Origin of the sequence: Actinoplanes sp. NBRC 101535 (genome assembly GCF_030269225.1) — a bacterium.
GTDB lineage: Bacteria > Actinomycetota > Actinomycetes > Mycobacteriales > Micromonosporaceae > Actinoplanes > Actinoplanes rectilineatus.
Map to the genome: position 1 here is coordinate 401888 of NZ_BSSY01000001.1, position 56661 is coordinate 458548.

52 protein-coding genes (1 of these 52 running past the window's edge) are annotated in these 56661 nt (G+C 71.0%); 28 read left to right on the forward strand and 24 right to left on the reverse strand.

The window, feature by feature from the left end; translation table 11 throughout:
* Positions 1 to 1251: the 3' portion of a family 4 glycosyl hydrolase gene (locus QSK32_RS01760; protein ID WP_045747008.1), read on the forward strand. Its footprint begins 153 nt before the window's first position; only the last 1251 of its 1404 coding nucleotides appear in the window; its start codon lies beyond the left edge, outside the window; it ends in the stop codon at positions 1249 to 1251.
* 35 nt (positions 1252 to 1286) lie between these two features.
* Positions 1287 to 1571, forward strand: coding sequence for a putative quinol monooxygenase (locus QSK32_RS01765; protein WP_245674266.1), 285 nt, complete (start codon positions 1287 to 1289; stop codon positions 1569 to 1571).
* Positions 1572 to 1637: 66 nt separating this feature from the next.
* Here the strand turns inward: QSK32_RS01765 and QSK32_RS01770 are convergent, their stop codons facing one another.
* Together QSK32_RS01770 and QSK32_RS01775 are read right to left on the reverse strand one after the other, a co-directional pair.
* Positions 1638 to 2825, reverse strand: coding sequence for a fatty acid desaturase family protein (locus QSK32_RS01770; protein WP_211275578.1), 1188 nt, complete (start codon positions 2823 to 2825; stop codon positions 1638 to 1640).
* Positions 2826 to 2867: 42 nt separating this feature from the next.
* The gene (locus QSK32_RS01775) at positions 2868 to 3980 is read right to left on the reverse strand and encodes a ferredoxin reductase (protein ID WP_285471034.1); all 1113 of its coding nucleotides are present in this window, start codon (positions 3978 to 3980) and stop codon (positions 2868 to 2870) included.
* A 149-nt stretch (positions 3981 to 4129) separates the two neighbouring features.
* Here QSK32_RS01775 and QSK32_RS01780 point away from each other — a divergent pair, with 149 nt between their 5' ends.
* The 8 genes from QSK32_RS01780 to QSK32_RS01815 all read left to right on the forward strand — a co-directional run bounded on the left by QSK32_RS01780 (position 4130) and on the right by QSK32_RS01815 (position 10959).
* Complete coding sequence (locus tag QSK32_RS01780) at positions 4130 to 5251, forward strand: PucR family transcriptional regulator (RefSeq protein WP_245674267.1); 1122 nt, start codon at positions 4130 to 4132, stop codon at positions 5249 to 5251.
* A gap of 64 nt (positions 5252 to 5315) precedes the next feature.
* Positions 5316 to 6014, forward strand: coding sequence for a YqeB family protein (locus tag QSK32_RS01785; protein ID WP_285471035.1), 699 nt, complete (start codon positions 5316 to 5318; stop codon positions 6012 to 6014).
* Positions 6011 to 7309 (forward strand): sensor histidine kinase, encoded by a 1299-nt coding sequence (locus QSK32_RS01790; protein ID WP_285471036.1) that lies wholly within the window; start codon positions 6011 to 6013, stop codon positions 7307 to 7309. Before QSK32_RS01785 ends, QSK32_RS01790 begins: the two co-directional genes overlap by 4 nt.
* Positions 7288 to 8016 carry a response regulator transcription factor gene (locus tag QSK32_RS01795; RefSeq protein WP_083449576.1) on the forward strand — a complete coding sequence of 243 codons (729 nt, stop codon included), beginning with the start codon at positions 7288 to 7290 and terminating at the stop codon, positions 8014 to 8016. The genes QSK32_RS01790 and QSK32_RS01795 overlap by 22 nt, the downstream gene beginning before the upstream one ends.
* 154 nt (positions 8017 to 8170) lie before the next feature.
* Complete coding sequence (locus tag QSK32_RS01800) at positions 8171 to 9154, forward strand: methionine ABC transporter ATP-binding protein (RefSeq protein WP_045747012.1); 984 nt, start codon at positions 8171 to 8173, stop codon at positions 9152 to 9154.
* Positions 9151 to 9807, forward strand: a complete 657-nt coding sequence (locus QSK32_RS01805) for a methionine ABC transporter permease (RefSeq protein WP_045747013.1) — start codon at positions 9151 to 9153, stop codon at positions 9805 to 9807. The genes QSK32_RS01800 and QSK32_RS01805 overlap by 4 nt, the downstream gene beginning before the upstream one ends.
* Positions 9808 to 9880: 73 nt before the next feature.
* Positions 9881 to 10705, forward strand: coding sequence for a MetQ/NlpA family ABC transporter substrate-binding protein (locus tag QSK32_RS01810; RefSeq protein ID WP_045747014.1), 825 nt, complete (start codon positions 9881 to 9883; stop codon positions 10703 to 10705).
* Between the two features lie 86 nt (positions 10706 to 10791).
* Positions 10792 to 10959 (forward strand): hypothetical protein, encoded by a 168-nt coding sequence (locus QSK32_RS01815; RefSeq protein WP_157411473.1) that lies wholly within the window; start codon positions 10792 to 10794, stop codon positions 10957 to 10959.
* Positions 10960 to 11114: 155 nt separating this feature from the next.
* On the opposite strand, the gene ald is transcribed toward QSK32_RS01815, so the two are convergent.
* Positions 11115 to 12230 carry an alanine dehydrogenase gene (gene ald / locus QSK32_RS01820; RefSeq protein ID WP_045747015.1) on the reverse strand — a complete coding sequence of 372 codons (1116 nt, stop codon included), beginning with the start codon at positions 12228 to 12230 and terminating at the stop codon, positions 11115 to 11117.
* A gap of 162 nt (positions 12231 to 12392) precedes the next feature.
* On the opposite strand from ald, the gene QSK32_RS01825 reads away from it, so the two are divergent.
* Positions 12393 to 12860 (forward strand): Lrp/AsnC family transcriptional regulator, encoded by a 468-nt coding sequence (locus QSK32_RS01825; RefSeq protein WP_045747016.1) that lies wholly within the window; start codon positions 12393 to 12395, stop codon positions 12858 to 12860.
* Between the two features lie 269 nt (positions 12861 to 13129).
* Here QSK32_RS01825 and QSK32_RS01830 read toward each other — a convergent pair whose 3' ends face one another.
* From QSK32_RS01830 to QSK32_RS01850, 5 genes are read right to left on the reverse strand one after another with little or no spacing between them, the layout of a single operon-like run.
* Positions 13130 to 13831, reverse strand: a complete 702-nt coding sequence (locus QSK32_RS01830; protein ID WP_285471037.1) for a hypothetical protein — start codon at positions 13829 to 13831, stop codon at positions 13130 to 13132.
* Positions 13828 to 14664 (reverse strand): carbohydrate ABC transporter permease, encoded by an 837-nt coding sequence (locus tag QSK32_RS01835; RefSeq protein ID WP_157411474.1) that lies wholly within the window; start codon positions 14662 to 14664, stop codon positions 13828 to 13830. Before QSK32_RS01835 ends, QSK32_RS01830 begins: the two co-directional genes overlap by 4 nt.
* On the reverse strand, positions 14664 to 15641 hold the full coding sequence (locus QSK32_RS01840; RefSeq protein WP_045747035.1) for a carbohydrate ABC transporter permease: 978 nt from the start codon (positions 15639 to 15641) through the stop codon (positions 14664 to 14666). The genes QSK32_RS01835 and QSK32_RS01840 overlap by 1 nt, the downstream gene beginning before the upstream one ends.
* A 5-nt stretch (positions 15642 to 15646) precedes the next feature.
* Positions 15647 to 16951, reverse strand: coding sequence for an ABC transporter substrate-binding protein (locus QSK32_RS01845; protein ID WP_045747018.1), 1305 nt, complete (start codon positions 16949 to 16951; stop codon positions 15647 to 15649).
* Between the two features lie 9 nt (positions 16952 to 16960).
* Complete coding sequence (locus QSK32_RS01850; RefSeq protein WP_045747036.1) at positions 16961 to 17986, reverse strand: LacI family DNA-binding transcriptional regulator; 1026 nt, start codon at positions 17984 to 17986, stop codon at positions 16961 to 16963.
* 206 nt (positions 17987 to 18192) lie between these two features.
* On the opposite strand from QSK32_RS01850, the gene QSK32_RS01855 reads away from it, so the two are divergent.
* The 8 genes from QSK32_RS01855 (at position 18193) to QSK32_RS01890 (ending at position 28336) form a co-directional block, all read left to right on the forward strand.
* Positions 18193 to 19530, forward strand: a complete 1338-nt coding sequence (locus QSK32_RS01855; protein WP_045747019.1) for a Gfo/Idh/MocA family protein — start codon at positions 18193 to 18195, stop codon at positions 19528 to 19530.
* Positions 19527 to 20948 (forward strand): glucuronate isomerase, encoded by a 1422-nt coding sequence (gene uxaC, locus QSK32_RS01860; protein ID WP_285471038.1) that lies wholly within the window; start codon positions 19527 to 19529, stop codon positions 20946 to 20948. The genes QSK32_RS01855 and uxaC overlap by 4 nt, the downstream gene beginning before the upstream one ends.
* The gene (locus QSK32_RS01865) at positions 20948 to 22237 is read left to right on the forward strand and encodes an enolase C-terminal domain-like protein (RefSeq protein WP_285471039.1); all 1290 of its coding nucleotides are present in this window, start codon (positions 20948 to 20950) and stop codon (positions 22235 to 22237) included. The genes uxaC and QSK32_RS01865 overlap by 1 nt, the downstream gene beginning before the upstream one ends.
* Positions 22228 to 23691 carry a mannitol dehydrogenase family protein gene (locus tag QSK32_RS01870; protein ID WP_285471040.1) on the forward strand — a complete coding sequence of 488 codons (1464 nt, stop codon included), beginning with the start codon at positions 22228 to 22230 and terminating at the stop codon, positions 23689 to 23691. Before QSK32_RS01865 ends, QSK32_RS01870 begins: the two co-directional genes overlap by 10 nt.
* Positions 23692 to 23986: 295 nt before the next feature.
* A complete protein-coding gene (locus QSK32_RS01875; protein WP_285471041.1) occupies positions 23987 to 25093 on the forward strand; it encodes a Gfo/Idh/MocA family protein in 1107 nt (368 codons plus the stop codon).
* A gap of 95 nt (positions 25094 to 25188) precedes the next feature.
* Complete coding sequence (locus QSK32_RS01880; protein WP_045747024.1) at positions 25189 to 25524, forward strand: cupin domain-containing protein; 336 nt, start codon at positions 25189 to 25191, stop codon at positions 25522 to 25524.
* Positions 25524 to 26888, forward strand: coding sequence for a pectate lyase family protein (locus QSK32_RS01885; RefSeq protein WP_502872500.1), 1365 nt, complete (start codon positions 25524 to 25526; stop codon positions 26886 to 26888). Before QSK32_RS01880 ends, QSK32_RS01885 begins: the two co-directional genes overlap by 1 nt.
* 239 nt (positions 26889 to 27127) lie before the next feature.
* Entirely contained in the window at positions 27128 to 28336 is a 1209-nt protein-coding gene (locus QSK32_RS01890; protein ID WP_285471043.1) for a hypothetical protein, read from the forward strand.
* A gap of 55 nt (positions 28337 to 28391) precedes the next feature.
* Here the strand turns inward: QSK32_RS01890 and QSK32_RS01895 are convergent, their stop codons facing one another.
* A complete protein-coding gene (locus QSK32_RS01895) occupies positions 28392 to 29027 on the reverse strand; it encodes a hypothetical protein (RefSeq protein ID WP_045745844.1) in 636 nt (211 codons plus the stop codon).
* A gap of 275 nt (positions 29028 to 29302) precedes the next feature.
* On the opposite strand from QSK32_RS01895, the gene QSK32_RS01900 reads away from it, so the two are divergent.
* Positions 29303 to 31687, forward strand: coding sequence for an MFS transporter (locus QSK32_RS01900; protein WP_285471044.1), 2385 nt, complete (start codon positions 29303 to 29305; stop codon positions 31685 to 31687).
* 639 nt (positions 31688 to 32326) lie between these two features.
* Here the strand turns inward: QSK32_RS01900 and QSK32_RS01905 are convergent.
* Positions 32327 to 33184 (reverse strand): oxidoreductase, encoded by an 858-nt coding sequence (locus tag QSK32_RS01905; RefSeq protein ID WP_502872493.1) that lies wholly within the window; start codon positions 33182 to 33184, stop codon positions 32327 to 32329.
* Positions 33185 to 33287: 103 nt separating this feature from the next.
* Here QSK32_RS01905 and QSK32_RS01910 point away from each other — a divergent pair, with 103 nt between their 5' ends.
* Positions 33288 to 34130, forward strand: coding sequence for a helix-turn-helix domain-containing protein (locus QSK32_RS01910; protein ID WP_285471045.1), 843 nt, complete (start codon positions 33288 to 33290; stop codon positions 34128 to 34130).
* A gap of 102 nt (positions 34131 to 34232) precedes the next feature.
* Here QSK32_RS01910 and QSK32_RS01915 read toward each other — a convergent pair whose 3' ends face one another.
* Positions 34233 to 35132 carry a class I SAM-dependent methyltransferase gene (locus QSK32_RS01915; RefSeq protein ID WP_285471046.1) on the reverse strand — a complete coding sequence of 300 codons (900 nt, stop codon included), beginning with the start codon at positions 35130 to 35132 and terminating at the stop codon, positions 34233 to 34235.
* A gap of 47 nt (positions 35133 to 35179) precedes the next feature.
* On the opposite strand from QSK32_RS01915, the gene QSK32_RS01920 reads away from it, so the two are divergent.
* Positions 35180 to 35737, forward strand: a complete 558-nt coding sequence (locus QSK32_RS01920) for a helix-turn-helix domain-containing protein (protein WP_045745848.1) — start codon at positions 35180 to 35182, stop codon at positions 35735 to 35737.
* A gap of 125 nt (positions 35738 to 35862) precedes the next feature.
* Here QSK32_RS01920 and QSK32_RS01925 read toward each other — a convergent pair whose 3' ends face one another.
* From QSK32_RS01925 to QSK32_RS01940, 4 genes are read right to left on the reverse strand one after another with little or no spacing between them, the layout of a single operon-like run.
* Positions 35863 to 36879: a LacI family DNA-binding transcriptional regulator gene (locus QSK32_RS01925; RefSeq protein ID WP_045745849.1), complete on the reverse strand. Its 1017-nt coding sequence runs from the start codon at positions 36877 to 36879 to the stop codon at positions 35863 to 35865.
* A 16-nt stretch (positions 36880 to 36895) separates the two neighbouring features.
* Positions 36896 to 37879, reverse strand: coding sequence for a type I glyceraldehyde-3-phosphate dehydrogenase (gap, locus tag QSK32_RS01930; RefSeq protein ID WP_285471047.1), 984 nt, complete (start codon positions 37877 to 37879; stop codon positions 36896 to 36898).
* A 4-nt stretch (positions 37880 to 37883) separates the two neighbouring features.
* Entirely contained in the window at positions 37884 to 38879 is a 996-nt protein-coding gene (locus QSK32_RS01935) for a GlxA family transcriptional regulator (protein ID WP_285471048.1), read from the reverse strand.
* 4 nt (positions 38880 to 38883) lie between these two features.
* Positions 38884 to 39621, reverse strand: coding sequence for a TetR/AcrR family transcriptional regulator (locus QSK32_RS01940; RefSeq protein WP_285471049.1), 738 nt, complete (start codon positions 39619 to 39621; stop codon positions 38884 to 38886).
* 77 nt (positions 39622 to 39698) lie between these two features.
* Here QSK32_RS01940 and QSK32_RS01945 point away from each other — a divergent pair, with 77 nt between their 5' ends.
* Together QSK32_RS01945 and QSK32_RS01950 are read left to right on the forward strand one after the other, a co-directional pair.
* A complete protein-coding gene (locus QSK32_RS01945; protein WP_285471334.1) occupies positions 39699 to 40886 on the forward strand; it encodes a saccharopine dehydrogenase family protein in 1188 nt (395 codons plus the stop codon).
* A 111-nt stretch (positions 40887 to 40997) separates the two neighbouring features.
* A complete protein-coding gene (locus QSK32_RS01950) occupies positions 40998 to 42008 on the forward strand; it encodes a LacI family DNA-binding transcriptional regulator (RefSeq protein ID WP_045745852.1) in 1011 nt (336 codons plus the stop codon).
* A 45-nt stretch (positions 42009 to 42053) separates the two neighbouring features.
* Here QSK32_RS01950 and QSK32_RS01955 read toward each other — a convergent pair whose 3' ends face one another.
* Positions 42054 to 43463, reverse strand: a complete 1410-nt coding sequence (locus QSK32_RS01955) for a serine/threonine-protein kinase (RefSeq protein ID WP_045745853.1) — start codon at positions 43461 to 43463, stop codon at positions 42054 to 42056.
* A 307-nt stretch (positions 43464 to 43770) separates the two neighbouring features.
* On the opposite strand from QSK32_RS01955, the gene QSK32_RS01960 reads away from it, so the two are divergent.
* On the forward strand, positions 43771 to 44817 hold the full coding sequence (locus QSK32_RS01960) for a hypothetical protein (protein ID WP_285471050.1): 1047 nt from the start codon (positions 43771 to 43773) through the stop codon (positions 44815 to 44817).
* A 76-nt stretch (positions 44818 to 44893) separates the two neighbouring features.
* On the opposite strand, the gene QSK32_RS01965 is transcribed toward QSK32_RS01960, so the two are convergent.
* Complete coding sequence (locus tag QSK32_RS01965) at positions 44894 to 45919, reverse strand: hypothetical protein (RefSeq protein ID WP_045745855.1); 1026 nt, start codon at positions 45917 to 45919, stop codon at positions 44894 to 44896.
* Between the two features lie 106 nt (positions 45920 to 46025).
* Here QSK32_RS01965 and QSK32_RS01970 point away from each other — a divergent pair, with 106 nt between their 5' ends.
* Genes QSK32_RS01970 through QSK32_RS01980 form a run of 3 tightly spaced genes read left to right on the forward strand, consistent with a single transcriptional unit; the run spans position 46026 to position 49691 of the window.
* On the forward strand, positions 46026 to 48311 hold the full coding sequence (locus QSK32_RS01970; protein WP_285471051.1) for an EAL domain-containing protein: 2286 nt from the start codon (positions 46026 to 46028) through the stop codon (positions 48309 to 48311).
* A gap of 42 nt (positions 48312 to 48353) precedes the next feature.
* Positions 48354 to 48860 (forward strand): hypothetical protein, encoded by a 507-nt coding sequence (locus QSK32_RS01975; RefSeq protein WP_045745857.1) that lies wholly within the window; start codon positions 48354 to 48356, stop codon positions 48858 to 48860.
* A 54-nt stretch (positions 48861 to 48914) separates the two neighbouring features.
* Positions 48915 to 49691, forward strand: coding sequence for a hypothetical protein (locus tag QSK32_RS01980; RefSeq protein WP_045745887.1), 777 nt, complete (start codon positions 48915 to 48917; stop codon positions 49689 to 49691).
* 114 nt (positions 49692 to 49805) lie between these two features.
* Here the strand turns inward: QSK32_RS01980 and QSK32_RS01985 are convergent, their stop codons facing one another.
* From QSK32_RS01985 to QSK32_RS02015, 7 genes are read right to left on the reverse strand one after another with little or no spacing between them, the layout of a single operon-like run.
* Entirely contained in the window at positions 49806 to 50939 is a 1134-nt protein-coding gene (locus QSK32_RS01985; RefSeq protein WP_045745858.1) for an ABC transporter substrate-binding protein, read from the reverse strand.
* 32 nt (positions 50940 to 50971) lie between these two features.
* Positions 50972 to 51727: an ABC transporter permease gene (locus QSK32_RS01990; RefSeq protein WP_285471052.1), complete on the reverse strand. Its 756-nt coding sequence runs from the start codon at positions 51725 to 51727 to the stop codon at positions 50972 to 50974.
* The gene (locus QSK32_RS01995) at positions 51724 to 52482 is read right to left on the reverse strand and encodes an ABC transporter ATP-binding protein (protein ID WP_045745860.1); all 759 of its coding nucleotides are present in this window, start codon (positions 52480 to 52482) and stop codon (positions 51724 to 51726) included. The genes QSK32_RS01990 and QSK32_RS01995 overlap by 4 nt, the downstream gene beginning before the upstream one ends.
* Positions 52479 to 53321: an ABC transporter permease gene (locus tag QSK32_RS02000; RefSeq protein ID WP_285471053.1), complete on the reverse strand. Its 843-nt coding sequence runs from the start codon at positions 53319 to 53321 to the stop codon at positions 52479 to 52481. The genes QSK32_RS01995 and QSK32_RS02000 overlap by 4 nt, the downstream gene beginning before the upstream one ends.
* Positions 53318 to 54313: a TIGR03842 family LLM class F420-dependent oxidoreductase gene (locus QSK32_RS02005; protein WP_045745862.1), complete on the reverse strand. Its 996-nt coding sequence runs from the start codon at positions 54311 to 54313 to the stop codon at positions 53318 to 53320. Before QSK32_RS02005 ends, QSK32_RS02000 begins: the two co-directional genes overlap by 4 nt.
* A gap of 13 nt (positions 54314 to 54326) precedes the next feature.
* Positions 54327 to 55730, reverse strand: coding sequence for a dihydropyrimidinase (hydA, locus tag QSK32_RS02010; RefSeq protein ID WP_285471054.1), 1404 nt, complete (start codon positions 55728 to 55730; stop codon positions 54327 to 54329).
* Positions 55727 to 56569 carry a nitrilase-related carbon-nitrogen hydrolase gene (locus QSK32_RS02015; protein ID WP_045745864.1) on the reverse strand — a complete coding sequence of 281 codons (843 nt, stop codon included), beginning with the start codon at positions 56567 to 56569 and terminating at the stop codon, positions 55727 to 55729. The genes hydA and QSK32_RS02015 overlap by 4 nt, the downstream gene beginning before the upstream one ends.
* Between the last annotated feature and the right edge of the window lie 92 nt (positions 56570 to 56661).

Below are 56661 nucleotides of genomic sequence, written 5' to 3' on the forward strand. Positions count from 1 at the left end.
GCCCGCGACGTGCCGTCCGCCCCGGCGATCGTGACCACCACCGACCTCGACACCGCCGTGACCGGGGCGTCCTTCGTGTTCAGTGCGATCCGGGTGGGCGGCCTGGCCGGACGGGTCGCGGACGAGCACGTGGCGTTGCGGGCCGGTGTGCTCGGGCAGGAGACGGTGGGTGCGGGCGGTCTCGCGTACGGACTCCGGACGCTGCCTGTCGCCGTGCACGTGGCCGAGCGGATCGCGGAGCTGGCGCCGCAAGCCTGGACGATCAACTTCACCAATCCGGCCGGTCTGGTGACCGAGGCGATGGCGGCCCGCCTGGGTGACCGGGTGATCGGCATCTGCGACTCGCCGTCCGGGCTGGTCGACCGGGTGCTGCGGGTGCTCGGGGTGACGGCCGATCAGGTGCGGGTCGACTACGCCGGGCTCAACCACCTGGGCTGGCTCTACGGCGTGCATCCCCGCGACGGCGGGCCCGACCTGCTGCCCGGGCTGCTCGCCGACAAGGCACGGTTGGAGACGATCGAGGAGGGCCGGCTCTTCGGTGCGGACTTCCTGCGTGAGCTCGGCGCGGTGCCCAACGAGTACCTGCACTACTACTACGACCCGGAGGGCACGCTGGCCGCGGTCCGTGACGCCCCGCAGACCCGGGGTGCGTTCCTGCTCGGCCAGCAGCGGCGGTGCTACGCCGAGATGCTCGCCGGCGACCCGCTCGAGGCGTGGCTGGCGGCGTGGCGGGAGCGCGAGGCCACCTACATGGCGGAGAACCGCGAGCTTGCCGGCGCTGGCGAGCGGGAGCACGACGAGTCACGTCCGGCGGGCTACGAGGGGGTGGCGCTGGCGGTGATGCGGGCGCTGGCCCACGACGAGCCGGCGACGCTGATCCTCAACGTCCGTAACCGTCGTGCGCTGGGCGAGAGCGACCGCGGTGACCTGGGCGAGGACGTGGGCGTTCGCGGCGGCGGCGTGCTGGGCGGGGGCGTGCTCGACGACGACGCGGTCGTCGAGGTGCCGTGCACGGTGGACGCCCGGGGTGCGACGCCCCTGGCCATCGCACCGCTGCCGGAGCACGGCCGGGAACTGGTCCGGGCGGTCAAGACCGCCGAGCGGTGGGTCCTGCGGGCGGCTTCCACCCGGTCGCGCGATGCCGCGGTACGCGCGATGGCCGCACACCCGCTGGTCCGGTCCGAGGCGGTCGCGGACCGTCTCGTCGACGACTACCAGGCCGAGATCCCCGGCCTGGCCTACCTACGGTGACGGGGGCGCACATGACATTCGGCTACAACGGTTCGATGCGGACCAAGCCTGGGCATCGCGACGAGGTGCTGGCGATCCTGCTCAGCGGATCCGAGGGGCTGCGCGCGGCGGGCTGCCACCTGTACGTGGTGGGCGTCTCGGACACCGACGACCAGACGATCTGGGTCAACGAGGTGTGGGAGAGCCGGGAGCATCACGCCGCGTCGCTGCAGCTTCCCGCGACGAGGGCGGCCATCGCGGCGGCGATGCCGATGCTGACCGGCGAGTTCACCTCGCAGGAGTTCACCGTGCGCGGAGGCTTGGGCGTTCCGGCAGTGTGACACGGCGATCCCCGCGGTCCGCGAGAGCCGCGGACCGCGGGGAGCCGTTGACGGGGCCCGGACGGATCAGACCGTGGCCGGCTCCTTGGCCGGGACGGGACGCGGCGGGATCGAGTGGTCGATCTCGTTGGCCGGCGTCCGGTTCGGCAGGGCCAGGCGGAACACCTTCGCCCACGCCGACGCCACCTGCACCACCAGCGGGCCGGTGACGTAGTTCAGCTTGTACTCGGCGAACAGCTCCCGGATCTTCGGGGCGATGGCCGCGTACTGGCTGGACGGCAGGTCGGGGAAGAGGTGGTGCTCGATCTGGTGCGACAGGTTGCCGGTCATGGTGTGCATCAGCTTGCTGCCGGAGATGTTGGCCGAGCCGAGCATCTGCCGCAGGTACCACTCGCCGCGGGTCTCGTCGGTGATCGAGGTGCGCTCGAAGGTCTCGACGTCCTTCGGGAAGTGACCGCACATGATGACCGAGTGCGTCCACAGGTTGCGGACCACGTTGGCGACCGCGTTGGCGGCCAGGGTGCCGAAGAAGGCGCCGAGCGGGTTGCCGGCGGCCAGGCCGACCGGGACGGCCAGTGCCGGGTGCACCAGGTAGTCACGGGTGAACTGCCGGCGGATCTTGTGCATGACCTGGCGGGCGCGGGCCCGGAACTCCGGGTTGTTGCGGCGCTTCTTGGTCTTGAGGTTGCGGCCCAGTTCGAGGTCGTACGCCGCGATGCCGTACTCGAAGAAGACGGCGTTGATGAAGTTGTAGAGCGGCTGGCCCAGGTGCGCCTTCGTCCAGCGCTGCTGCTCGTCCACGCGCATGATGCCGTAGCCGAGGTCGTTGTCGCGGCCGACCACGTTGGTGTACTTGTGGTGCAGCTCGTTGTGCGAGTGCTTCCACTGCTCGGCGGGGGAGACCGAGTCCCACTCCCAGGTGGTCGAGTGGATCTTCGGGTCGCGCATGAAGTCGTACTGGCCGTGCAGGATGTTGTGCCCGATCTCCATGTTCTCCAGGATCTTGGAGATGGAGAGGCCGACGGTGCCGAGGATCCAGGCCGGCGGGAAGACCGAGAAGAGGAGCACGCCGCGGCTGGCCAGCTCGAGCCGCCGCTGGATCTTGATCATGCGGCGGATGTGGGCCGCGTCCTTCTCGCCGCGCACGGCGAGGAACTCGTCCCGGATGGCGTCGAGCCGGCGGCCGATCTCTTCGATGTCTTCGGCCGAGAGGTGAGCGATCGGGTTGACTTCCTTGCGCTGCAGCGTCGTCACGGGCGTACCTCTTCTGTTTCTCGAATGGGGGTGCGGGGGGTCTCAGGCGCCGAGCCGGCAGGGCCCGGCGGCGGCCGAGATACAGGTCTGTACGAGGACGGAGTCGCCGTCCACCTCGGTGGCGGTGGTGATGGTGCCGTCGCGCATGTCACGCACGATGCCCTCACGCATCGGCACCACGCACTTGAAGCAGATGCCCATCCGGCAGCCGGACTTCATCAGCTGGCCGGCGGCCTCGCCGGCCTCCAGGATCGACATGCTGCCGGGGTTGTCCACGACCGTGCCGGACTTCTCGAAGGTCACCGTGCCGCCGTCGCCGGCCACCAGCACGGTCGGGCGGAACCGCTCGACGTGCAGCCGGTCCGCGGCGTCCGCGTCGGCCCAGTGCTCCTGCAGGTCGTCGAGCATGGTGCCGGGACCGCAGGCCCAGGTCTCCCGCTCGAACAGGTCGGGCACCAGTTCCTCCACGTCGGCCGGTTTGAGCCGGCCGTCGGCGCTGGTGTGCCGCTCGATCAGGCGGATGCGGCCCTGGGCGGCCAGGTCGCGCAGCTCGGCGCCGAAGACGACATCCTCGGCGGTCTTGGCGGAGTGCACCACCACGACGTCGGGCATCTCATGCAGGGTGCTGCGCAGCATGCCCATCACCGGGGTGACGCCGCTGCCGGCCGTGAGGAACAGGGCCTTCGCGGGCCGCGGACGGGGTAGCGTGAAGTCACCGGTGGGCAGGTCGAGGTGCAGGATCATGCCGCGCTCGGCCTGCGACTGGAGGTAGGAGCTGACCACGCCGCCGGCCACCGCGTTGACGGTGATGGTGAACTTTCCGTCGGAGCGGCCGGCCGCGCTGCTCACCGAGTACGCCCGCCAGAGCCGGACGCCGTCGACGTCCACGCCGACGCGGATGTACTGTCCCGCCTCGTGCGGTTCCCAGCCGCGACCGGGCCGCAGCTCGAGGGTCACCGCGTTCGGGGTCTCCCGGCGTACAGCCTCGACCCGGGCGCGCAGCACGGTGGGGTTGCGCAGCGGCGCGATCACGTCGAGGTAGTCGGCGGGGATCACCGGCGTCGTGATCAGCTCGACCACGCGCCAGGCTCCGTTGCGCAACGTCCGGGTATCAGGCACGTGTCCAAGCCTGCTGGTTCTCGCGGGCGAAAGCATGACCAGGGGAAGTGAATCCGAGGGGGCATAATTGTTCGCTGGGAACAAGAGTCATGAGAATGTGAGGACCACGGGTGAAAAAACCGTCATTACGCGACGTGCGGTCCTATCGCATTCCACGTGAAGTGGTCGACCCGCTACGCTCCGGATTGTCCGAGGTCTCCGGGCTGGCGATCGCGGCGATCACCGAGGAGGTGCCGGCATACGCCGAGGCGTTCGCCGGTGAACTGGGCCCCAAAATCGAACGGGCGGTCCGGGCCGCCCTCGCCACCTTCCTGAACCTGGTGTCGCGCCCGGGCGCCGATCCGGGCAGCCCGCTGTCGTCGGCGCTGGAGGCGGCGTACGCGCTGGGCCGGGGTGAGGCCCGATCGGGCCGCAGCCTGGACGCGCTGCTCGCGGCCTACCGGGTCGGCGCCCGGGTGGCCTGGCGGGAACTCGCCCGGACCAGCGTCGGCACCGGGCAGAGCGCGGAGACCATCGCCGACTTCGCCGAACTGGTCTTCGCCTACATCGACGAGCTCTCCGCGGCAAGCGTCGCCGGGCACGCCGACGAAGTCGCCGCCTCCGGCCGGGTTCGGCAGCGCCGCCTGCAGGAACTCACCCAGGCACTGATCTCCGGCGAGGCCGCGCACGTCGTGCAGGGCGCCGCCGAGCAGGCCGAGTGGACACCACCGCAGTCTCTCACCGCGATACTGCTCCCGGAACGGGCCGCGCGCTGGGTGATCGACCTTCTCGACCGGCGCACCCTGCATCTCGCCGACGCGGTCCCGGAGCTGCCCGGCATGACGGTGCTGCTGGTGCCGGACCCGCAGGGCACGTCCCGGCCGCACCTGACCCGGCTGCTCGCCGGGCACAGCGCGATCGTCGGCCCGGCCCGGCCCTGGCTGGAGGCGCAGGGCTCGGTCGACCGGGTGCTGCGGGTGCGCCGGCTGATCCCGGCGACGGAGAGCGGCCGTGTGATCGACACCGAGGACCACCTGGCCGCGGTGGTGGTCACCGCGGACACCGGCGCGCTCGCCGACCTGCGGGCCTGGGCGCTCGCCCCGCTCGACGGCGAGCGCGGCGCGGCCGCCGCCAAGCTGATCGAGACGTTGCGCAGCTGGCTGCTGCACCAGGGACGGCGCGAGGATGTGGCCGCCGAGCTGTTCGTGCACCCGCAGACGGTCCGGTACCGGATGGCCCGACTGCGTGAGCTCTACGGTGAGAAGCTGAAGGACCCGCAGTGGGTGATGGCTCTGACGATCGCCCTGGCGGTCCCGGCCGATACTTAAGTATCGGCCGGACCCTTCTTTGGCAGCTGTCGGCGATGGTGCCGGTCCGCCTAGCGTCATCGCCATGGACGACACCTCCTCCCGGCAGCCGGCGGTCCTCGGCCACTCCCGGCCCGACCTTCTCCTGATCCTGCTCGGCCCGGAGCTGCTCGGTGTGCTGATCGCGGTGGTGGTGCCACCACTCGCCCGCTGGGCGCTGAGCTGGGGGACCGCACTGCCGGTCAAGGTGCTCTTCCGGCTGGCCGGGCAGATCGACACCGGATGGAAGGTCGCGATCCAGGCGGTGATCCTCGTCGTGGTCGGCGCGCTGGTCAGCGTCGAGATCCTGCGGCGCTCGTCGCGCATCACGGTGGCCGGCGACACGGTGCGGCTGGAGACCGACGGCACCCGGCAGACGCTGGAGCGCGAGCGGGTCGGCGCCCTGTTCCGCGAGGGTTCCGCGCTGGTGGTGCTGGACACCGAGTCCCGTCAGGTGTTCCGGGGCGAGCCACAGGCGCGGGCCGCGGTGGTGGAGAGTGCGTTCCGCGACTTCGGCTATCCGTGGTGCGAGGCCGATCCGTTCGCCGGGCTCTACCGGCGCTGGGAGCCGGAGGCCGGTGGGCTGCCGATGGAGGTCGAGGCGGTGCTGTCGGCGCGGGCCGTCGCACTGCGCAAAAAGGCGGGGAAGGAGGCGGGCGAGTTGCGCGACACCCTGCAGAAACTGGGGTACGCGGTGCGCGACGAGAAGGAGACACAGTTCTGGCGCCCGCTGGTCCGCTCATGATCGCCGGACTGTGGCGGGTGGTGCGCTACCGGGCGGTCGACGTCGCGGCGATCCTGATGTCCTGGTTCTGCACGCTGGTGCTGGTCGGCCAGAGCGAGGCGACCGGGCGGATCGGGCCGGACGAGGTGCTGCCGGCCATCGTGGTCGGCGGGGTGACGGCGGTTGCGATCTGGTGGCGGCGCAGCCACCCGGTGGCGATGGTGCTGGTCACCATGCCCGCGGGGCTGGTCACCGACGCGGGCGGTTACGCCGGGGCGGTGCTGCTCTACACCCTGGTCACGCTGCGGCGCGGGTGGATCGTTGCGGTCACGGTGCTGCTGGGGCTGGTGACGTCCTTCGGATTCTCGGTGCGCCGTCCCGACCCGGAGCTGGCGCCGCTCGGCGAGCTGGTGATCGGCGGTGCCCTGCTCGCGGTGACCGTCGCGGTCGGCGTGGCGGTCCGGTCCCGCCGGGAACTCGTCGGGTCGCTGCGCGAGCGGGTGGTCCGGGCCGAGGAGGCGGCGACGTTGCGGGCCGACCGGCTGCGTTCGCTCGAACGGGAGAGCCTCGCCCGGGAGATGCACGACGCCCTCGCCCACCGGATCTCCATGGTCAGCCTGCACGCGGGCGCGCTGCAGATCCGTCCCGACCTCTCCCCGGAAAAGGTAGCCGAGGCGGCGACGACGATCCGCGACAGTGCCCATCTGGCACTGGAGGACCTGCGGGAGATCCTGGGTGTGCTGCGGGCGGGCCCGGGCGACGGCCTGCGGCCGCAGCCCGATCTGGAGCACCTGCCGGAGCTGATCGCCGAAGCCCGGACAGCGGGGGTACGCATCACCGCAACGAACCACCTCGACGGCGCAGCGGTGGGTCCGTCACTGGGTCGGACGGTCTACCGGCTGGTGCAGGAGGGGTTGACCAACGCCGGCAAGCACGCCCCGGGCGAGCCGGTGACCGTGCTGCTGGAGCGAGTCTCCGAGGGTGACGAGCTGCACGTGCTGGTGACCAACCCCCTGCCGTCGCCGTCGACCGACCCATCCCGTGTTCCGCATGCCCGTCCGCCTCGTGGTGCGGGCGACGGCGCGGCCCCTGTGCCGACCGTCGGCCTGCCCGATGTCCGGCGTTCCGGCGGTTCCCTGGTTCCGGGCGCGGGAGCGGGACTGGTCGGACTGACCGAGCGGGTCGCGTTGCTCGGCGGCCGCCTGCGTCACGGCGTGCGTGCGTGTCCGGGCAGTGGTGTGGGGAGTGGCGCGGGAAACGGGGGCGAGGGCGGGCTTCGGTTTCGCCTGGAAGCATGGCTGCCGTGGCCGAGCTGATCCGAGTGTTGATCGTGGACGACGACCCGCTGGTGCGGGTGGGGCTGTCGCTGGTGCTGGGGGCGGGGGCCGATCTGCAGGTGATCGGGGAGGCCGGTGACGGGCGGGAGGCGGTCGACGCGGTGCGGCGGCTGCGGCCGGACGTCGTGCTGATGGACATCCGGATGCCGCGGATGGACGGGCTGGCCGCCACCGAGGAGCTGCGCCGGGACGGACCGCATCCGGCGATCGTGGTGCTGACCACGTTCGACACTGATGAGCACCTGCTCGGGGCGTTGCGCCGGGGTGCGAACGGGTTCCTGCTCAAGGACATCGCGCCCACCGCGATCCTGGACGCGGTGCGGCGGGCCGCGGCCGGTGAGTCGATCCTGGCGCCGTCGGTGGTGCCCCGGCTGATCGACCACGCGGTGCGGCGTGAAGAAGCCGCGGCCTGGGACGACACGCCCGTCAACGAGGACGCACGCGGCAGGGGCGGCACCGCGGAGCGGGAGCGGGCTGTTCAGGCGGCTGCGGCACTCGGGCGGCTCACCGAGCGGGAGCGGGAGGTGGCCGAGGCGGTGGCCACCGGGCGGTCGAACGCGGAGATCAGTAGTGAGCTTCACATGAGCGTGCCGACGGTCAAGGCGTATGTGTCCCGTTTGCTGGACAAACTCGGTTGTGCCAACCGGGTGCAGGTGGCGATTCTGGTGCACGAATCGCATCATTGATTTCCGGCGCGAGTCCGGGAACGTTACGAAACTCGTGAGGGTCGTTACATCGAGTGGCGTGGCGGCTGTGCGAACGATAGGTTCACCCTGTGCAAAACCCATCAACTCAGTAGGTTTTGCGACGCTAGTCACTACGGCTGACCAGGGTGTTCACGTGATCGAAATCAGCGGACTTCGCAAGACGTACCGCGCCAAACGGGGGGATGTCGTCGCTGTCGACGGCGTTGACCTGCACGTCGGCGAGGGCGAGGTCTTCGGTGTGCTCGGGCGCAGCGGCGCCGGCAAGAGCACGCTGCTGCGGTGCGTCAACATGCTGGAGCGTCCGGATGCCGGGACGGTCACCGTCGATGGTGTGGAGCTCACCACCCTGCGCCGCAAGCAGTTGCGTCTCGCCCGGCACGGGATCGGGATGATCCACCAGCATTTCGCGTTGTTGTCGTCGCGGACGGTCGCCGCCAACGTCGCCTTCGCGCTGGAGGTCACCGGCACCCCGCGGGCCGAACGCAAGACCCGGGTCGCCGAACTGCTCGAGCTCGTCGGGCTCAGCGATCGTGCTGAGGCGTACCCCGCTCAGCTCTCCGGCGGCCAGAAACAGCGGGTCGGCATCGCCCGGGCACTCGCCGCGCGGCCCAAGGTGCTGCTCTCCGACGAGGCCACCTCCGCACTCGACCCGGAGACCACCGAGTCGATCCTGCGGCTGCTGCTCGACCTCAACAGGCGGCTCGGCCTGACCATCCTGCTGATCACCCACGAGATGACCGTGGTGAAGCGGATCTGCACGTCCGCCGCGGTGATGCGCGACGGGAGGTTCGTCGAATCCGGCACCGTCGCCGACCTGCTCCAGCAGCCCGGCTCCGAACTGGCCCGCGACCTGTTCCCGCTCGACGGCCCGGTCGCGATCCCCGGCGCCACCGTCATCGACGTCACGGTCAGCGGCGCCGACGCGGACGCCCCGATCATCGCCGACCTGGCCCGCCGGTTCGAGACCGACGTGCGGATCCTCGGCGGCGCGGTGGAGACACTCGCCACCACCCGGGCCGGCCGCTGGCGGCTCGCGCTGCTCGGCAGCCCCGACGACAACTCCAAGGCGCTGGACTTCCTGCGCGAACGCGGCGCACAGGTGGGAGTGCCGGCATGACCTGGTCCGAAGTCTTTCCGCTGCTCGGCCCGGCCACCCAGCAGACCCTGTGGATGGTCGGGATGTCGTCGCTGTTCACCGCGATCGGCGGTCTGCTGGTCGGCGTGCTCTTCATTGTCACCGAACGCGATGGTCTGCTGCCGATTGCGCCGCTGAACGCGGTTCTCGGCCTGATCGTCAACCTCGGGCGGTCGATTCCGTTCCTGATCCTGATGGTGGCGATCACCCCGTTCACCCGGCTGGTCGTGGGGGTGAGTATCGGCACGGACGCGGTGATCGTCCCGCTCACCGTCGGTGCCATCCCGTTCTTCGCCCGGATCGTCGAGTCCGCGCTGCGTGAGGTTCCCCCGGATGTCGTGTCCGCCGCGACCGCGATGGGTGCCACCCGCACCGAGATCGTCCGCAAGGTGCTGCTCCGGGAGGCCCTGCCCGGTCTGGTCTCCGGTTTCACCGTCACGGTGATCGCGATCATCGGCTATTCCGCGATGGCCGGCACGGTCGGTGGTGGTGGTCTCGGTTACCTGGCGATCAGTTACGGCTACTACCGCTTCGAGACCAACGTCATGATCGCCACGGTGGTACTGATCGTGATCATCGTGCAGATCATCCAGGCGGTGGGCGCCCTGGTCGCCCGCCGGCTGTCGCACCGCTAGCCACTTTTCGGGACCTTCTACCGGGTCCCGCCCGTCTCAATTCCTCTATCACCGATCAAGGAAAGGTAATTTCATGCGCCGCCGCTCCTTCGCCGCTGTCCTGGCCGCCTCCACCCTCGTCCTGGGACTGGCCGCCTGTGGCTCCTCCTCCGACGACGAGGCGGCCGCTTCCTCCGACACCATCAAGGTCGGTGTGAGCCCGGTTCCGCACGGCGAGATCCTCAAGTACGTGGCCGACAACCTGGCCGCCGCCGAGGGCCTGAAGATCGAGATCGTCGAGTTCGACGACTACGTGCAGCCGAACGTCGCCCTGCAGGAGAAGCAGCTCGACGCCAACTACTTCCAGCACATCCCGTACCTGGAGGAGGAGATCGCCTCCAAGGGGTACAAGTTCACCGCGCTCAAGCCGGTGCACATCGAGCCCCTCGGCATCTACTCCAAGACGGTCAAGAGCCTGGCCGAGGTGCCGGACAAGGGCGTCGTGGCGATCCCGAACGACCCGTCGAACTCGGGTCGCGCGCTGAACCTGCTGGCCAAGAACGGTCTGATCACGCTGAAGGACGGTGTCGGCGTCAAGGCCACCACCACCGACATCGCGACCAACCCGAAGAACCTCGACATCAAGGCCCTGGACGCCGCGCAGCTCCCGCGCAGCCTCGAGGACACCGCGATCTCGGTGATCAACGGCAACTACGCGATCGAGACCGGTCTCAAGCCGGCCACCGACTCGCTGGCGCTGGAGACCGGTGACGACAACCCGTACGCGAACCTGGTCGTGGTGCGGTCCGGCGACGAGACCAACGAGAAGGTCGTCAAGCTGGAGAAGCTGCTCCACTCCGACGAGGTGAAGAAGTTCATCACCGACAAGTACCAGGGCTCGGTTCTCGCCGCGTTCTGATCCGACGTCGCGCAAGGCGGCGGCCGCCACCGGGGGCCGCCGCTTTTCGGCTGTTCAGGAGTGCCGCGGAAGCGCATACTCGGCCCATGAAGACCAAGGACGAGGCGGCCCGTGAGCGGGCCCAGCGGTTCGGCACCCTGCCGGCGCGGATCCTCCCCGAGGAGACGTCCGGTGACGTCGACACCCGGCATCACGAGGAGCTCGAGGTGGGCTTCCAGAACCACACCGAGCGGATGCTGCATTACGCAGCGTAAACGGCGGTCCGAAGGGCGGCAGCCTCGGACGGGAGCGCCTGCCCGAGGCGGTCACCCGGATCCTGACGCCGACGGTCGCCACCACGCACGGAACGGCGTCGACGGAGGGGTGCGCCCTCCGCCGGGTGAAGGACGGAGGGCGCCACGAGGTCGTCTCAGGCGAGGATCGTGGCGATCTTCTCGGTGGGGAGACCGAGAGCCGAGCCGACCGAGTCGTTGGTGAGGATCCCGTCGTGAACGTTCAGGCCCAGCGCCAGCGCCGGGTCGGCGCGCAGCGCGTCCCGCCAGCCGAGGTCGGCGAGGCGCAACGCGTACGGCAGGGTGGCGTTGGTCAGGGCATAGGTGGAGGTGTTCGGCACCGCGCCCGGCATGTTCGCCACGCAGTAGAACACCGATCCGTGCACCAGGTATGTCGGGTCCTGGTGGGTGGTGGGGCGGGAGTCCTCGAAACAGCCGCCCTGGTCGATGGCGATGTCGACCAGCACCGAACCGGGTTTCATCCGGCGGACCAGGTCGTTGCTGACCAGTGTCGGCGCCTTCGCCCCGGGCACCAGCACCGCGCCGATCACCAAGTCGGCGTCGAGCAGCGACTGTTCGAGCGCGTACGCGCTGGACACCAGGGTCTTCACCCGGCCGCCGAAGCGGGCGTCGATCTCGCGCAGGCGGGGGATGCTCAGATCGAGAACGGTCACGTCGGCGCCCATGCCCAGGGCGATGGTGGCCGCGTTCACCCCGGACACCCCGCCGCCGATCACGGTGACCTGGGCCGGTGCCACGCCGGGCACGCCGCCCGGGAGCATGCCGCGGCCGCCGCTGCTGCGCATCAGGCTGTACGCGCCGACCTGCGGGGCGAGCCGTCCGGCGACCTCCGACATCGGGGCGAGCAGCGGCAGGGAACCGTCGGCGAGCTGCACCGTCTCGTACGCGATGGCGGTCGTCCCGCTGGTGAGCAGGGCTTTGGTGCCGTCGGCGTCGGCCGCCAGGTGCAGGTAGGTGAACAGCACCTGCCCGGCCCGGAGCCGGTGGTACTCCTCGGCGATCGGCTCCTTCACCTTGAGCACCATGTCCGCGGCGCCCCACACGCTGTCGGCGTCCGGGGCGATCGTCGCGCCGGCCGCGACGTAGTCGTCGTCGCTGATCGCCGAGCCCGTGCCGGCCCCGGCCTGTACCAGCACCTCGTGTCCGTGGCGTACCGCCTCGACGACTCCGGCCGGAGTGATCGCCACACGGTATTCGTGGTTCTTGACCTCTGTAGGCACACCGATGCGCATGGTTCTTCCTCTCGACCGCGTCGTCAACAGCGCCTGTCGATAAAGCGTCGTCTACAGCGCCTGTCGATAGACTGGAACGATATGCAGTGATCAAGCAAGGCGGACGAACATGATTCTGTTGTTAACGTCCGGTGCGCCGATTCTGCGATGATGGGGCCTGTGATGACCGACCTGCCGAAGGATGTTCGCGGGCTCGACCCGATCGACCTGGAGCTGCTGAGCCTGCTCGCGGCCGACGGCCGGATGCCGAACAACGCGCTCGCCGACCGGGTCGGCATCGCCCCGTCCACCTGCCTGACCCGGGTGCGCCGGCTGCGCGAGATCGGTGCGATCCGCGGGTTCCACGCGGACGTCGACCCGGCCTGGATCGGCCGCCCGATCCAGGCGATGATCGCGGTCCGGATCCGGTCGGAGTCCCGCGAGACGATCGGCCGGTTCGCGGCGTCGCTGGCCGGCATCCCCGCGGTCCGCGACGTCTACTTCGTCTCCGGCTCCTACGACTTCCTGCTGCACGTCGCCGCGGTCGATGTGGACGATCTCCGGTCGGTGATCACCGACCGGCTCAGTGGCACCGGCCTGATCGCCGGCACCGAGACGTACCTGATCTTCGAGCACCGCCGGGGCAGCTGAACCCGTCGGCGGTTACCCGGTCCTCCGGCCACCGCTTCGTCCGGGACAGCGAACCGCCGCCCGCGAACACGTGGGCGGCGGCTCGCCGGACTGGGGGCGTTCGGCGGATCGGGGGCGTTCGCCGGACTGGGGGCGTTCGGCGGATCGGGGGCGTTCGGCGGATCGGGGGTGCTCGGCGGATCGGGGGCGCTCGGCGGATCGGGGGCGCGAGAACGCGCCGCGGGTCACGGGACTCACGTCAGGCGTACCCGATGACGGTGATCGTGTTTCTAATCGGTGGCCAGACGGTCGGTGATGACGTGCACGGCGAACAGGTGGAAGCCCACCACCAGCGGAAGCGTCGCCGGCACGGTCAGCGCCAGGAAGAACGCCAATGCTCCGGCCAGTGCCGTCCCGCCCGCGGCCGCCGGACGTTCGATCGCCCAGTGGCCGGCGTCGCGCCACGGCAGTTCCGGGTCGCGGCCGACCGCCACCAGGACCAGCGTTCCCAGGCCGGCCACGAACCCGGCGGCCGCGGCGGTGAGCACGAACAGCGGCTGACCGCCCGGCACCCAGCCGCGACCGACCGCGATCAGGTCGATCAGGATCGCGGCCGTCAGCACCAGCACCGGCAGCCCCGGCAGCAGGGTGCGCCGGAACAACCGCAGCAGCGGGCGCACCGGTGGCAGCGTGCCCTGGTGGTAGCGGTGCCGGACCGCCGCCGAACCGGACGCCACCGCCGCCGGCGCGGTCAGCACCGGCAGCGCGGCGACGGTGACCAGGATGCCGATCAGGGCCAGGTCGGCGCCGAGGGCGAAACGTTCCCGCCAGTCCGGCCGGTGCCGGGCGGGCTCCTCCTGCGGCCAGTGGAGGCCGTCGGAACGGCCGGGGTGGCCCGGGCCCGGATTACGGGGCATGTCGGTGCCCGGGTCGGGGAACGGCACCGCACGGTTCAGGTCGGCGGCCGGCGCGAACCGGCGGGGCGGTGTCATCCCTTCAGGCCCGACGTGTTGATGCCCTCGACGAGCAGCCGCTGGAAGGCGACGAAGAAGAGGAACACCGGGGCCAGCGACAGCACCGACATGGCGAACATCGGGCCCACCGCGGACTGGCCGCTGGAGTCGATGAACAGGGTCAGCGCGACCGGGGCGGTGTACTTCTCCAGGTCGGAGAGGTAGACCAGTTGGCGGAAGAAGTCGTTCCAGGTCCAGATGAACGAGAAGATCGCCGTGGAGACCAGGGCCGGGCGCGACAGCGGCAGGATGACGTGCCGGAACACACCGTACGCCGTGCAGCCGTCGATCTTCGCGGCGTCGTCCAGTTCGCGGGGGATGCCACGCATGAACTGGACCATCAGGAAGACGAAGAACGCCTCGGTGGCCAGCAGTTGCGGGACGATCAGCGGGGCGTACGGCCATTCGCCGCCGACCCATCCGAACGTCTTGAACATGACGAACTGCGGCACGATCAGCACGTGGCCGGGCAGCAGCAACGTTCCGATCATGATGGCGAACCAGAAGCCGCGGAGCCGGAACTTCAGCCGGGCGAAGGCGTACGCCGCCAGCAGGCAGGACACCCCGTTCGCCACCACGGTGAGGACCGCGACCATCGCGCTGTTGAGGAAGAACCGTCCGAACGCGACGTCGAAGTGTCCCCAGCCGTCGGTGTAGTTGCCCGGCGTGAACGCCTCCGGGAACACCGACATGTTGTTCAGGACCTCTTCCGGGGCCTTGAACGAGCTGCCGAGCATCCACAGCAGGGGGTAGAGCACGATCGCGGCCAGCAGTACCAGCACGACCGGTCGTGACAGCCTGCGCAGGGGCATCAGTCGTCTCCGTCCGAGTAGTGCACCCAGAACCGGCCGGTGCGGAAGATGACCGCGGTGACCAGGCCGATGGAGAGCAGGAAGACCCAGGCCATCGCGGACGCGTAGCCCATCTGGTATTCGGTGAAGCCCTTGATGTAGAGGTGCAGCGTGTACATCAGGGTCGAGTCGACCGGTCCGCCGGTGCCGCCGGAGAGCACGAACGCCGAGGTGAAGCCCTGGAACCCGTTGATCGTCTCGAGGACCAGGTTGAAGAAGATCACCGGCGAGAGGATCGGCAGGGTCACCGCGAAGAACTGCCGGACCGGACCGGCGCCGTCGACCGAGGCCGCCTCGTAGAGCTCCACCGGAACCTGTTTGAGACCGGCCAGGAAGATCACCATCGGGGCGCCGAACTGCCAGACGGCCAGCAGGATCAGGGTGCCGAGCGCCCAGTCCGGGTCGTTCACCCAGGCCTTGCCGGTGATGCCGAACCAGCTCAGGAACGAGTTGAACGCCCCGTCGCGGTTGAACATGTTGACCCAGACGATGGCCAGGGCCACGCTGCCGCCGAGCAGCGACGGCAGGTAGAAGAGCCCGCGGAACAGGCCGGCCCCGCGGAAACCCCGGTTGAGCAGCAGCGCGACGCCGAGCGCGGCGGCCAGTTTGAGAGGGGTGGCGATCAGCGCGAACACCACCGTCACCCGGACCGCGTGCCAGAACGCCGGGTCGGCGGTGAACATCTGCCGGTAGTTGTCCAGGCCCACCCATCGGGTGGACTCCCAGTCGCTGAGCACGTCGTAGTTGGTGAAACTCAGGTACAGCGACATCAGCATCGGGATGGCCGTGATGGCGGCCAGCCCGAGCAGCCAGGGTGAGAGGAAGACGTAGCCGGCCGTCCCGTCGGTCCCGCGCCGGGCGGGCCGGGCCCGCCGCCGGTGGGCGGCGGGCCCGGCGGGCGGCCGGGGCGGTGAGGACCGGGCCGTGGTGACTGCCACCGGACTCACCGGCTGATCGCGGCCTGGCTGGCGGCGAAGAACTGCTGGGCGGCCTGGGCCGGGGTGGCCCGGTCGTACTGGGTCTCCTCGGCGGCCTTCTTCAGTTCCTCCCGGATCGTGCTGTGGCCCTTCGGCGGCACCGAGGGCGCCGGCCCGTAGTTCTTGGACAGCTCGGCGATGACGTCGATGGTCTGCTTCATCGACGCGTTGTCGGTCTCGGCCGACACCGAGGTGCGGATGTCGGTGTTCGGCGGCAGGCCCCGGTCGGTGCCGAGGATCTTGCCGGCCTCCGGGTCGTTCGACAGGAAGTTGATCACGTCGACCGCGACGTCCTTGTCCTTCGCGCCGCGGAACACCGAGTAGTACATCGAGGCGCGCGGCCACTGCTTGCTGGCGTCACCCGGGTACGCGACCACGCCGAGCTCGTCCTTGGTGTTCTTCTGCAGCTCGGGCATCTGGTTGGCCCACACCCACGAGGTGAGCGCCTTGTTGGTGACCACCAGTTGCTTGGTGACGTCGGTGGCGTTGCCCTCGTGGATCACGTCGGCGGTCGGGGTGGCCTTGGCGTCGCGGGCGCCCTTCCACAGCTCGAACCAGGCCTGCACGTCCTGGACGGTGAAGCCCAGCTGGTTGCCGTTGTACATCTCCTTGCCCTGCTGGCGCAGCCACACCCAGAACGCCTTGTAGTCGGCGCTCGGGTCCATGGTGCCCGGCACACCGGTCGCCGCCCCGGCCGTCTTCGCCCAGGCGATGAAGTCCTCCCAGCTCATCCCGGTCTTCGGCAGCTCCTGCTTGGCGGTCTCCAGCTTCGTCTTGTTGAAGACCAGACCCTGGGTGTTCTCGCCGGAGGCCAGGCCGGCCAGTTTGCCGTCGACCACGCCGTACTTCAACAGGCCCTCGGGGAACTTCGAGGTGTCCAGCTTGCCGGACGACTGGTACGGGGTGAGGTCGAGCGTGACGTTGCGCGTCGCGTACTCGGCCAGGAAGTTGTCGTCGATCTGGAAGATGTCCGGAGCGTCGTCGCCGGCGGTCAGTGTCGCCAGCTTGTCGAAGTAGCCCTGGTTGGCCTGCCAGGTCTTCTTGAACGTGACCTCGGGGTGCTTCTGCGTGTAGAGGGCGAGGGCCTGCTCGGTGAGCTGGGCGCGGGCCTCGCCGCCCCACCAGAAGAAGCTCAGTTCGACCTTGCCGTCGTCGCCCGCGTCGTCGCCACCGCAGCCGCCGAGGGCCAGGGGGAGGGCGAGCATTCCGGCGATCAGGCCGCGCAGTAGGCGGCGCCGGGGAAGGGGACTGTGTGATCGGGGTGCGGTCATGGGACTTCGTCACTCCTTGACGTGTGCGGCGACCTCAGCGGTGAGCGCAGCGGCCGGGCTGTGTGGCCCGGGACCGGTGGAGTTGCGAATGATCAAGGTGGTCTGGAGGGTGACCTGGCCGGTGGCACCGCCGTCGCCGTGCTGCAGCAGCATGTCGACGGCCGCGCGACCGGCGGCGGCGGTCGGGTTCGCCACGGTGGTGAGCCGTGGGCGGACCAGACCGGCGTAGGCGATGTCGTCGATGCCGACGACGCTGATCCGTCCGGGGACCGCGACACCGCGGTCCTGGAGTGCCTGGAGCAGACCGATCGCCATCAGGTCGTTGTAGGCCAGCACGGCGGTCGCGCCGGTGCCGAGAACCGCCTCGGCGGACGCCGCGCCGGCCTCCTCGACCGGTTGGTGCGGGCCGAGCACGGTGAGATCCGCGCCGGCCGCGCGGGCGGTTGCCCCGGCGGCCCGGCGGATCTCCCGGTTGGTCCACGAGCCCCGCGGCCCGGCCAGGTAGACCAGGTGACGGTGGCCCAGGCCGAGCAGGTGACGCACGGCCTCGCGGGCACCCTGCCCGACGTCCATGACCACGGCCGGCAAGCCGGTGATCATGCGGTTGACGACGACCAGCGGCACCTCGCGGCGCAACTGCTCGATCTGGTCGTCGCTCATCCGGGGACTGCAGAGCAGGATCCCGTCGACCTGCTTGGCCAGGGCCTGCACCAGATCGGCCTCGACGCTCGGATCCTCGTCGGTGTCGGCGACGAAGACGTGGTAGTCGCGCCGCCGGGCGTGGGTCTCGGCCGCCTTGATCAGGGGCGGGAAGAAGGGATTCGCGATGTCGGCCACGATCAGGCCGATGTTGTGCGTGCGTCCGGTGATCAGCGCCCGGGCCGCCCGATTGGGACGGTAACCGAGCTGTTCCGCGGTGGCCAGCACCCGGGAGCGGGTCTCGGGGTTGACCAGATGCGGGGCGGAGAAGGTGCGCGACACCGTGGAGATGTGCACTCCGGACGCTTTTGCGACGTCCCGGATCGTCACCGCCACGATGTCCTCCAATGTGTGACCCGGATCTCTCCGGTGCAGCCATTAATGCAAACGGTTGCTGACGTGTCAACGCTCATCGATGTCGATCATGTTGCATTAGGATCAACTAATATGGATAAAAGCAGGCAAATGAGTGCCGTCCATTGACTTCCGTCGTGGTCTGATCCCTAAGCTGTTGCAAACGTTTGCCGAATGGAGGCGACGGCATGCCCCTCGCAACCCGCCGCCGGTACGCCCTCGTGGGCGCCGGGGCCAGGGCCGGGATGTTCCTCCGGTCGATCACCCAGGACCACGCCGACGTGGCCGAACTGGTCGCCCTGGCCGACACCAATCCGGGCCGTCCGGCCGTCCACAACGCCCGCCTGGAACGCCTCGGTGTCGCGCCGGTCCCGGTCTACGACGCGGCGGACTTCGCCGAGATGCTCAAGCGCGAACGCGTGGACGTCGTCGTGGTGACCACCGTGGATCGCTACCACGACCACTACGTCGTGACCGCGCTCGACGCCGGCTGCGACGCGATCACCGAGAAACCGATGACCGTGGACGCCGACGGATGCCGCCGCATCCTGGACGCCGAGCGCCGGACGAACGGCCGCAACACGGTCCGGGTCACCTTCAACTACCGGTACAACCCGGTGCACGAGGCGGTGAAACGGGTCCTGAGCGCCGGCGAGATCGGCGAGATCGGATCGGTGCACTTCGAGTGGATGCTGGACATCCGCCACGGCGCCGACTACTTCCGCCGCTGGCACCGGGACAAGGCCAACTCCGGCGGCCTGCTGGTGCACAAGGCCAGCCACCACTTCGACCTGGTCAACTGGTGGCTCGCCGACGAACCCGAGCAGGTGTACGCGGCCGGCCGGCTGTTCTTCTACGGCGAGAACGGCGCACGCCACGGCTACGCGCGGGACTACGCGCGGGCCCACGGCGACCCGGCCGCCGACGGCGACCCGTTCGCCGTCCGGCTCGCCGACGAACCCGGCCTGCGCGAGCTCTACCTGGACAACGAGCAGCACGACGGCTACCACCGCGACCAGAACGTCTTCGCCCCCGGCGTCACCATCGAGGACGACATGGCGGTGCTGGTCCGCTACGCCGGCGGGCCGTCGATGAGTTACCACCTCACCGCGTACGCGCCGTGGGAGGGCTACCGGGTGATGGTCAACGGCAGCAAGGGCCGCCTCGAACTGGAGGTGGTGGAGAGCGACCACGTCGCGCCGACCGCCGCCGCCTCGGTCAAGGGCGAACCGGGCGCCCAGTCCACCGCCGAACGCGGCTCGGTGCGGCTGCTGGTCCGGCCGTACTGGGCGCCGCCCCGGGAGATCGAGGTCGGCGGTCACGTCCGGGAGGGCCACGGCGGCGCCGACGTCCGCCTGCTCGCCGACCTGCTGCGCCCCGACCCGCCCGCCGACCCGCTGGGCCGCAGCGCCGGCGCGCTCGACGGCGCCCGGTCCCTGCTCACCGGCCTGGCCGCGAACGAGTCCCTGGCCACCGGCCGGGCCGTCCGGGTGGCCGACGTCCTGAACCTGAAGGAGGTCAGATGACCGCGGACGACCATCTGTTCCCCGCCGAGAGCACCCAGCGGCAGATCGCCCGCGAACTCTACGGTCTGGTGCGCGATCTGCCCCTGATCAGCCCCCACGGGCACGTCGACCCGGCACTGCTCGCCGACGACATCGCCTTCGGAGACCCGGCCCGGCTCTTCGTGGTGCCGGACCACTACGTCACCCGGATGCTGGGCAGCCAGGGCATCCCGCCGTCGCGGCTGGGCGTGCCGAGCATCGACGGCACCCCGGTGGAGACCGACGGCCGGGCGATCTGGCGGCTGCTCGCGGCGAACTGGCGGTTGTTCCGCGGCACCCCGTCCCGGCTGTGGACCGAGAAGGTCTTCGCCGACGTCTTCGGCATCACCACCACGCTGACCGCGGACACCGCCGACGAGATCTACGACGCGCTCGCCGCCAGGCTCGCCGAACCGGAGTTCCGGCCACGGGCCCTGTTCACCCGGTTCAACATCGAGGTGCTGGCCACCACCGAGAGCCCGCTCGACGAACTGGCCGCACACGCCAAACTGGCCGCCGACGGCTGGGGCGGACCGGGCGGCCGGGTGATCACCACGTTCCGGCCGGACAACCTGGTCGACCCGGAGTGGCCGGGCTGGGCCGAACGGGTGGCGGCCCTCGGCGAACTCACCGGGCAGGACGTCGGCACGTACCCCGGCTTCCTGAACGCGTTGCGCGCCCGCCGTGACCTGTTCATCGCGGCCGGCGCCACCAGCACCGACCACGGCCACCTGACCGCGGCGACCGCCGAACTGGACGAGGGCGAGATCGCGGTGCTCTACCGCACGGCGCTCGGCGGCAGCAGCGACGAGAAGGACGCCGAGGCGTTCCGGGCGCACATGCTGATCGAGTTCGCCCGGATGTCGATCGACGACGGCCTGGTGATGCAGCTGCACCCGGGCGCGTGGCGCAACCACAACACCGCGCTGCACCTGCGGCACGGCCGGGACGTCGGCGGCGACATCCCCTCGGCCACCGACTACGTGCGCGGCCTGAAACCGCTGCTCGACCGCTACGGCAACGACCCGCGGCTGCGCCTGGTGCTCTACACGCTCGACGAGACCGCGTTCACCCGCGAACTCGCCCCGCTGGCCGGCGGCTACGCGGCGCTCTACCTGGGCGCGCCCTGGTGGTTCCTGGACAGCCCGGAGGGGTTGCGCCGGTTCCGGGAGACGGTCACCGAGTCGGCCGGTTTCTACAACACGGTGGGCTTCACCGACGACACCCGGGCGTTCTGCTCGATCCCGGCCCGGCACGACGTGGCCCGCCGGGTCGACGCCGGATACCTCGCCCGGCTGGTCACCGAGGGCCGCCTGCCGCTCGACGAGGCCGCCGAGACGATCGCCGACCTCGCGTACCACCTGCCGAAACGTATCTTCAACCTGGACGGGAGCCGGTAATGGGCGTCCGCATCACCGGGGTCACCGTGCACGACGTCCGGTTCCCCACCGCGGCCGCCGGCGACGGCTCGGACGCGATCAACAAAGGCGACTACTCGGCCACCTACGTCGAGGTCAGCACCGACGCGGGCGTGACCGGCACCGGCCTGACCTTCACCAACGGCCGGGGCAACGAGATCACCTGCGCGGCGGTCGAGGCGCTGGCCCACCACGTCACCGGGAGGTCGGTCGAGGAGATCGCCGCCGACCAGGTCGGCTTCTGGCGATCGATCACCGCCGACGTGCAGCTGCGCTGGCTCGGACCGGAGAAGGGCGTCATCCACATGGCGTCCGGGGCTCTGATCAACGCGGTCTGGGACCTGCGCGCCCGGCTGGCCGGCAAGCCGATGTGGCGGTTCCTCGCCGAACTCACCCCGGCCGAGATCGTCGCCTCCGTCGACTTCCACCACATCACCGACGCGATCACCCCGGGCGAGGCCCGCGAGCTCCTGGACAAAGCCTCAGCGGGGTACGACGACCGCCTCGCCCTGCTGGAGAAGGAGGGCTTCCCGGCGTACACCACCAGCGTCGGCTGGCTCGGCTACCCGGACGACAAGGTCCGCGAGCTGACCCGGCAGGCCGTCGCCGACGGCTGGACGGCCGTCAAGATGAAGGTCGGCGGCCCGCTGGAGGACGACGTCCGCCGGGCCGCGATCATCCGCGACGAGCTGCCCGAGGGCGCGCTGCTGATGATGGACGCCAACCAGGTGTGGGACGTCGACGAGGCGATCGCCGCGATGGCCCGGCTCAAGGAATTCGACCCGTACTGGATCGAGGAACCGACACACGCCGACGACGTGCTCGGGCACGCCCGGATCGCCCGCGCCGTGGGCCCGGTCCGGGTCGCCACCGGCGAGGTCGCCGCCAACCGGGTGATCTTCAAGCAGCTGCTGCAGGCCGAGGCGATCGGCGTCTGCCAGGTCGACGCCTGCCGGGTGGCCGGCGTCAACGAGGTACTGGCCACGCTGCTGCTGGCCGCCAAGTTCGGCGTGCCGGTCTGCCCGCACGCCGGTGGCGTCGGCCTCTGCGAGTACGTCCAGCACCTGGCGATCTTCGACTACCTGCGGATCGGCGGCTCACTGGACGGCCGCATGATCGAGTACGTCGACCACCTGCACGAGCACTTCACCGACCCGGTCACCGTGGTCGACGGCCGGTACCGGCTGCCCACCGCGCCCGGCTACAGCGTCGAGATGCGACCGTCGTCGATCTCCGAGTTCCGCTTCCCGGACGGCCCGGCATGGCGGTGACCTACCGGCTCGGCCGGTCCGCCCTCACCTCGCTGCCCGCGGAGAGCCTGCCCGCGGTCACCCCCGGCCTGGTCCGCCCCGGCATCGTGCACCTCGGCCTGGGCGCCTTCCACCGGGCGCACCAGGCGGAGTTCACCGAGGCGGCGGTCGCCGCGTCCGGCGGCGACTGGGGCATCGTCGGTGTCGCCCCGCGCTCCCGGGCCGTCCTCGGTGCGCTGCGCGAACAGGACATGCTCTACAGCGTCCTGACCGTCGGCGACGGCGACGACCGGGCCCGCGCGATCGGCATCCTCGCCGGCCTCGGCCACGCGGCCGGCGACCCGCACGGGGTGCTGACCGCGATCGCCGACCCGGGCATCCGGATCGTCTCGCTGACCGTGACCGAGAAGGCCTACCGGATGGACCCGGCCGGCCGGCTGCTGCTCGACGACGCCCTACGGGCCCAGCTGACCGGGGCCGCCCCGGCCACCTCGATCCCGGCGCTGCTGGCCCGGGGTATCCTCGCCCGGCAGGCCGCCGGCGCCGGCCCGCTGACCGTGCTCTGCTGCGACAACATGCAGGGCAACGGGGCACGGGTCCGCGGCCTGGTCGAGCAGGCCCTGGACGTGGCCGGTGCGGCGCTGCCGTCCGGCATCGGGTTCCCGTCCACCATGGTCGACCGGATCGTGCCCGCGACCAGCGAGGACCACCGGCGGCGGGCGGCCCTGGCCCTGGGCGCGCAGGACGCCGTCCCGGTGGTGGCCGAGGCGTTCACCCAGTGGGCGATCGAGGACGACTTCCCCGGCGGGCGTCCGGACTGGGCGGCGGCCGGGGCGATCCTCACCGACGACGTCGCCCCGTGGGAGACGCTCAAGCTGCGGGCACTCAACGGGGTGCACTCGGCGGCCGCGTACCTCGGTGCGCTGGCCGGGCGGGAGATGATCGCCGACGCCCTCGACATGCCCGGCATGATCACCCTGCTGCGGCGGCTGATCGCCGAGGACATCGCGCCCACCGTGCGGCCGCCTGCGGGCGTCACCGTCGTCGAGTACGGCGAGACCTCCCTGACCCGGTTCGCCAACCGCGAGCTCGGCCATCGCACGCTGCAGGTGGCGATGGACGGCTCGCAGAAACTGCCGTACCGCCTCCTCGGCACCATCCAGGACCGGCGCGATGCGGGCGCGGGGCCGGGCTGGGCGGCGCTGGTCCTGGCCGCGTGGATGCGCTTCGCGCGGGGGTACGCCGACAGCGGCGCGACCCTGCCGCTGGACGACCCGCTGGCGACCCGGATCCGTGCGGCACTCGCCGACGCCCCGGACACCCCGGAGGGCACCGTCGACGCCCTGCTCGCACTGGACGAGGTGTTCCCGCCCGCGCTCGCCGGCGACGACGTGCTGCGTGCCCGGCTGATCCACTGGACGGCGGAGTTCGCCCGGCACGGCGTCGAAGCGACCGTCCGCGGACTCGGCTCATGACCGACCCGAACCCGAACCGGCGTGGTGATTTGTGGCGTCCTGGGCGCCCGAGCTCACCACGCCCCGCTTGGTGTGGTGATTTGTGGCGCCTAGGACGCCCGAACTCACCACGCCCCGCTTGGTGTGGTGATTTGTGGCGTCCTGGGCGCCCGAACTCATCACGCCCCGCTTGGTGTGGTGATTTGTGGCGCCTAGGACGCCCGAACTCACCACGCCCCGCTCGGTGTGGTGATTTCGGGCGCCGTAGGCGCCACAAATCACCACACGGACGGATCTTCGACGCGGGGCACCGGCCGTGACGGCCCGGGTAGCGCTGATCGGGGCCGGCGGGCACGGCGCCTGGCACCGGCGGGTGCTGCAACGACTCGCCGACCAGGGCCGGATCACGGTCGCCGGGCTCTGTGACCGGGCGCCGATCGTGCCCGAACCGGCGGCCCCGCTCCTCGGCGTCCCGGTCTACACCGACCACACCGAACTGCTCGCCGAGACCCGGCCGGACGTGGTGGTGATCTGTACCCCGCCGCACACCCACCTGCCGATCGCCCTGGACGTCCTGGCCGCCGGCGCCGACCTGCTCCTGGAGAAACCGCCGGTGATGGCGCCCGACGAACACGAGGTGCTGGCCGCGGCGCTGCGCGACACCGGCCGGATCTGCCAGGTCGGGTTCCAGGCGCTCGGCTCGGCAGCCCTGGCCGCACTGTGCGCCACCCGTCCCCAGGGGCCGATCGGGGTCTCCGGGGCGTGGTGGCGGCCGGACGGCTACTACACCCGGGCACCGTGGGCCGGCCGCCGGACCGTCGGCGGGCGGCCGGTGATGGACGGCGCCCTGGTCAACCCGTTTGCCCACGCGCTGATGCAGGCGCTCGTGGTGGCCGGGCACTTCCAGCCCGTACGTCTGGAACTGGAGCGCTACCGGTCCCGGGAGATCGAGACCGACGACACCACGTTCCTGCGGGTCACCGGTGACGACGGGCGGACCCTGACGGTGGCGGTCACCCTCGCGTCGGCGATGTTCATCGCGGGCGAGATCCGGGTCGGCGGGGCGGTCCTGGAATACCCGACCGACCGGCTGCGCCTGCCGGGCGAGCCGGACCTACGGGAGGTGCCAGGACGGCGGGGACTCCTGGAGAACCTGCTGGAACATCGCGGGGCTTCGGCCGTACCCCTGCTGGTTCCGCTGTCGCGGACCGCGACCTTCACCGCCCTGGCCGACGCCATCGTGTCCGCGCCGCAGCCGGTGGCGATCCCGGCACGTTTCCGGGAACCGCACCCGGACGGCGGCGGGCAGGTCGTGACCGGAATCGACACCATCGTGCGCCAGGTGGCGGACAGCGGCCGGCTGCCGTTCGAAGCCGGGGTGCCCTGGGCGGTCCCGCCACACCGGGTCGCCCTTCCCGCCTAGAAAGTCGCCCTCCCGTTGAGAAGGTCGCCCTCCCCGTTTGGAAAGCGGCCCCTCCCGTCGAGAAAGTCGCCCTCCCGCTTAGAAAGGAGCGGACCATGCAGAAACTGAAGCTCGTCGACCTCGGCCCGGAACACCACGGGGCCCAGTTCACCAGCCCACTGCCGGGACACGCGGTACGCCGCGGCGGCTTCCGGATCTACCCGCTGCCGAACCACCGCACCCACGACGAGCCGGGGCTGCACCGGCACGACGTTCCGGAGATCTTCTGCATCGTCCAGGGCGAGGGCGACGTGGAGATCGACGGCGAGGTGGTGGACGAGTTCACCGCCGGGGACGCCGTGGTGTGCGAGGCGGGGGAGGACCACCACCTGATCAGCCGGGGGACCGATCCGCTGATCTTCGTCTGGATGCACCTGGAACCGGTCGCCTGATCATGCGCGTACTCGCCGCTCTCGCCGCCGTCCTCGTCCTCTCCACCTCGTTCACTTCTCCCGCCGCCGCCTCGGTCCCTCCGGATGCCCTCGCCGTCCTCCCCGCCTCGTTCACTTCTCCCGCCGCCGCCTCGATCCCCCCGGAGGCCCGTGCCGTCCTCGCCGCCGACGACGGCTGGGCCTCGTCCGGGACCGGCACCACGGGCGGGTCGGCCGCCGACGACGCGCACGTGTTCGTGGTGCGTACCCGCGCCGAACTCGCCGCCGCCCTGGCCGGAGGCACCGATCCGACGCCGCGGATCGTGCTGGTCGCCGGGACGATCCGGGCCAACACCGACGACGCCGGGGCACCGCTGGACTGCGCCTCCTATGCCGACCCCGGGTACTCGCTCGACGCGTACCTCGCCGCGTACGACCCGGCGGTGTGGGGGACGGCGACCAAGCCGAGCGGGCCGCTCGAGGACGCCCGCGCGCAGTCCGCCCGCAACCAGGCCGCCCGGGTGCAACTGAGGGTCGGCGCCAACACGACGATCCTCGGGCTGCCGAACGCACGCCTGATCGGCGCCAATCTGCTGATCCAGAACGTCGACAACGTCATCGTGCGCAATCTGCGCCTCGAGGACGCCGCCGACTGTTTCCCGGCGTGGGACCCGACCGACGGATCGGCCGGCAACTGGAACTCCAACTACGACCTGATCACGCTGACCGGGGCCACCCACGTGTGGGTCGACCACAACACGTTCAGTGACGGCGACAATGTGGACTCGGTTCAGCCGCAGTACCTCGGCAGGCCCTATCAGGTGCACGACGGGGCGCTCGACGTGATCCGGGCGTCCGACCTGGTCACCGCCTCGTGGAACGTCTTCCAGGAACACGACAAGACGATGCTGATCGGTTCGTCGAACACGGTCGGCGCGGATGTCGGAAAGCTGCGCGTGACCATTCACCACAACAAGTTCGCCAATGTCGGGCAACGCGTGCCACGGGTGCGATTCGGACAGGTGGACGTCTATGCGAACTACTACTACATCACTGATGAGGACGCGTACTCGTACTCCTGGGGTGTGGGGGTCTATTCGGCGATCTACGCGGAGAACAACTTCCTGCTGCGCAGTGCGGACGTCGGGCTCGACGAGTTCGTCTACGACTGGGGCGGAACGGCGATGACGGAGGTGGGCACGCTGACCCGGGTGGGCACCGGTCCGGTCCGTGCGGTCAACCTGCTCGCCGAGTACAACGCCACCCACGATCCGGACCTGGGCACCGACGCGGGCTGGACGCCGACGTTGCGCCCCGGTCCGGTGACGCCGGCGGCAGCCGTTCCGGGTCTGGTCTCCGCGCATGCGGGGGCGGGGCGCCTCTGATCCCCCTCGTTCCTCTTCCGGGCCGGGATTCCGCGTGATGCGGGATTCCGGCCCTGTGCTTTCGGTGACCGTGCGATTACCACGATTTTTTGTCGAACGACTGTTCTGCCTGATCAGTCGCGGTCATCGACCTTAAAGGGGCGACCCCGCGAACCTTAAGTTTTCCTTTAGTTCGATCCGCGCTGGGAGCGTTCCCGTATGGACCGGTCGAGAGCGGTTCACGAGGAAGGCGATTGCAGATGAAGCGATACCGGAGCCCCGGGAGCAGCGCGGGCAACGCCAAGCGCTTGAAGGTCATCGGCGTGGCGGGTGCCGCGGTCGTGCTGGTCGGAGTGGGCCTCGGCGTCGCAGCGGCGTCCGAGGAACCGGCCACCGTCAACTGCCAGACGGTCGCCGACAAGCTGCCGGCCGTACCGGCCCAGGCGCAGGCCGAGGTCGAGCGCAACCTGGCCCTGCTGAACACCCAGATCCAGGAGGCCAACGCCCGGATCATCAGCACCGAGGGTCAGGGCGGCGCGAACTTCGTGCAGAACGCGATCCTCGGCCCGCTGGAGGACAAGCGGTTCGCGACGATCAACCGGATCGAGACGGCGATCGGTCGCAACGCGGCGAAGCCGGACCTCAACGCCGAGGAACTCGCCCCCTGCTCGCTGAACGAGAACGGCGGCGGCAACGCGGCGCCCGAACCCACCGCGGTGGAGACCGGCGACGAGGACGACGCCGACAACGCCGGTGGCGCCACCGGTGCCGCAACGGTGAACTGCCCCGACGTCGTGATCAACGTGGACATCCCGGCGCAGGCGCAGGCCGAGGTGGACCGGAACCTGGAGCTGCTGCAGACCCAGATCGACGAGGCGAACGCCCGGATCATCAGCACCGAGGGTCAGGGCGGCGCGAACTTCGTGCAGAACGCGATCCTCGGCCCGCTGGAGGACAAGCGGTTCGCGACGATCAACCGGATCGAGACGGCGATCGGCCGCAACGCCGACAAGCCCGACCTCAACGCCGAGGGCCTCGCCCCCTGCACCCTGAACGAGGCCGGTGACGACGCCGCCGAGGAGGCCGGTGACGACGCCGAGGCGACCCCCGCGCCGACCGAGTCCGCCGCTGCCGGTGACGACGCGGCCGAGGAGGGCGACGACAACGCCGCCGGTGCCAAGACGGTGAACTGCCCGGACGTGAACATCAACGTCACCATCCCGGCGCAGGCGCAGGCCGAGGTGGACCGCAACCTGGAGCTGCTGCAGACCCAGATCGACGAGGCGAACGCCCGGATCATCAGCACCGAGGGTCAGGGCGGCGCGAACTTCATCCAGAACGCGATCCTCGGCCCGCTGGAGGACAAGCGGTTCGCGACGATCAACCGGATCGAGACGGCGATCGGCCGCAACGCCGACAAGCCCGACCTCAACGCCGAGGGCCTCGCCCCCTGCTCGCTCAACGAGTGATCTCTTCCTACTCCGAAGCGGCCCGGTTGCCTGTGCAGCCGGGCCGCTTCGTTCCCTACTGCTTGTCGCCGAACAGGTCGTCCAGATCGGACCGTGCCGCGGCTGCCTCCCGCGCGGCGAGCGCGTCCTGCTCCACGATCCGCGCCTCCTCGGCCAGCACCTCGGCCGCGACCGCCGCCACGTGCGCCTCCCGGCGGACGTCCGCGGTCCGGCGTACCGCCTCGTCGTAATCGGCACGAGCCGCCCGCACCGGCTCGTCGTCCACCGCCACGGGGGCCGACGGAGCCCCGGTGTGCTGCCAGATGCCGTTCAACTGCGACACCGAGAGATCACCCCGGCGGTACGCCTCGAGCGCCGCCCGCTGCACCAGACGCTGGGCCTCGTCGCCGGACGCGACGGCCGCCTCCTGACGGGCCCGCAGGTATCTCTGCTCGGCGTCGTCGTGGGTGCTCACGGCGTACTCCGCACGGGTTCTCGCCTCATCGGCGGCGGAAGCCGCCCGCTCCGCCGCGGCACGCACGGCCCGCGCCTCCTCCTCGAGCGGGACCTCTTCGCCGGTGTTCTCCGTGCCGGGGATCTCCGTGCCGGGAGGCGCGGTGTCCACCCGTTGCCGTGCCGCCACGAACGCCAGCCCTCCGAGCACGACGGTGACGATCGCCACCGTCGCCAGGGCCATCCACGTCCAGAGCATGCTGCCGATGCCTCCCGTTTTACCGCGATCGCTGTCATCGATGACCGTAAAGTGACCAATTGATACGCGCTACTCGGGGTGGATCACCGACGGCCCGGACTGTCCGATAGCGTTCGCCCGCGCGTTCGCCTCGACCGGTTCGTAATAACGGCGTGGTAGAAATGCCAACCGCGCCGTCTTGGCTGGCAGCACGACTTGACCCCCACAAGCGTGCCGCGTCGACCGCGACGGCTTCTCGACGAGTTCCTGCCGGCCGCGACGAAAGGCATCCCCGCGTGACCCAGCTCAACGATTTGATCGCGCAGTTCTGGCGCGACTACGCGGCGCTGGTGCTGCTCGGCCTCGGATTCCTCGGCCTGATCCTGCTGATAACCCTCGGCATCTGGGCCAAGCGGACCTCGAAACCGCTGCGCCCGCTCGCCCTGTCCTTCAGCATGAACCTGGCGCTGCTGCTCAACGCCGAGGGCATGTGGGTCATCGCTGTCGACCAGCTGAACCTGCCCAAGGTGTTCGCGGTCCTGGTCTTCGCGGTCTTCGAGATCTGCTTCCTGACCGCCACCTCGCTGGCCGCCGAGCAGTACCGGCGGACCACGGTCTACGCCGAGGACGGCACGGTCGTCACGCCCGGCCACCCCGGGCCGATGCTGTGGATCGCCGCGTTCATCGCCGGGATCTCCGGCGTCATCGTGGCCAGCAACGCGGTCACCGGCACCGAGAAACTGCTGCGCCTCGCGGTCCCGTGCGTCATCTTCCTGATGTGGTGGGCCGCCCTCACCGCGGCCGGCCAGCGGGTCCGTCGTGGCCGGTTCGCCTACAGCCCGCGCCGCCTCGCCGAACGGTGGGGCCTGCTCATCCCGGACAGCGACCCGGACCTGATCAAGATGGCCTCCGAGCGTCAGGTCCGCCGGATGGTGGTCAACTACCACCGGGTGAGTTCGGAGCGCTGGCCGCAGTCGTGGTGGCGCTCCCGCCTGCTGAAGGACGCGCGGACCGCCGGTGAGCCGGTCGTCGCCGACGTGGTGGAGCAGCTCGCGCGGATCCAGCGGGTGATGGACCTGCTGGCTCCCGGGGCTACGCGCTTCGTGGCGCCGGTGGTCGCGCCCGCCGCGACGTCCCCGGTGCTGCCGTCGGCGCCCGCGGATCCGCCGGGTGGGGCCGCGGCTCCGGTCGCTGCCTCGCTGACGGCTCCGGTGGCTGCTTCGGTGCTGCCGTCCCAGCCACTCAACGGGCACGCGGTCAACGGTTCGGCGAACGGTCGTGCGACTAACGGCGTGTCCGTTAACGGTCATACCGCTGCCCCGGCTGCCTCGGCTGCCCCGGCTCCTGTCGCCGAGGGCGGTCGTCCGCTCGGATTCATGCCGGGTGCGACCTCTCCCGGCGTTCCTGCCGGTCCCGCCGCCGGTGGGCCCGGTTCGGCGCCGGTCGCCGCTCTGAAACCGGTGCAGTTCGTCCCGCCGGCCGGTGTGGACACCGAGGAACGTCCCGCCGAGGACCGTGCCCCGGCCGTCGTCGTGCCGGCCCAGCGCCGCCCTCTCGAAGACGGTGTCCTCGAGGCCCTGACGAACGTGATGACCGCCCCCAGCCTCGGTGAACGCCTCGCCGCCACCGAGACCTTCGACGAGAACCGGGCGCCGTCCGACGACACCCAGCCGGCGGCTGTCACTCCCGCCGCTGCCCCGGCCGCCTCCCCGCCGGCGTTCGCTGCCGCCCCGGCGACCGTCTCCGCCGGCTCGTCGGTGACGGCCCCGGTCGCGGCCACCCCGGTCTCCGCCGGAGCCACCTCACCGGTCGGTGCCCTGCCGCCGGCCGCCGGTTCGGTGTTCGCCGGCACGGCCCCGTCGCCGGAGACCCCGGATACCGGTGCCGCACCGGACGCGGGTCCCGCACCGGACGCCGCCCGCCCCGCCTGGGCCGCGACCGGCACCGGCGCGGTGCCCGCCTGGGCCTCCACCGGCACCGGCGCCCGCCCCGCGGTCAGCATCGTCGGCTCCCCGTGGTGGCGCCTCTCGGTCGAACGACTCAACCGCCTGGTCTCCTCCGAGATCAACGCCGAGAACCTGAACGAGATGACGTACACCGCCGTCAACGAGATGGTCCGCAGCATCGCCCCGCGGGTCTCCGAGCTGAGCGAAGGCGTCGTCCGCGCATTCATCAACGACTACATCCGCGAACTGAACGGCGAGCCGGGCGAGGCCGCGTACCCGTGGCGTGACCTGCTCCCCGCCGCCGCCGTGGCGTCCACCGGCTCGTCCGCGTGGATGTCCGCCCTGGAGGAACTGCGCACCGCCCTGGAGGAGGAGCTGGCCGAAGGCGAACCCCGCGAGGCCCGCGAACTGGCCGAGCTGCTCGCCCCGAGCGTCCCCCGCCTCGACGACGTGACCGTGCAGGCGTTCATCAGCGACTACCTGCTCGCGCTCGGCGGCCAGTCCGCCCCCGGCAGCGCCCAGCCGTGGCACCACCTGCTGCCCCGCCCGCAGAACGGCCGCAACGCCACCGACGACGAGCTGCTCGAGGTGTACGGCGAACAACTCGACGACCACCTGCGGACCACCGGCCGGCTGAGCCGCTACAAGGTGCAGGCCGTGACCGGCATCAAGAGCCGCCTCCAGGCCGACCGCATCAAGGCCGCCGTGGAACAGCGGGCCGCCTCGACCCACTGATCCGTTCCGTCCCGCCGGTGAGCGCCGCCCTCCTGGGCCGGCGCTCACTGCCGTCTCCGGGGTCGGCCGAAGTGCCTTGATCGACTCTGTGGCGTTCTCAGCGGGAATGCGGCACGTCCCAGCCAGACACCTTCGACAGTCAAGGTCTGCGTGGTGACTTCGGGCGCGCTGACCACCCGAAAAACACCACACCCCACCACGGGTGTGGTGACAGTGCAGCCCGCCCGTACTCAACACACCCCTACGGGTGTGGTGACTTCGGGCGTCCAGCGCGCCCGTACTCAACACGCCCCTACGGGTGTGGTGACTTTGGGCGTCCAGCGCGCCCGTACTCAACACGCCCCTACGGGTGTGGTGACTTCGGGCGTCCAGCGCGCCCGAAATCACCCCGCGGATGGGCTTCGCATCCTGACCACGAAACGTGTCTAGCCCAGCCGGGTCCCGCCCAGCCCAGCCCGGTCTGGCCTGGTCCCGCTCGGGCCTGTTGGGTCCGGGTGGCAGCGATGAACGTCGGCGGACCGGCTTGCGGGGTGGTTCCGGGGACGGTTCGGCGGCTGCGGTGCGGTGTGTTGATCAATCGCCCGCTGGGTTCTGCGGTCTCGGGTGCCGGGAAACAGCGAAATGTCGGCGGGCGATTGATCATCTTTGCGGGATTCGCAGGGGGAACGTGGTGTGGGTCAGCTGCTCGGAGAGGGTCCAGAGGCGGCGGGCTAGTTCGGGATCGCGGGCCGCCGCGGAGCGGCCGGTGATCCGGGGGCGGCCGCGGGCCTGCAGGAAACCGCTCGGCGAGATGTAGCTGTCGCCCGGGATGTCGGCGGTGGCGGCGTGCAGCGTGGTCCGCGCGCCGCCGTCGTCGTTCTGGGACAGCGGGCGCAGCAGGGCGTTCATGATCCGGGTCGCCGCGCTGCCGCCGTGACCGAGCAGGTTCGTGGCGGCCAGGCCGGGGTTGGCGGCGGTCGCGATGACGGTCGAGCCGGCCGCGGTGAGGCGGCGCTGGAGCTCCGCGGTGAAGAGCATGTTGGCGAGCTTCGACTGGGCGTAGCCGGGGAACGGACGGTACGGCCGGTGCTCCCAGTTGGGGTCGTCCAGGTCCAGGGTGCCGGCCTGGTGGCCACCGGCGGCGACGGTGACGACCCGGCCGGTGATCTGCGGCAGCAGCAGGTTGGTGAGGGCGAAGTGCCCCAGGTGGTTGATGCCGAACTGGAGCTCGAAGCCGTCCACGGTCCGGCCCGGCGGCGGCATCATGACACCCGCGTTGTTGATCAGCAGGTCGACGGGGCCGGTGAGGGACGCGGCGAAGTCCCGTACCGAGGCCAGATCGGCGAGGTCGAGCCGGCGGACCTCGGTCCGGCCGGTCATCTGCGCGGCCGCGGCGTGGCCCCGGTCGAGGTCGCGGACCGCGAGGACGACGCGAACGCCCCGCGCGGCGAGGGCCCGGGCGGTGGCCCGGCCGATTCCGCTGTTGGATCCGGTGATGATGGCGGTGCGATTCGTCATGCGTCGACAGTCGGCTGAGCGGCGCCGGACAGCCAGTGCCCGCCGCTACGGTAGGAACGGCGTTACCAGGCTGAACCCGGCTCGCCCGGCGATCATGGTGGGCATGCCGATCACGGAGAACGACCTGGGTGCTCTCCTGCGGGCCTGGCGCGACCGGTGTTCACCCGCGGACGTCGGCCTGGCGGCGTACGGGCGGCGCCGGGCCCGCGGACTGCGGCGCGAGGAACTGGCGGGCCTGGCCGGAGTGAGCGTCGACTACCTGGTGCGCCTCGAACAGGGCCGCTCCCGGCGCCCCAGTGCGCCGATCGTGGCCGCGCTGTCCCGGGCTCTGCAACTCGACGAACAGGAGAACGCCGTCCTGCACCAGGCCGCCGGGCTGCAGGCGCCGTCCGGTCGGGTCGTGCCGGTGCACGTTCCGCCCGGGGTTCAGCGCCTCGTCGCCCGGATGGCCGACTATCCGGTGGCGGTCTACGCGGCAGACTGGACCCTCATCACCTGGAACGCGATGTGGAGCGCCCTGAGCGGCGACCCGGCAGGCCGGCCGGTGTCCGACCGCAACGTGATCCGGGCGACGTTCTGCCCGGCCCCGGAGTGGGCGGTTACGCACGCCCCCGACGAGGGGATCGAACGCGCCCTGGTCGCGGATCTGCGCCAGGCGGTGACGGCCTATCCGGAGGACGACAACCTGCGCACCCTGATCGCGGAGGTGGCCGAGTCCAGCCCGCGGTTCCGGGAGTTGTGGGCCTCGGGCGCGGCGGGACGGCACGTCAGTTCCCGCAAGACGGTACGCCACCGCCTGGTCGGCGAGCTCACGCTGGACTGCGACGTGTTGACCGTCCCCGGCTCCGACTTGCGGATCACCGTGTACACCGCAGCGGCGGGCGGTGCCGACGCCGAGCGCCTGGAGTTCCTGCGGGTCGGCGCCGTCCACGCGGTCACGGACTGAACGATCACGGGTTGAGCTGCCGACCGTGTCTCCCGCGGTCAAGGGGTGAGCGGCCGGCCGTCGTGCGGGACTGTCGGGTGAACGGCCGGCCGTCGTGCAGGGCTAACGGGTGAGCAGCCAGACGTCGCGGGAGCTGGTCAGGGAGAGGTCGGCGCGGTGGCGCAGGGAGAGCGGCCCGTCGCCGTCCAGCAGGGTGTCCAGGGTGGCCCGGTCCTCGGGGGCGAGGGTGTCCACCAGGCCGTGGCGGAACCGGCCCAGGGTGGCGGCGGCGTACCTGCGGGCGGCCGGCGGCAGCGGCGCCGGGATCGACACGTCCAGGGTGCGGTGGGAGTCGACGGTGAAACCGGCCGCGGTCAGGCGGGACGTCCAGTCGGATCTGATGTGCGGTACGTGCTCGGCGCGGGTCTTCTCCATCGCGGCGTGGCAGCGCTCCTCCAGACCGGGCGTGCCGAAGCCCAGATCCTCCGGAAGGAACCGGGGCATGTCGGCCATCTCGACGACGGCCAGGACGCCGCCGGGGCGCAGGGTGGCGTGGATGTCCCGCAGGACACGGTCGGGGTCGGCCATGTGGTGCAGGGACGACGAGGCCCAGATCAGGTCGGCGCTGTCCGGGGCGGCCGGCCAGGCGGCGTCCAGGTCGGCGCGCAGCGGGCGGATGCGGGCGTCCAGGCCGTGCCCGCGGGCGGTGGTGGTCAGATGGCTCAGCATGTCGTCGGAGGTGTCGACGACGGTGGAGACGGCGTCGGGGAAACGGCGGAGAAGGGCGAACGTGCCGGTCCCGGTGCCGCTGCCGATGTCGATGATGTCGCGGACCGGGTGGTCACCGGCCAGGTCGGCGATCCGGGCGGTGAGGGCGGCCAGCTCGTCGCGGGTGATCTCGGCGTCCAGGTCCAGGAGCTCACGGAGGCCCTCGTCGGCGCCATGATCGTGATCCCCGTGGCCGTGGCCGTGGCCGTGGCCGTGGGAACCGTGGGAGTGGGCGGAAGCGGCGTGGTCGTTCATGAGACGACTGTAGGCAGGCTTTGCGCCGAACGCATACAGTATTGCGTATGACGCAAGACGCTGAGGTTGATGCACTGGTCCGGGCCCGGATCCGTGGACTCCGGCTGGCCAAGGGCTGGTCACTGGAGGATCTGGCGTCACGGTGCTATCTGAGCCCGTCGACGCTGAGCCGGATCGAGACCGGGCACCGGCGGATCGGGCTGGACCAGCTGACCGCCATCGCCCGCGCGCTCGGGGCCAGCCTCGACCAGCTCGTCGAGACGGCCGACGACGCCGTGGTGATTCCGGCGCATCACCATCCGGAGCGGGGGATCACCACCTGGGTGCTCAGTCAGGAGCAGGGGCTGACCGTGTCGCGGGTGCGGGTCAGCCGTCCGGCGGCGCGCGGGCCGGAGGCGATGCGGGTGCACCCGGGGCGGGACTGGTTCACCGTGCTGTCCGGGACGATCGAGCTGATCCTCGGCGACCGGTCGATCATCGTGGCGGAGGGGCAGGCCGCCACGTTCTCGACGATGGTGCCGCACTCGTTCGGTTGTGTGGGCGGCCCGGCCGAGGTGATCGCCGTCCTGGACCACGACGGCGAACGGATCCACCTGGACGACTGAAGACCGAAGACGACTGAAGACCGAAGACGACTGAAGACCGAAGACGACTGAAGACAGAGAAAGGGCCGTCGACTGCCTTTTCAGCGCATTGGGGGAGGAGTAGCGCGTACCCCCAAGAAAGGTTTTTAAAGAGCGGGAGGGGCGCAGCTGGCGCGCCACACCACCGAGGCCTCCGCCGGCTCGGCCCGGTGGCCGGGGTCGTCGCCCAGCGCGAGTGCCATCGCCCGCTCGCCCATCTCGACCAGCGGCAGCCGGACGGTGGTCAGGGCGGGTGTCACGTCCCGCGCGATCGGCATGTCGTCGAAACCGGTCACCGAGACCTGATCGGGAACGCTGATGCCGCGTTCCCGCAGGGTGGCCAGCGCACCCACCGCGAGCGAGTCGTTGAGGGCGACCAGCAGCGTGAGCGTCGGGTCGGCGTCGATGAGCTCGGATGCCGCCCGGGCGCCGCCGTCGCGGGTGAAGTCGGTGTACGCGATGCGCTCCGGCGGCAGCGGCACCCCGAGTTCTTCGGCGGCACGGCAGAAACCGGTCAGGCGGTCCGTCGTCGTGGTGAGTTTGCGGGGCCCGGCGATGACCGCGATCCGGCGGTGGCCCTGCTCGAGGATGCGCCGGCCGAGTTCCTGCATGCCGGCGCCGTTGGCGGGCAGGACGGCGCTGCCCACCAGGCGGTGCCGGCCGATCACCGCGACCCGGCCGCCGGCCTGCTGGTACGCCCCCAACTCGGCGTTGAGGCGTTCGGTGAACGCGTCGTCGTGATATCCGGAGCCGGCCAGGATGAGCGCGTGCACCTGCTGGGCGCGCAGCAGGCCGACGTAGGCGAGTTCCCGTTCCGGCTCCCGGTAACTGTTGCAGATGACCAGGAGCCGGTCGTGCGCGCCGGCCTGGCGTTGCAGACCGCGGGTGATCTCCGCGAAGTAGGGGTCGGAGACGTCGTGCACGATCACGCCGACCGCTGATTTGCGGGGCCGGGCGACGTTCTGCGCGTGTGCGTTGGGCACGTAGTGCAGTTGGGCGACGGCGGCGAGCACCCGTTCGCGGAGATCCTCGTTGACGCGTTTCGCACTGTCGTTGATCACGCGGGAGACGGTCGCCGGCGACACCCCGGCGAGCCGGGCTACGTCCGCCAAGGTGACCGCCATGCGAGCAGTCTAGATGTCAGTCCCGGCCGATCAACGCCAGCGTGTCGGCGACCCGGTTGGCGAAGCCCCACTCGTTGTCGTACCAGGCCACCACCTTGACCAGACGGTCGTGGGACGCGGTGAGCAGCGAGTCGTAGACCGACGACGCCGGGTTGCCGGTGATGTCCGAGGAGACCAGCGGGTCGGCGGAGAACTCCAGCACGCCGCGCAGCGGTCCGGACGCCGCCGCCTCGAACGCGCTGTTGATCTCCTCGACGGTGACCGGGCGTGTGACGACCGCGTTCAGTTCGACCAGCGAGCCGACCGGGACCGGCACCCGCACCGAGTATCCGCGCAGGCGCCCGTCCAGCCGGGGCAGCACCGCGCCGATCGCCTTGGCCGCGCCGGTCGTGGTGGGCGCGATGTTGACGCCGGCGGCGCGCGCCCGGCGCAGGTCGCGGTGCGGGCCGTCCTGCAGGTTCTGTTCCTGGGTGTACGCGTGGATCGTCGTCATCGAGCCGACCTCGATGCCGGCCAGGTCGTCCAGCACCGAGGCCAGCGGTGCGAGCGCGTTGGTGGTGCAGGACGCGTTGGAGACGACGTGGTGCGCGGCGGGGTCGTAGTCGCCGTGGTTGACCCCGTACGCGATGGTCACGTCCGCCCCGGTGGCCGGCGCGCTGACCAGCACCTTGCGGGCGCCCGCGGTCAGGTGGACGGCAGCGTTGGCGGTGAACCGGCCGGTCGCCTCGACGGCCACGTCGACGCCGAGGTCCTTCCACGGCAGGCGGGCCGGGTCGGGTTCGGCGGTCACCTCGATCCGCCTGCCGTCGACGATCAGGTGCCCGTCGTGGGCTTCGACGGGTTTGCCGAAGCGTCCGAGGGTGCTGTCGTAGCGGAGCAGATGGGCGAGGGTCGGCACGTCGCCCAGGTCGTTGATCGCGACGATGTCGATGTCCCGGCCGTCGAGGGCGCGGAGCAGGTTGCGTCCGATGCGGCCGAATCCGTTGATGGCGATTCTCATGCCCTCAGCCTGCGGCGTGGAACTCCTCCGTGGCAGAGGGCGGAGAGCCAGCCGGCACAAGGTTTCCGCCAAAGGTCCGGCGGTATTCGCTGGGGGAGGTGCCGAGGATCCGCTGGAAGTGCAGGCGCAGGTTGGCGCCGGTGCCGAGGCCGACCCGGGAGGCCACCTGCTCGACCCCGAGGTCGGTGCGTTCCAGCAGTTCACGGGCGAGGTCGACGCGGGCCCGCAGGATCCACTGCATCGGGGTGTACCCGGTGTCCTCGACGAACCGGCGTCCGAACGTTCGTGCGGAGACCTTGGCGTGCCGGGCCAGTACCGGGACGCTCAGCGGTTCGTCCAGGTGCCGCAGCGCCCACTCCCGGGTCGCCGCGAACACCTCACCCAGCGGTTCCGGCAGGGTACGCGGCACGAACTGCGACTGCCCGCCGCTGCGGTACGGGGCCGCCACCAGGATCCGGGCGATCGCGTTCGACACCTGCACCCCGTGGTCGCGCCGGATGAGGTGCAGGCACAGGTCGATCCCGGCGGCCATCCCGGCGGAGGTCAGCACCTGGCCCTCGTCGACGAAGAGCACCCCACCGTCCACGGTGACCTTGGGGTATTCGCGGGCCAGGACCGGCGCCATCCGCCAGTGTGTGGTGGCCCGCAGGCCGTCCAGCACGCCGGCCGCGGCCAGCGCGAACGCGCCTTCACAGATGGAGACCATCCGGGCGCCCCGGAACGCGGCGTCCCGGAGCGCGTCGACGATGCGCGGGTCGATCGACCGGTTCCGGAAACGGAACCCGGGGACGATGACGGTGTCCGCGTCCTCCATCGCCTCCAGGCCCCGGTCGACGATGAAGTTCAGCCCGTTGCGGCCCAGCACCGGGCCGGCCCGCACCGCGCAGGGCCGTACCTCGTAGCCGAACGCCTCGGGCGGGCTGAAGCACTGCGCGGTGATACCGACGTCGAGAGGGGATGCGCCGTCCATCACCAGCACGGCGATCTTGTGAACTGTCACCCTCTCACTGTCGCTCGCCGGTGGCACCGGCGGAACTGGCTGTCGCGCCAAGGGCCGCAAGGAAAGCGCCGTCCAGGAGCATGTCCAGTGCGCTCGGGTACGCACTGCGCACCATCTCGTGGGCCAGCCGGGGCGCGGCCTCGGCGATCCGCGGATAGTCCCCGGCCGGCAGGCGGGCGTAGGTCGACTCCCAGATGTCCTCGTCGGCCCGCCGGGCGGACCGGGGCAGGGCCAGCGCGCCGGCGTCCAGGGCCGCGAACGCCAGCGTCTGGTCGATGAAGGCGTGGTAGATCCGGACCGTCGCGGTGAGCGGGAACCCGGCCGCCCGCAGCACCCCGATGATCGCCTCGTCGGCGGCTAGCTCGTGGGCGCGCCCGGTGACCCGGCTGGCGGTCAGCAGCGCGGCCTGCGGATGGGCCACGTAGGCGGCGTGGATGCGCAGCCCGATCGCCCGCAGGTCGGCCCGGCCGTCGCCGGTCGCCGACCAGCCGTCGAGGGCCTGCCCGATCAGGGCGTCGCCGATCGCCAGGGTCAGCTCGTCCATGCCGTGGAAGTAGCGGTAGAGGGCGCTGGGGTCGCAGTCCAGGGCGAGGCCGAGGCGACGGGCCGACAGCCCGGTGCTGCCGTGCTCGCGGAGCAGGCGCAGCGCGGTGTCGATGATCAGCTGTTCGGAGAGGACGGTGCCGCCGCGGGTGGGCCGGCGGCGACGGCGCCGCTGTTCGGGAACGACGGTCTTGGCCATGGGCGCTCCTTATGCCAACACCATTGACCTTAGAACCGGACGGTTGCGATCTTCAAGCGATGACCCCCCGAAAAGGCCTGCGTGTGCTGCTGGTCGGCGCCGGTGGCGTCGGCACCGCGATCAGCCGGATCATGGCCCGGCGGTCGTTCGTCGAGGAGCTGGTGATCGCCGACTACGACGCGTCCCGCGCCCAGGTCCACCTGGACGCCCGGGACGAGGACGCGGTGGCGGCGGCGCTCCGGGTGCACCGGTGCGACGTGCTGCTCAACGCCACCGACCCGCGGTTCGTGATGCCGCTTTTCCATGCCGCGTACCGAGAAAACGCTACATATGTCGACATGGCGATGTCACTCTCCCGCCCCGACCCCGACCACCCGTACACCCGGTGCGGCGTCAAACTCGGCGACGCCCAGTTCGCCCAGGCCGCCGACTGGGCCGCCGCCGGACGGCTGGCCCTGGTCGGGATGGGCGTCGAGCCGGGACTCTCCGACGTGTTCGCCCGGCATGCCGCCGACGAACTGTTCGACACCATCGACGAGATCGGCATCCGCGACGGCGGCAACCTGACCGTCGACGGCCTGGCCTTCGCACCGTCCTTCAACATCTGGACCACCATCGAGGAGTGCCTCAACCCGCCGGTGGTCTGGGAGTCCGGCCGCGGCTGGTTCACCACCGCACCGTTCAGCGAACCGGAGGTCTTCGACTTCCCCGAGGGCATCGGGCCGGTCGAGTGCGTCAACGTCGAGCACGAGGAGGTGCTGCTCATCCCGCGCTGGATCGACGCCGGCCGGGTCACCTTCAAGTACGGCCTGGGCGAGACCTTCATCGGCGCGCTGCGCACCCTGCACGACCTCGGCCTGGACCGGACCGGGCTGGTCACCGTGCCCGGCGGCGCCGGCCCGGTGGCGGTCTCCCCGCGGGACGTGGTCGCCGCCTGCCTGCCCGACCCGGCCGGCCTCGGCGCCCGGATGCGGGGCAAGACCTGCGCCGGGACATGGGTACGCGGAACGAAGGACGGCCGCCCCCGGGACGTGTATCTGTACCACGTGGTGGACAACGAGTGGTCGATGGCCGAATACGGCTGTCAGGCGGTGGTCTGGCAGACCGCGGTGAACCCGGTCGTGGCCCTCGAACTGCTGGCCACCGGGGCTTGGCGGGGTGCCGGGGTGCTGGGTCCGGAGGCCTTCCCGGCACGCCCGTTCCTGGACCTGCTGACGGCGTATGGAACGCCGTGGGGGATGCGCGACAGGGTCGGGGCTCTCTAACTCCGAAGTCGGGGACTACCCTCTTCAGCGGTACCCGATATCGTCCCACACCTTCCGGCCGCCCGCGCGCGGCGGTGGACGCCTGTGGCGACGCGGAAAGGACGGCCAGCGATGCGTGACGAACGGAGCCGATCGGCGGGTCGGCCGACGCTGGAGGAGGTCGCTGCCCGGGCCGGGGTCGGTCGTGGCACGGTGTCCCGCGTCGTCAACGGTTCCGCCCAGGTCAGCCCGAAGGCGCGGACCGCGGTGCAGGATGCGATCGCGGCTCTCGGCTATGTGCCGAACCGGGCCGCCCGTGCCCTGGTGACCCAGCGGACCGACTCGATCGCGCTGGTGGTCTTCGAGTCCGGTGAGCGGTTCTTCGCCGAGCCGTTCTTCGGCCGGCTCGTGCAGTCCGTCTCGTCGGTGCTGGTCGCCCGCAACCTGCAGATGATCCTGATGATCGCGCAGGCCCCCGAGGAGCGCCGCCACCTGGAGGGCTACCTCACCCGCCAGCACGTCGACGGCGCGCTGCTGCTCTCCCTGCACGGTGACGACCCGCTGCCCGCGGTGCTGGAGGAGCGGGGCGTGCCGACGGTGCGGGTGGGCCGTCCGGTGCATCCGGAGCCGGTCAGTTACGTCGACGCGGACAACCGGGGTGGCGCCCGCGCCGCCGTCACCTACCTGCGGGACCAGGGCCGCCGGTGCATCGCGACGATCACCGGCCCGCTGGACATGGCGGCCGGCATCGCCCGCTACGACGGTTACCGCGACGTGGTCGGCGAGGGCCCGGCGGCGCGCGGCGACTTCGGCGAGCTCTCCGGCGCGACCGCGATGGAGTGGCTGCTCACGCACTACCCGCAGATCGACGCGGTGTTCGCCGCCTCGGACCCGATGGCCTCGGGCGCGATGCGCGTGCTGCGCCGGGCCGGCCGCCGGGTGCCGGAGGACGTCGCGGTCATCGGGTTCGACGACTCGGCCATCGCCCGGCACACCGACCCGCCGCTGACCAGCGTCTACCAGCCGGTCGAGCAGATGGGCCAGGAGATGGTCCGGCTGCTGCTCAACAAGCTCGACGGCGACGAGCCCACCGAGCGCGAGACGGTCCTGCCGACCAGGCTCATCCTGCGAGGCTCGGCCTGATTCCCGGGTACGCGGTGAGCCGGTGTCCCGGGTCCGGCCGCGGGGTCAGGTGCCGGACGCCCCGCGCAGGTCGGCGAGCCGGGCCTGCAGGATCGCCGCCTGCTCCTCGGTGATCGCCTCCTCGCCCAGACGCTGGCGCACCTTGCGGCTGAGCACGTCGGCCTGCTCCTGCACGTCGACGTCCTCGCCGACGCTGAGCTGACGCAGCAGGTTCATGAAGTCCAGGGCGACGTCCGGCCGGATCTCGCCGATCTCCTCGCCGCGTTCGACCGCGGCCCGGACCCGGCTCAGCGCCACGTCCACGGTCAGCGGCGTCGCCTGCGTCGCCGGGGCGGTGGGGCTCGATGTGGCGCTGCTGGCGGGCGGCGACGGCGGCTCCGGTGAACTGGTCAGCGGCGCGGCGACGGCCGGCTCGCCGGTCGTCGGGGTGGCGGCCGGGGTCTGCGCGTACCGGTCGTCGCTGCGGGAGTCGCCGATCGCGTTCACCACCGCGGCGAACGCCAGCAGCACCGCGGCCAGCCCGACGCCGAGGCCGATCCGGCGGCGCAGCGCCGAACCGGTGCGGGGCGGCACCGGAAGGACCGGGGCCTGCCCGGTCGGTGGTGGCAGCGGCAGCGCGATGGTCTTGCGGGCCGGGGTGGACGGGATGAGCCGGGACAGTGCCTTGCGCGCCTCGGCGGCGGACGGCCGGCGGTGCGGCTCGTCCTCCAGGCAGTGGTCGATCAGGTGGCGCAGCCGGTCCGGCAGGGTCCCGGGCAGCCGGCTCGGGCCGGTGGCCTGCGCGGCCGCCAGCTCCTCCCAGGTGTCCACGTTGTACGGCGGCTGCCCGGTGACCATCTCGAAGAGGAGAACGCCGAGCCCGTACAGGTCGGTGGCGGGTTCGGCCGGTTTGCCGTCGAGCCGTTCCGGAGCGGCGTACGCCGGGGTGCCGAAGCTGGCGCCGGTCTCGTCGTCGTCCGGCTCGCCGGCGGCCGCGCTGATCCCGAAGTCGAGCAGTTTCACCCCGTCGGCGCAGAGCATGACGTTGCCCGGTTTGATGTCGCGGTGCACGACGCCCGCGGAGTGCGCGTGCGCCAGGGCGGCGGCGACCGCGGCGCCGACCGAGACGGCCTCACCCCACGGCATCGGGCCGTCCAGCAGGCGGGCCGCGACGGTCTCGCCGCCGAGCAGCTCCATCACCACGAACGGCGCGACCGAGCCGTCGGTGCGGACGGCCTCACGGTAGTCGTGCACGGCGGCGATGCCGGGGTGCTGCAGCCGTGCGGCGAGCCGGGCCTCCCGCCACGCCAGGTGGGCCGCGCGGGTGTCGCCCGCCGGGAGCTTCACCGCGACGGGCCGGTCGAGGAGTTCGTCGACGGCTCGCCAGACCTGCGCCATACCGCCTGTCTCGAGCAAGGTGACGAGGCGGTACCGCGAGGCCAGAAGGACACCCGGCGCCGGCCATACATCGTGCATCCCAGGACATTCACTTAGTCCGCCGGGCATGTCAACTCCCCTGGCTGCGACGCGCGTCCCACTTCCGGCCGCGTACCGGGACACGCAGGGCGATGATCCGCCCGCACGCTGCCGTTCTTCGCGGATGGTGCCGTTTCGCCGCCTCCGGTGATCCGTTCGCGGGGGCGTGGAAGACCCCGGAAACGAGCTACCGACCGGCAACCGGCGGTGACCACGGGCTGCACCCGCCGGTCCGCAATCTTGTTCTCACCACGCCGGAGCGGCACGAGCCGCGAAGGCAACCGGCAACAACGAGGAGAACCCCCAGATGAACATGCGCCGCCGTACCGCCGCCACCGTCGCCATGGCCGCCGCGTTCACCGTCCCCACTGTCGGTCTCGCCGGTGCCGCGTTCGCGGAAACCGGTTCAAGCGCCAACAACGGTCTTCCCAAACCGGGCGTCAGCGCCAGCGCGGGCCTGTCGGTCGGCGTGACACTCCCCAAGCCCGCCGCGAGCTCGAGCTCCACCGCCAAGCCCCTCCTCCCGATCACCGTCGGCCTGCCGAAGCCGGCCGCCAGCTCCAGCGCCAACCCGGGCCTCTCGGTCGGCGTGACGCTGCCGAGCCTGCCCCGCTCGTCCGCCTCGGCCGGCCCGTCCGCGTCGGCCAGCCGTTCGGCCGGTGTCTCGATCACCCTGCCGTCCCTGCCCAAGCCGTCCAGCAGCTCCAGCACCGGTTCCGGCACCGGTGGCAACGGCGGCTTCATCACCTACCCGGGTGTCGGGATCGGCATCAACCTGCCCGGTCTCAAGCCCACCACCCTCCCGTCCACCAGCGCCTCCGCCAGCCCGTCCGTCAGCGCCAGCGCCACCGCCAAGCCGATCGTCTCGGTCGGCGTGACCCTGCCCGGCCTGGTCAAGCCGTCCGCGTCCACCTCGCTCGGCGTCTCGATCGGCCTGCCCGGTCTGACCAAGCCCAGCAAGGCCGCCCCGACCCCGACCACCTGCACCACCACTCCGGCCGCCACCCCGACCCCGGCCGCCAGCAGCAGCTCGTCCACCAACTCCTTCGGCATCACCGGCACGATCAAGGCCCTCAACCTGCTCAAGGGCACCGTCGACGTCAACGTCACCACCGGCTCGCTGAAGGGCAAGACCGTCACGGTCGGCGTCCCGCAGCTCGCCACCGTCACCCTGGACGGCCGGAAGGCCGCGCTGAACCTGCTCGGCATCGGTGACGCGGTCACCATCGGCGGCACCGCCAAGAACGGCCTCTACGTCGCCACCAACCTGATCGGCACCGACGCGGACAAGACGGTCTGCACCCCGGCGCCGACCGCCGCCCCCGAGGAGGGTGACCCCAACTACCAGGACTGATCTCACTCAGAGGTTCCGGTGACCGGCCCACCGTGAAGGCGGGCCGGTCACCGATGTCCCACCCGTGCCGTCCCGGTCAGTCGACCGTGGGCGGCTCGGTGCGTGCCGCCTCGGCCAGCGCGGCCGCCGCCGACCGGTACGGGTTGTACGTGTACGACCGGGACAGCGTGCCCGGCACGGTGAAGTAGGCCGCGGACAGCGCCGCCGGATCGGTGGCGATCTCCCCGCGGGCGATCGTGTCGTCACCGTCGTCCCAGCCCCACGGTGCGTTCGCCGAGTCGGTGCCGCAGGACCAGGTGCCCTGGCCGCAGCCGCCGCTGGTGTCGCCGGCGAACGTGCCGAGGGCGGCGAACAGGCTGCCGGTGTTCCGCTGGGCCCACAGTCCGCCGTCGGCGAAGACGTCCACCAGCCGGTATCGCACGTCGCGGTCGTCGGCACCGGACGGTGTCTCGGCCACCGTGGACGGGTAGTAGACGAGACCGTCCCCGTTGATCGTGTACTGCGGGTACGCCTTGAGCCCGTGCCCCTTGGCCTCCTGCGCGGTGACCGGGTGCGTGAACGCGTCGTGCGGCGAGGACTGCATCTGCAGCGTGCCGTCGATCGTCTCGCCGCCGTCGGTCCAGGTGCTGCCGGCCGGCGCGTACGAGAAGAAGTCGCTGTGCGCCACCGTCACCGCCGAGCGCAGGATGCCGTAGTCCGAACCGTCCTTCTCCACCGCGAGCAGCACGCCCTCGCCGTCGTTCTCGTGCTCGCTCTCGAAGAACGGGTGGTCCACCCAGTCCCGCGGGTGGAAGAACAGGTACGTGATGAAGAAGTGCGACGCGGTCTCGGCCACCGAGTAGTACGCGTACGCGGCCGTGTCCGTCCCGGCGTTGTCCCAGTTGTCGCGGCCGTCGAGGTTGCCGTCGAAGTCGTACCTGGTGATCATGTCGGACTTGCCGCCGAGCGCGTGCGCGCCGGTGACGTCGGTGTCCTGGTAGTGGATGGGCGCCCAGCGCAGCGCCAGATCGGCCCGGCTGACCGCCGCCCGGGCCGGCGTCGCCGTCCCGGCCAGCACCAGAACCCCGGCCGCGACCGCGGCTGCACAGCGTCGTCCGTACATCGAAGCTCCCCACCTTTTGGTATGTAGGAGCGTCAATATATGCAAGATCGGTGGACGGCTGGGAAAGATCTCATGTCCGGTACCCGCCCCGCCGATCGTCGGGAGCATGGGGGGATCCGGCACACCACCGCCGTGGCGCTACGTCACGGCCAGCGGGCTGCTCGTCGTGCTCGGTGTCCTCTGGTACGCGTGGTGGATCGTGACCGGTATCGGCCCGGCCGCGGTCGGCTACACGCTGATGCCGGCCGGACTGGTGACCGCCGCGGCGGCACTGCGCTCGATGCGCCGGTCGGTCGGCCTGGCCCCGGTCGCCGAACGGTTCTGGGGCTGGCTGGAGGCGGCCTGCTACCCCCTGGCCGCCGGGTACGCCCTGCTCGCCGTCGCCGCCTTCCGGGAGTCCCCGCAGCTGCCCGCGATGCCACCGGTCTCCGCCGTGCTGGTCGGCGGCGGGGTGCTCGCCGCGATGTGGGCCGTCGCCCGGGTGCCGGTCGGCGTGAACAGCCGGGCCGACCGCGGCCGGCAGGGCCTGGACCGGCTGATCGCGTTCCTCGGCTGCGTGACCGTGCTCTGGCACTTCGGCATCGCGCCGATGCTCGACGCCCCCCAGCCGTGGAGCGGGCCGGCGGTGGCCACCCTGATGCTGTCGTTCGGGTTCGCGGCCGGCGCGATCACCAAGGTCTCGTACATCACCGGTGGTCCGGTGGACCGGGCCGCGGTCCGGTTGATCGGCTCGACCGGGCTGGTCGCGGCCGCGGTGGCGGTGTTCGCCGCGGTGCCCGCCTTCGACGGCGTCATCCCGGCACAGGCGATCTGCCTGCCGGTGATGCCGCTGCTGGTCGCGCTGGCCGCCCGCCGTCAGCACGGCTCGGCCGGGGCCCGGCCGCGGCGCGGCAACGTGTGGCTGCCGTACCTCGCGGTGCTCGCCGTCGACCTGCCGCTGATCGAACTGGTGGTCAGCCCGGTCGCCTGGGACCTGCGGGAGGGCGAGACCCGCCTGGTGGTGGCCCTCGCCGTGGTGGTCACCGGGCTGGTCACCGTCCGGCAGTACCTCTCCTTCCGGGAGAACTCCCTGCTGCTCGCCGAGAAACGGGCGTCCGAGGCCCGGCTGCGGCACGAGGCCACCCACGACCCGCTGACCGGCCTGGCCAACCGGGTGCTCTTCCGGGAACTGCTCGACGAGGCACTGGCCGGGCCGGGCGCCACCGTCCTCATGATCGACATGGACGACTTCAAGAGCGTCAACGATTCGCTCGGGCACGACGCCGGCGACCAACTGCTGATCGCCTTCGCCGAGGTGCTGCGGTCGGCGTCCGGCACCGACGGCACCCCGGCCCGGCTGGCCGGCGACGAGTTCGCCATCCTGATCGACCGCCCGGCCCGCGGCGGTGACGTCGCCGAACGCCTCAAACAGGCCACCACCGTGCCGATCGGGCCGCACCGGCTGCTCGTCCACGTCAGTGCCGGCCTGGCCACCGCGCCCGGCGGTGCCGCGGCCACCCTGCTGCTGCGCGACGCCGACGCGGCCATGTACGTGGCCAAACAGCGCGGCAAGGCCAACTGGGTGCGCTACGAGAGCGGCATGGAACAGTCCGCCCAGGCGCACGTGCAGCTCGGCGGCGACCTGCGTGAGGCGCTGGCCGGCGGGCAGTTGCGGGTCGTGTACCAGCCGGTGGTCCGGCTCGACGACCGGCGGATCGTGGGCGTGGAGGCGCTGGTCCGCTGGGAGCACCCGGTGCAGGGGACGATCTCACCGGCCGAGTTCATCCCGGCCGCCGAGCAGACCGGCCTGATCGTGCCGGTCGGCCGTTTCGTGCTGCGTGAGACCTGCCGGCAGGCCGCCGCCTGGCTCGCCGAGTTCGGGCCGGACGCGCTGACCCGGGTCGCCCCCAACGTCTCGCTGCGCCAACTCCACGACCCGGACTTCGAGGTGGACGTCCGGGCCGCCCTGGAGGACCACGCACTCCCCGCCGACCTGCTGGTGCTGGAACTCACCGAGTCGGCGTCGCTGCGCAGCCCCCGGGTGTCGCGGGTGCTGCACCGGCTGCACGGCACCGGCGTACGGCTGGCCCTGGACGACTTCGGCACCGGCGAGTCGTCGCTGAGCCTGCTGCGGACGTTCCCCGCCGACATCGTCAAACTCGACGAGTCGTTCGTCGACGGCATCGAACGCGACGAGCCGGGCAGCACGGCGGTGGCCCGTGCGGTGTTCCAGCTGGCCGGGGCGTTCGGGCTGGAGACGATCGCGGAGGGCGTGGAGAACGAGGAGCAGGCCGAGCGTCTGCTGCGCCTCGGGTACACCCTGGGCCAGGGCCACCACCTCGGCCGGCCGATGACCGGCGACGAGATCACCACGATCGTCGCGGCCCAGCGCGCCGGCGCGGCCGCGGCCTGATCCGCGGCCGGATGTTCCAGGACCGCCGGTTAGGGTACGGATGTGGACACGGCGGACGACGGCACCAGCACCGCCCGGTCGCTCGCGGACCGCCTGGAGGCTCTCGGCTTCACGGGTCTCAGCGAGGGCGACGCCGCCGCGCGGATCATCGACGAGGTCACCGCCTGGGGCGAGGAGCGCGGCTGGCGGGTCTACCGCCGGGCGCCGAGCGTGTTCCCGCTGCCCCCGCCGCTGCGGGGCAACTCGGTGCTGGACGTGGCGTTCGCCCGCCCGGGTGGTGCCCCGCCGCTCGCGGTCGAGGTCGACCGGTTGGACCGGCAGCGCACGGTCGACAAGCTGCTCGCCGAGGCGGCCGCCGGCCGGGTCGCGATCTGGGTCCGCTGGGGTGCCGGGCCGTTCCGTCCGCCGCCGCTCCCGGTGCACCTGGTGACCAGGGAGGCGGCCCGCCGGAGCGGGCGCTGGAGCACGGCCGCCGACCGGCCCGCCCCGGAGCACTCCGGGGCCGCCCCGACGGCCGCCGAGGTCGAGGAGCTTCCGCTCATTCCCTGATCACCTTCATCGAATCCTCAGCCGGGAAGGCAGCCGCTTTGTCAGGCTGTGGCGGTGACACAGCATCAGCTGAGGCATCCGGCGGCATGGTGGGCGCAGTTCGAGGAGGCCTCGGACCGGTTCGACACGGCGTATCTGACCGAGGGGCTCGGCGACCTGATCATCGCCAAGATCGCGTCACCGTTGCTGAAACGGGAGGCGGAGATCGCCGCCGACGTGGTGGTGCGGCACCTCAACAAGCCGGCCGCCGAGGAACTCGCCGAACGCTCCGAGCGGGCGGTGCAGCGTCTGGTCGACACCGTGCGGCGGCTCGAGGAGCGGTCCGGCGACGGGTTCGGCCTGGTCGAGGCGCAGGCCCTCTGCCACCTGATGGAGGGCCGTTTCGGCGAGGCCGCCGCGGCCGCCGAGGAGTTCGTCAAGACGCCGCAGATCCTGCGGGTGTTCGTCGGGGCGCTGCGGATGGAACGGTTCGACGGCGACGTGGCGGTCCGGATGCTGGCCGCCGGGCACTCGCCGGGTGCCGCCCTCAACTCCGGTTCGGTGATCGGCAGGTACAACTGGTGGCCCAAGTGGCTGTTGAAGATCGTCACCGAGCGGGCGCTGGCCGGGCACCTGGACGAGGAGACCGTGACGGCTCTGGACCGGTGCGCGTACGCCGAGCTCACCCCGGCCCAGTCCCGGATCGCCCGCCGTCTGCTGGAGGGCGAGGAGGCGCTGGTCGACGCGTCCGCGGTGCGGCTGGAGGGGATGGGTGAGGCCGAGGCGGCGGCGAAACTGCGCGAGGGCGACCTGACCGCTGTCGCCCTCGCCTGCCGCCTGATCCTGGTTTGACCCGCACAGGGGTGTGTTGTTTTCGGGCGCGCTACGCGCCCGAAAACAACACACCCCAAGCACTGTGTTGAGTTCGGGCGCCGTAGGCGCCCGAACTCAACACACGAAAGAGCGTTACGCGCCGCCCTCGGTGAGGGTCACCGGGGCGGGCTGGAAGGACGCGCCGGTGACGTCCACACCGGCTGCCTTCGCCGCGTCGAGCGCCTGGTTGATGTAGTCGTTGGTGTACGCGAGACCCTCCGGTGCCTTGGTCAGCACGGTGTCGCCGGTCTGGTTCCTGGTGGTCATCGAGAGGTCGACGGTCTGCTTCCAGGCGGTCTCGTCGATCACGCCGATGCCGCCGGTGGACGGCCAGATCAGCTTGTTCGTCTCGGTCATCTGCCACAGCTGGTGGCTGGTGCCGAGCTTGGAGCCCTTGGCCACCACCATGTCGCGGCACTTCTCGGCGTTGTCCCGGCAGAACGCCCACCCCTGGATGGTGGCGGTCAGGAACCGTACCGTCTGGGCCTGGTAGTTCGGGTCGCTGAGCTTCTCGGTGTTCGCCCACACGGCGTCCTGCAGCATCGACGACCCCTCGGTCTTCCAGTCGATGATCGCGAAGTCGTCGGCGGTGTAGAGCTGCCCGGTCGCCGGGTTCTTGGCCTCCAGCAGCTGGGCGTACTCGTTGTAGCTCATCGCCTGGGCGGCGTCGATCTCCTTCTTGAGCAGCGCCTGCATGTCGAACTGCTGCTGCACCAGGGTGACGTCCTTGCCGGGGTCGATGCCGGCCTTGGTCATGCCGGCGAACAGCTCGAACTCGTTGCCGAAGCCCCAGTTGCCGACCTTCTTGCCCTTGAGGTCGGCGGCGCTGGTGATGCCGCTGTCCTTCCACGCCACCTGGTACGTGCCGGACCGGGCGAAGATCTGGCCGACGTCGGTGATCCCGGCGCCCTGTTCGCGGGAGGCGAGGGCCTTGGGCACCCAGGCGACCGCGTAGTCCGCCTTTCCCTGGGCGAGCACGGTCTGCGGCACGATGTCGACGCCGCCTTCGAGCAGTTCGACGTCGAGGCCCTGGGCCCGGTAGAAGCCCTGGTCGACGGCGGCGATGTAACCGGCGAACTGGGCCTGGAAGAACCACTGCAGCTGGAGCTTGATCGGGGTGAGGCCGCCGCTGGGCGCGGTGGTCACCGCGGAGTCGGCGGTGCCGCAGCCGGCGAGAAGAAGGGCGGAAGCGGTGACAATAGAGGCAAATATCCGGTTTCGTCGCACAGGATCCTCCACAACGCGGAAATCGGGGGAACTCAGGAGATCAGTCGCGTCCGCCACGGCATGGCGAGCCGTTCCAGCAGCAGCGTGACCAGATAGAAGGAGAGTCCGAGCAGGCAGGCGCCGGCCACGAAGGCCCAGGCACGGGGATAGGCGGTGAACGCCGCAGCGGAGGTGATCCGCGCGCCGAGCCCGTCCTGCAGCCCGCCGAAGTACTCGGCGACGACCGCGGCGATCACGGCCAGCGACGACGCCTGCCGCAGACCGGTGAAGAGGTGGGGGAGCGCGCCGGGCAGCCGGACCTTGCGGGCGAACGTCCAGCCGCCGGCCGCGTACGTGCGCATCAGCTCCTGATGCACCGGGTCCACCTCGCGCAACCCGCGCAGCAGGTTGAGGAAGACCGGGAAGAACACCACGATGCCGGTGACCAGGCGGCGGGGCACGCTGCTGGTCGACTCGAACATGTTGTTGAGGATCGGGGCCAGCGCGATGATCGGCAGGGCGTTGAGCACCGCCGCGAACGGGACCGACACCTCGCCGAGCAGGCGGAACCGGCTGGCGGCGAGGGCGGCCAGGACCGCCAGCAGGGTGCCGCCGATCAGCCCGGTCAGGGCGTTGGCGCCGCTGGCCAGGGCCGCGTCGACGATGTTGCCGCGTTGCTCGAGGATCTGCGCCCCGATCGCCGACGGCGCGGGCAGGATGAACGGGGCGACCCGCCCCAGGGTCACGGTGAGTTCCCAGAGGACCAGGGCGAGGACGCCGACGACCACCGGCGGGACGACGCGCCTCATCCGCGCAGCGCCTTGCGTACCTCAGTGATCTTGTCGAAGTAGGCCGGCGCCTGACGTCCCGCCTCGTCCCGCGAGGGCAGTTTCACGTCGATCGCCGCGGTGATCCGTCCCGGTCGCGCCGACATCACCACCACCCGGTCGGAGAGGAACACCGCCTCGGAGATCGAGTGGGTGACGAAGACCGTGCTGGTGCCGGTCGCGGCACAGACCGCGAGCAGCTCGGCCTGCAGGCGTTCGCGGGTCATCTCGTCGAGCGCCCCGAACGGCTCGTCCATCAGCAGCAGCGGCGGCTGCACGGCCAGCGCGCGGGCGATGGCCACCCGCTGCTGCATGCCGCCGGAGAGCTGACCCGGGTAGTGGCCGGCGAACTCGCTCAGCCCGACCAGTTCCAGCATCTCCTCGGCCTTGGCCCGGCGTTCGGCCCGGCCCGCGCCGCGCAGCTCCAGCGGGAGCTCCACGTTGCGCCGCACGGTCCGCCACTCGAAGAGGCCGGCCTGCTGGAAGGCGATGCCGTAGGCCTGGTCGCGGCGGGCCTGCGCGGCGGTCGTGCCGGCCACCGTGACCGTGCCGGTGGTCGGCGCGATCAGGTCGGCGATCAGGCGCAGCAGCGTGCTCTTGCCGCATCCGGACGGCCCGATCAGCGAGACGAACTCGCCGTCGGCGACCGTCAGATCGACATCGGAGAGGGCGAGCACCTCGTCGGGCCGGCCCGGGTTGAAGACCTTGGTGACGCCGGAGATCGCGACGGCGGTCATAGCGTGGCCACCTCCACGTGGCGACGGTGCCGCATCAGCGGCAGTTCGAGAAGACTGACGGCGCCGGCCACGAGCAGGCCGAGCAGCGCCGCGCCGAGCATCGCGGTGTAGACCTTGGCCGGGTCCGAGGTGGCCTCCCGGGCGTACTCGATGAGCAGCCGGCCGATGCCGCCGCGCGTACCCGTGGAGATCTCCCCGACGACGGCACCCACCACCGCCGCGGCCCCGGCCAGGCGCAACGCCGGGAAGAGATAGGGCAGCGCCGCGGGGAGACGCAGCGTCACCAGGGTGCGCCACCAGCCGGCGGCGTAGCTGCGCATCAGTTCCACGCCGGCGGCCGACGGCGACTGCAGACCGCGCAGCATGCCCACCGCGACCGGGAAGAAGGCCAGGTAGGCGGCGATCACCGCCACCGTCGCCCAGGGCGGCATCAGGACGCCGCCCCACCCGGCGATGAGCGGTGCGAGCGCCACGAGCGGCACGGTCTGGGAGATGATCACGTACGGGAGAAGCCCGCGCTCCACCACCCGGAACCGTTGCATCGCGACGGCCAGAGCCAGCCCGATCAACGCCCCGGCGACGAAACCGGCGGTGGTGATCCCCAGGGTGAACAGGCACGCGTCGACCACGACCCGCCACACCGGGCGGCCGCCGGTCAGCTCGGGGGCACCGAGCCGCTCGGCGATCGTCCACAGGTGCGGCATCGAGAGGTCGTCGGCGCGCGGGAGCACCCGCACGCCGAACAGCACCGTCCCGTCGGGGTTCCCGGCGGCCTTGTACCCCTCCCAGGCCGCGGCCCCGGTCAGCAGCCCGGCCAGGACGGCGAGGAACCGTCTCATGCGAAGGCCGGGATGATCTGCTCGCCGTAGGCGTCCAGGGTGGACTCCTTCGCGTCGTGCTGCAGGTAGACCGCGAACTGGTCGACTCCCAGCTCCCGGAGTTCCTGCAGCCGTTTGACGTGGTTCTCCACCGGCCCCAGCACGCAGAACCGGTCGACGATCTCGTCGGGCACGAAACCGGTGTGGCTGTTGCCGGCCCGCCCGTGCTCGGCGTAGTCGTATCCCTCGCGGGCCTTGATGTAGTCGGTCAGCGCCTGCGGCACCGCGCCGTCGCCGCCGTACCGGGCGACGATGTCCGCCACGTGGTTGCCGACCATGCCGCCGAACCAGCGGGTCTGGTCCCGCTGATGCGCCAGGTCGTCGCCGACGTAGGCGGGTGCGGCCACGCAGAACTTGATGGCGTCGGGGTCCCTTTTATTCTTGACCGCGGCTTTTCTGACGGCGCCGATCATCCACTCGGCGATGTCCGGGTCGGCGAGCTGCAGGATGTACCCATCGCCCACCTCACCGGTCAGCGCCAGAGCCTTGGGCCCGTACGCGGCGACCCACACCTCCAGCCGGCTGTCCGCCGCCCAGGCGAATCGGATCTCGTTGCCGCGTACGTTCGCGGCGGCACCGTTGCCCAGCGCCTTGATCACCTGCACGCTCTCACGCAGCTGACCGAGGGTCTGCGGGGTGAGCCCGAGGACCCGCAGCGCCGAGTCGCCCCGGCCGATGCCGCAGACGGTCCGGTTGCCGTACATCTCGTTGAGCGTCGCGAACGTCGACGCGGTGACCGTCCAGTCCCGGGTGCCCGGGTTGGTCACCATCGGGCCGACCACGATCCGTTCGGTCGCGGCCAGGATCGCCGAGTAGACGACGTACGGCTCCTGCCAGAGCACGTGCGAGTCGAACGTCCAGAAGTGACTGAATCCGGCCGTCTCGGCCCGGCGCGCCCAGTCGACGAGGGCGAGCGCGGGCGGATCGTTCTGCATGACCACGCCGATGTCCATGGGCTCTCCCCTTTCAGAGCAGGTAGTCGCTGAGGCCGCGCTTGACGTACCGGCCCCGGCCGGCCCGGCCGGTGTACTCGCCGCCGGACGCGATCACCTCGCCCCGGGACAGGACCGTGTCAACCTTGCCGTCGATCTCCCAGCCCTCCCAGGCGGAGTGGTCCATGTTCATGTGGTGCGTCGCGGCGCTGATCCGGGTGCGCCCGTCCGGGTCGTAGAGCACGATGTCGGCGTCCGAGCCGGGGGCGATGATCCCCTTCTGCGGGAACAGGCCGAACATCCGTGCCGGCGTGGTCGCGATCGTCTCCACCCAGCGGCTCAGCGACAGCTTCCCGTCGACGACACCCTGGTAGAGCAGGTCGACCCGGTGCTCGACGCTGCCGATCCCGTTCGGGATCTTGGAGAAGTCGCCCAGGCCGAGCTCCTTCTGGTCCTTGAAGCAGAACGGGCAGTGGTCGGTGGAGACCACCGACAGGTCGTTGGTCCGCAGTCCCTGCCACAGGTCGGCCCGGTGGCTCTCGTGCTTGCTGCGCAGCGGCGTCGAGCACACCCACTTGGCGCCCTCGAAGCCCGGCGCCCCCAGCTGGTCCTCCAGCGTCAGGTACAGATATTGCGGGCAGGTCTCGGCGAACACGTTGCGCCCCAGGTCGCGGGCCGCCTTCACCTGCTCGAGAGCCTTGGAGGCGCTCAGGTGCACGATGTAGAGCGGGCAGTCCGCGGCGACCGACGCCAGCCAGATCGCCCGGCTGGTGGCCTCCGCCTCCAGCTCCTGCGGCCGGGTCAGGCCGTGGTGCAGCGGGCTGGTCTCGCCGCGTTCCAGGGCCTGCTTGACCAGCACGTCGATGGCCGGGCCGTTCTCCGCGTGCATCATGATCATGGCGCCGTTGTCCCGGGCCTTCTGCATGGCGCGCAGGATCTGGCCGTCGTCGGAGTAGAACACCCCGGGGTACGCCATGAACAGCTTGAAGCTGCTGATCCCCTCGGTGGCGACCAGGTAGTCCATCGCCTTGAGCGACTCGTCGTCCACCCCGCCGAGGATCATGTGGAACGCGTAGTCGATGTGGCAGTTGCCCTCGGCCTTGCCGTGCCAGGCGGCCAGACCGTCCTGGACCACCTCGCCGGTCCGCTGTACCGCGAAGTCGATGATCGTGGTGGTGCCGCCGATCGCCGCCGCCCGGGTGCCGGTGTCGAAGGTGTCGCTGGCGTGCGTGCCGCCGAACGGCAGCTCCATGTGGGTGTGCGCGTCGACGGCACCCGGGATGACGAGCTTCCCGGTGGCGTCGATGGTGTCGTCGACGGACGGGGCCTGTCCGGGTGCGTACAACGCGGCGATCTTCTCGCCGTCGATCAGCACGTCGGCGAGGATGGCGCCGGTCGGGCCGACGACCGTCCCGCCCTTGATCAGCTTGACGGTCACGGCGCCACCAGCCCGTCGTAGCTGTCCGGCCGCCGGTCGCGGTAGAACTGCCAGCGGTCCCGGACCGTGCCCAGCAGGCCCAGGTCCAGGTCGCGGATGATCAGTTCCGGCTGGTGGGTGTCGCCGACCTCGCCGACGAACTTACCCTCCGGGTCCACGAAGTACGTCTGGCCGTAGAAGTCGTTGTCACCGAGATCCTCGACGCCGACCCGGTTGATCGCGCCGATGAAGTACTCGTTGGCGACCGCGCTGGCCGGCTGCTCCAGCTGCCACAGATAGCTGGACAGGCCCCGGCTGGTGGCCGACGGGTTGAAGACGATCTGCGCGCCGTTCAGGCCGAGAGCCCGCCAGCCCTCCGGGAAGTGCCGGTCGTAACAGATGTAGACGCCGACCCGGCCGACCGCGGTGTCGAAAACGGGATAACCGAGGTTTCCCGGACGGAAGTAGAACTTCTCCCAGAAACCCTTCACCTGCGGGATGTGGTTCTTGCGGTATTTACCGAGATATCTGCCGTCCGCGTCGACCACGGCGGCGGTGTTGTAGAGGACGCCGGGCTGCTCCTGCTCGTACATCGGCAGGACCATGACCATTCCCAGTTCGGCGGCGAGCGCCTGGAACCGCTCGGTGGTCGGGCCGGGGATCGATTCCGCGTACTCGTAGTACGCCGCGTCCTGGACCTGGCAGAAGTACGGTCCGTAGAAGAGTTCCTGGAAGCAGATCACCTTCGCGCCCTGGGCGGCGGCATCCCGGGCGTAGGCCTCGTGCGCCTTGATCATCGATTCCTTGTCGCCCGTCCAGGTGGTCTGGACGAGGGCGGCTCGGACGACTCCGGTCGTCATGACGGCCCCTCTCTATTTGATCTTCAGGCGAGTGCTCGGCACCTGTGATCGTCTGTTTACTCCCCGATTTGACCCCTGCGCTAGGGCTTGCT

Coding starts and splice junctions, on each gene's coding strand:
- QSK32_RS02005 (WP_045745862.1), bottom strand. CDS start 54,313: ATGGACATCGGCGTGGTCATGCAGAACGATCCGCCCGCGCTCGCCCTC.
- QSK32_RS02015 (WP_045745864.1), bottom strand. CDS start 56,569: ATGACGACCGGAGTCGTCCGAGCCGCCCTCGTCCAGACCACCTGGACG.
- gap (WP_285471047.1), bottom strand. CDS start 37,879: ATGAGAATCGCCATCAACGGATTCGGCCGCATCGGACGCAACCTGCTC.
- QSK32_RS01775 (WP_285471034.1), bottom strand. CDS start 3,980: ATGCTTTCGCCCGCGAGAACCAGCAGGCTTGGACACGTGCCTGATACC.
- QSK32_RS01805 (WP_045747013.1), top strand. CDS start 9,151: ATGACCTGGTCCGAAGTCTTTCCGCTGCTCGGCCCGGCCACCCAGCAG.
- QSK32_RS01925 (WP_045745849.1), bottom strand. CDS start 36,879: ATGGCGGTCACCTTGGCGGACGTAGCCCGGCTCGCCGGGGTGTCGCCG.
- QSK32_RS01960 (WP_285471050.1), top strand. CDS start 43,771: ATGAACATGCGCCGCCGTACCGCCGCCACCGTCGCCATGGCCGCCGCG.
- QSK32_RS01970 (WP_285471051.1), top strand. CDS start 46,026: ATGGGGGGATCCGGCACACCACCGCCGTGGCGCTACGTCACGGCCAGC.
- QSK32_RS01835 (WP_157411474.1), bottom strand. CDS start 14,664: ATGCCCCTGCGCAGGCTGTCACGACCGGTCGTGCTGGTACTGCTGGCC.
- QSK32_RS01765 (WP_245674266.1), top strand. CDS start 1,287: ATGCGGACCAAGCCTGGGCATCGCGACGAGGTGCTGGCGATCCTGCTC.
- QSK32_RS01915 (WP_285471046.1), bottom strand. CDS start 35,132: ATGAACGACCACGCCGCTTCCGCCCACTCCCACGGTTCCCACGGCCAC.
- QSK32_RS01920 (WP_045745848.1), top strand. CDS start 35,180: ATGACGCAAGACGCTGAGGTTGATGCACTGGTCCGGGCCCGGATCCGT.
- QSK32_RS01790 (WP_285471036.1), top strand. CDS start 6,011: ATGATCGCCGGACTGTGGCGGGTGGTGCGCTACCGGGCGGTCGACGTC.
- QSK32_RS01910 (WP_285471045.1), top strand. CDS start 33,288: ATGCCGATCACGGAGAACGACCTGGGTGCTCTCCTGCGGGCCTGGCGC.
- QSK32_RS01815 (WP_157411473.1), top strand. CDS start 10,792: ATGAAGACCAAGGACGAGGCGGCCCGTGAGCGGGCCCAGCGGTTCGGC.
- QSK32_RS01905 (WP_502872493.1), bottom strand. CDS start 33,184: ATGACGAATCGCACCGCCATCATCACCGGATCCAACAGCGGAATCGGC.
- QSK32_RS01845 (WP_045747018.1), bottom strand. CDS start 16,951: ATGACCGCACCCCGATCACACAGTCCCCTTCCCCGGCGCCGCCTACTG.
- QSK32_RS01895 (WP_045745844.1), bottom strand. CDS start 29,027: ATGCTCTGGACGTGGATGGCCCTGGCGACGGTGGCGATCGTCACCGTC.
- QSK32_RS01795 (WP_083449576.1), top strand. CDS start 7,288: ATGGCTGCCGTGGCCGAGCTGATCCGAGTGTTGATCGTGGACGACGAC.
- ald (WP_045747015.1), bottom strand. CDS start 12,230: ATGCGCATCGGTGTGCCTACAGAGGTCAAGAACCACGAATACCGTGTG.
- QSK32_RS01865 (WP_285471039.1), top strand. CDS start 20,948: ATGGGCGTCCGCATCACCGGGGTCACCGTGCACGACGTCCGGTTCCCC.
- QSK32_RS01785 (WP_285471035.1), top strand. CDS start 5,316: ATGGACGACACCTCCTCCCGGCAGCCGGCGGTCCTCGGCCACTCCCGG.
- QSK32_RS01880 (WP_045747024.1), top strand. CDS start 25,189: ATGCAGAAACTGAAGCTCGTCGACCTCGGCCCGGAACACCACGGGGCC.
- QSK32_RS01830 (WP_285471037.1), bottom strand. CDS start 13,831: ATGACACCGCCCCGCCGGTTCGCGCCGGCCGCCGACCTGAACCGTGCG.
- QSK32_RS01965 (WP_045745855.1), bottom strand. CDS start 45,919: ATGTACGGACGACGCTGTGCAGCCGCGGTCGCGGCCGGGGTTCTGGTG.
- QSK32_RS01825 (WP_045747016.1), top strand. CDS start 12,393: ATGACCGACCTGCCGAAGGATGTTCGCGGGCTCGACCCGATCGACCTG.
- QSK32_RS01855 (WP_045747019.1), top strand. CDS start 18,193: ATGCCCCTCGCAACCCGCCGCCGGTACGCCCTCGTGGGCGCCGGGGCC.
- QSK32_RS01995 (WP_045745860.1), bottom strand. CDS start 52,482: ATGACCGCCGTCGCGATCTCCGGCGTCACCAAGGTCTTCAACCCGGGC.
- QSK32_RS01810 (WP_045747014.1), top strand. CDS start 9,881: ATGCGCCGCCGCTCCTTCGCCGCTGTCCTGGCCGCCTCCACCCTCGTC.
- QSK32_RS02000 (WP_285471053.1), bottom strand. CDS start 53,321: ATGAGACGGTTCCTCGCCGTCCTGGCCGGGCTGCTGACCGGGGCCGCG.
- QSK32_RS01890 (WP_285471043.1), top strand. CDS start 27,128: ATGAAGCGATACCGGAGCCCCGGGAGCAGCGCGGGCAACGCCAAGCGC.
- QSK32_RS01940 (WP_285471049.1), bottom strand. CDS start 39,621: ATGGCCAAGACCGTCGTTCCCGAACAGCGGCGCCGTCGCCGCCGGCCC.
- QSK32_RS01955 (WP_045745853.1), bottom strand. CDS start 43,463: ATGCACGATGTATGGCCGGCGCCGGGTGTCCTTCTGGCCTCGCGGTAC.
- QSK32_RS01950 (WP_045745852.1), top strand. CDS start 40,998: ATGCGTGACGAACGGAGCCGATCGGCGGGTCGGCCGACGCTGGAGGAG.
- QSK32_RS01990 (WP_285471052.1), bottom strand. CDS start 51,727: ATGAGGCGCGTCGTCCCGCCGGTGGTCGTCGGCGTCCTCGCCCTGGTC.
- uxaC (WP_285471038.1), top strand. CDS start 19,527: ATGACCGCGGACGACCATCTGTTCCCCGCCGAGAGCACCCAGCGGCAG.
- QSK32_RS01870 (WP_285471040.1), top strand. CDS start 22,228: ATGGCGGTGACCTACCGGCTCGGCCGGTCCGCCCTCACCTCGCTGCCC.